This window comes from Candidatus Enterococcus murrayae (genome assembly GCF_017315985.1).
Taxonomy (GTDB): domain Bacteria; phylum Bacillota; class Bacilli; order Lactobacillales; family Enterococcaceae; genus Enterococcus_A; species Enterococcus_A murrayae.
On the sequence record NZ_JAFLVR010000032.1, the window covers coordinates 1 to 57,671 of the forward strand.

At 41.7% G+C, this 57,671-nt stretch carries 46 protein-coding genes and 1 pseudogene (1 of these 47 running past the window's edge); 36 read left to right on the forward strand and 11 right to left on the reverse strand.

All coding sequences use genetic code 11. From position 1 onward, the window contains the following. The 3 genes and pseudogenes from JZO85_RS13880 to JZO85_RS13890 form a co-directional block, all read left to right on the forward strand. Window positions 1–641 (forward strand): annotated as a pseudogene (locus JZO85_RS13880) (hypothetical protein); the annotation flags it as partial. Between the two features lie 267 nt (window positions 642–908). Then, window positions 909–2,681 (forward strand): oleate hydratase, encoded by a 1,773-nt coding sequence (locus tag JZO85_RS13885; protein WP_207109128.1) that lies wholly within the window; start codon window positions 909–911, stop codon window positions 2,679–2,681. 204 nt (window positions 2,682–2,885) lie between these two features. Next, entirely contained in the window at window positions 2,886–3,857 is a 972-nt protein-coding gene (locus JZO85_RS13890) for a diaminopimelate dehydrogenase (RefSeq protein WP_207109129.1), read from the forward strand. A gap of 45 nt (window positions 3,858–3,902) precedes the next feature. Here JZO85_RS13890 and JZO85_RS13895 read toward each other — a convergent pair whose 3' ends face one another. Both JZO85_RS13895 and JZO85_RS13900 read right to left on the reverse strand, forming a co-directional pair. Beyond that, window positions 3,903–5,162 (reverse strand): ATP-binding protein, encoded by a 1,260-nt coding sequence (locus JZO85_RS13895; RefSeq protein WP_207109130.1) that lies wholly within the window; start codon window positions 5,160–5,162, stop codon window positions 3,903–3,905. A gap of 8 nt (window positions 5,163–5,170) precedes the next feature. Continuing rightward, window positions 5,171–5,863, reverse strand: coding sequence for a LytR/AlgR family response regulator transcription factor (locus JZO85_RS13900; protein ID WP_207109131.1), 693 nt, complete (start codon window positions 5,861–5,863; stop codon window positions 5,171–5,173). Window positions 5,864–6,009: 146 nt separating this feature from the next. On the opposite strand from JZO85_RS13900, the gene JZO85_RS13905 reads away from it, so the two are divergent. From JZO85_RS13905 to JZO85_RS13965, 13 genes are all read left to right on the forward strand, one after another. Continuing rightward, window positions 6,010–6,771 (forward strand): ABC transporter ATP-binding protein, encoded by a 762-nt coding sequence (locus JZO85_RS13905; protein WP_207109132.1) that lies wholly within the window; start codon window positions 6,010–6,012, stop codon window positions 6,769–6,771. Further along, window positions 6,752–8,851 carry an FtsX-like permease family protein gene (locus JZO85_RS13910; protein WP_207109133.1) on the forward strand — a complete coding sequence of 700 codons (2,100 nt, stop codon included), beginning with the start codon at window positions 6,752–6,754 and terminating at the stop codon, window positions 8,849–8,851. The genes JZO85_RS13905 and JZO85_RS13910 overlap by 20 nt, the downstream gene beginning before the upstream one ends. A 152-nt stretch (window positions 8,852–9,003) precedes the next feature. Beyond that, window positions 9,004–9,837 (forward strand): AraC family transcriptional regulator, encoded by an 834-nt coding sequence (locus JZO85_RS13915; RefSeq protein WP_207109134.1) that lies wholly within the window; start codon window positions 9,004–9,006, stop codon window positions 9,835–9,837. A 96-nt stretch (window positions 9,838–9,933) separates the two neighbouring features. Further along, window positions 9,934–11,211 carry a PTS sugar transporter subunit IIC gene (locus JZO85_RS13920; RefSeq protein WP_207109135.1) on the forward strand — a complete coding sequence of 426 codons (1,278 nt, stop codon included), beginning with the start codon at window positions 9,934–9,936 and terminating at the stop codon, window positions 11,209–11,211. Next, window positions 11,211–13,430, forward strand: coding sequence for a beta-glucosidase BglX (gene bglX, locus JZO85_RS13925; RefSeq protein WP_207109136.1), 2,220 nt, complete (start codon window positions 11,211–11,213; stop codon window positions 13,428–13,430). Before JZO85_RS13920 ends, bglX begins: the two co-directional genes overlap by 1 nt. Before the next feature lie 129 nt (window positions 13,431–13,559). Then, entirely contained in the window at window positions 13,560–14,390 is an 831-nt protein-coding gene (msrA, locus tag JZO85_RS13930; protein ID WP_207109137.1) for a peptide-methionine (S)-S-oxide reductase MsrA, read from the forward strand. A gap of 99 nt (window positions 14,391–14,489) precedes the next feature. Then, entirely contained in the window at window positions 14,490–15,152 is a 663-nt protein-coding gene (locus tag JZO85_RS13935) for a TetR/AcrR family transcriptional regulator (protein ID WP_207109138.1), read from the forward strand. A 129-nt stretch (window positions 15,153–15,281) separates the two neighbouring features. Further along, window positions 15,282–15,641, forward strand: coding sequence for a hypothetical protein (locus tag JZO85_RS13940; protein ID WP_207109139.1), 360 nt, complete (start codon window positions 15,282–15,284; stop codon window positions 15,639–15,641). A 145-nt stretch (window positions 15,642–15,786) separates the two neighbouring features. After that, complete coding sequence (locus tag JZO85_RS13945; RefSeq protein WP_207109140.1) at window positions 15,787–15,972, forward strand: hypothetical protein; 186 nt, start codon at window positions 15,787–15,789, stop codon at window positions 15,970–15,972. Between the two features lie 335 nt (window positions 15,973–16,307). Continuing rightward, window positions 16,308–17,747, forward strand: coding sequence for a helix-turn-helix domain-containing protein (locus tag JZO85_RS13950; protein WP_207109141.1), 1,440 nt, complete (start codon window positions 16,308–16,310; stop codon window positions 17,745–17,747). Then, window positions 17,740–18,279 carry a hypothetical protein gene (locus JZO85_RS13955; protein WP_207109142.1) on the forward strand — a complete coding sequence of 180 codons (540 nt, stop codon included), beginning with the start codon at window positions 17,740–17,742 and terminating at the stop codon, window positions 18,277–18,279. Before JZO85_RS13950 ends, JZO85_RS13955 begins: the two co-directional genes overlap by 8 nt. A 15-nt stretch (window positions 18,280–18,294) precedes the next feature. After that, complete coding sequence (locus JZO85_RS13960) at window positions 18,295–23,778, forward strand: Spy0128 family protein (protein WP_207109143.1); 5,484 nt, start codon at window positions 18,295–18,297, stop codon at window positions 23,776–23,778. A gap of 30 nt (window positions 23,779–23,808) precedes the next feature. Further along, entirely contained in the window at window positions 23,809–24,111 is a 303-nt protein-coding gene (locus JZO85_RS13965) for a DUF2089 family protein (protein ID WP_277988942.1), read from the forward strand. A gap of 56 nt (window positions 24,112–24,167) precedes the next feature. Here JZO85_RS13965 and JZO85_RS13970 read toward each other — a convergent pair whose 3' ends face one another. Then, window positions 24,168–24,968, reverse strand: coding sequence for a hypothetical protein (locus JZO85_RS13970; protein ID WP_207109145.1), 801 nt, complete (start codon window positions 24,966–24,968; stop codon window positions 24,168–24,170). Window positions 24,969–25,090: 122 nt separating this feature from the next. Between JZO85_RS13970 and JZO85_RS13975 the strand changes: the two genes are divergently transcribed. The 11 genes from JZO85_RS13975 (at window position 25,091) to JZO85_RS14025 (ending at window position 38,436) form a co-directional block, all read left to right on the forward strand. After that, window positions 25,091–25,834 carry an AAA family ATPase gene (locus tag JZO85_RS13975; RefSeq protein WP_207109146.1) on the forward strand — a complete coding sequence of 248 codons (744 nt, stop codon included), beginning with the start codon at window positions 25,091–25,093 and terminating at the stop codon, window positions 25,832–25,834. A 248-nt stretch (window positions 25,835–26,082) separates the two neighbouring features. Continuing rightward, on the forward strand, window positions 26,083–27,435 hold the full coding sequence (locus JZO85_RS13980; RefSeq protein ID WP_207109147.1) for a sigma-54 interaction domain-containing protein: 1,353 nt from the start codon (window positions 26,083–26,085) through the stop codon (window positions 27,433–27,435). 206 nt (window positions 27,436–27,641) lie between these two features. Further along, window positions 27,642–29,216, forward strand: coding sequence for a CoA-transferase (locus JZO85_RS13985; RefSeq protein WP_207109148.1), 1,575 nt, complete (start codon window positions 27,642–27,644; stop codon window positions 29,214–29,216). Beyond that, entirely contained in the window at window positions 29,203–30,441 is a 1,239-nt protein-coding gene (locus tag JZO85_RS13990) for an L-lactate MFS transporter (protein ID WP_207109149.1), read from the forward strand. Before JZO85_RS13985 ends, JZO85_RS13990 begins: the two co-directional genes overlap by 14 nt. 103 nt (window positions 30,442–30,544) lie before the next feature. After that, window positions 30,545–32,161, forward strand: a complete 1,617-nt coding sequence (locus tag JZO85_RS13995; protein ID WP_207109150.1) for an HAL/PAL/TAL family ammonia-lyase — start codon at window positions 30,545–30,547, stop codon at window positions 32,159–32,161. Between the two features lie 16 nt (window positions 32,162–32,177). Continuing rightward, the gene (locus tag JZO85_RS14000) at window positions 32,178–33,107 is read left to right on the forward strand and encodes a nitronate monooxygenase (protein ID WP_207109151.1); all 930 of its coding nucleotides are present in this window, start codon (window positions 32,178–32,180) and stop codon (window positions 33,105–33,107) included. A 265-nt stretch (window positions 33,108–33,372) separates the two neighbouring features. Next, window positions 33,373–34,482, forward strand: coding sequence for a hypothetical protein (locus JZO85_RS14005; protein WP_207109152.1), 1,110 nt, complete (start codon window positions 33,373–33,375; stop codon window positions 34,480–34,482). 276 nt (window positions 34,483–34,758) lie between these two features. After that, window positions 34,759–35,583: a class I SAM-dependent methyltransferase gene (locus tag JZO85_RS14010; protein ID WP_207109153.1), complete on the forward strand. Its 825-nt coding sequence runs from the start codon at window positions 34,759–34,761 to the stop codon at window positions 35,581–35,583. A gap of 59 nt (window positions 35,584–35,642) precedes the next feature. Beyond that, window positions 35,643–36,335 (forward strand): aspartate/glutamate racemase family protein, encoded by a 693-nt coding sequence (locus JZO85_RS14015; RefSeq protein ID WP_207109154.1) that lies wholly within the window; start codon window positions 35,643–35,645, stop codon window positions 36,333–36,335. Window positions 36,336–36,348: 13 nt separating this feature from the next. Further along, window positions 36,349–37,572 carry a glycosyltransferase gene (locus tag JZO85_RS14020; RefSeq protein ID WP_207109155.1) on the forward strand — a complete coding sequence of 408 codons (1,224 nt, stop codon included), beginning with the start codon at window positions 36,349–36,351 and terminating at the stop codon, window positions 37,570–37,572. Window positions 37,573–37,644: 72 nt separating this feature from the next. Beyond that, complete coding sequence (locus JZO85_RS14025; RefSeq protein WP_207109156.1) at window positions 37,645–38,436, forward strand: MerR family transcriptional regulator; 792 nt, start codon at window positions 37,645–37,647, stop codon at window positions 38,434–38,436. Between the two features lie 46 nt (window positions 38,437–38,482). On the opposite strand, the gene JZO85_RS14030 is transcribed toward JZO85_RS14025, so the two are convergent. Continuing rightward, window positions 38,483–39,049 carry a hypothetical protein gene (locus tag JZO85_RS14030; protein WP_207109157.1) on the reverse strand — a complete coding sequence of 189 codons (567 nt, stop codon included), beginning with the start codon at window positions 39,047–39,049 and terminating at the stop codon, window positions 38,483–38,485. Between the two features lie 332 nt (window positions 39,050–39,381). Here JZO85_RS14030 and JZO85_RS14035 point away from each other — a divergent pair, with 332 nt between their 5' ends. Then, the gene (locus JZO85_RS14035) at window positions 39,382–40,533 is read left to right on the forward strand and encodes a hypothetical protein (protein ID WP_207109158.1); all 1,152 of its coding nucleotides are present in this window, start codon (window positions 39,382–39,384) and stop codon (window positions 40,531–40,533) included. 75 nt (window positions 40,534–40,608) lie between these two features. On the opposite strand, the gene JZO85_RS14040 is transcribed toward JZO85_RS14035, so the two are convergent. Together JZO85_RS14040 and JZO85_RS14045 are read right to left on the reverse strand one after the other, a co-directional pair. Then, window positions 40,609–41,904 (reverse strand): PTS sugar transporter subunit IIC, encoded by a 1,296-nt coding sequence (locus JZO85_RS14040; RefSeq protein ID WP_242550370.1) that lies wholly within the window; start codon window positions 41,902–41,904, stop codon window positions 40,609–40,611. 333 nt (window positions 41,905–42,237) lie between these two features. Further along, a complete protein-coding gene (locus JZO85_RS14045; protein ID WP_207109160.1) occupies window positions 42,238–42,951 on the reverse strand; it encodes a GntR family transcriptional regulator in 714 nt (237 codons plus the stop codon). Window positions 42,952–43,173: 222 nt separating this feature from the next. Here JZO85_RS14045 and JZO85_RS14050 point away from each other — a divergent pair, with 222 nt between their 5' ends. Further along, entirely contained in the window at window positions 43,174–44,592 is a 1,419-nt protein-coding gene (locus tag JZO85_RS14050) for a glycoside hydrolase family 1 protein (RefSeq protein ID WP_207109161.1), read from the forward strand. Window positions 44,593–44,661: 69 nt separating this feature from the next. On the opposite strand, the gene JZO85_RS14055 is transcribed toward JZO85_RS14050, so the two are convergent. Continuing rightward, window positions 44,662–44,994: a hypothetical protein gene (locus JZO85_RS14055; protein ID WP_207109162.1), complete on the reverse strand. Its 333-nt coding sequence runs from the start codon at window positions 44,992–44,994 to the stop codon at window positions 44,662–44,664. Window positions 44,995–45,136: 142 nt separating this feature from the next. Further along, window positions 45,137–47,071 (reverse strand): PTS sugar transporter subunit IIA, encoded by a 1,935-nt coding sequence (locus JZO85_RS14060; RefSeq protein WP_207109163.1) that lies wholly within the window; start codon window positions 47,069–47,071, stop codon window positions 45,137–45,139. Window positions 47,072–47,324: 253 nt separating this feature from the next. Between JZO85_RS14060 and JZO85_RS14065 the strand changes: the two genes are divergently transcribed. The 6 genes from JZO85_RS14065 to JZO85_RS14090 all read left to right on the forward strand — a co-directional run bounded on the left by JZO85_RS14065 (window position 47,325) and on the right by JZO85_RS14090 (window position 53,747). After that, window positions 47,325–47,786, forward strand: coding sequence for a PTS sugar transporter subunit IIA (locus tag JZO85_RS14065; protein WP_207109164.1), 462 nt, complete (start codon window positions 47,325–47,327; stop codon window positions 47,784–47,786). Beyond that, window positions 47,783–48,106, forward strand: coding sequence for a PTS fructose transporter subunit IIB (locus JZO85_RS14070; RefSeq protein WP_010746876.1), 324 nt, complete (start codon window positions 47,783–47,785; stop codon window positions 48,104–48,106). Before JZO85_RS14065 ends, JZO85_RS14070 begins: the two co-directional genes overlap by 4 nt. 18 nt (window positions 48,107–48,124) lie before the next feature. Next, window positions 48,125–49,225, forward strand: a complete 1,101-nt coding sequence (locus JZO85_RS14075; RefSeq protein WP_207109165.1) for a PTS fructose transporter subunit IIC — start codon at window positions 48,125–48,127, stop codon at window positions 49,223–49,225. 347 nt (window positions 49,226–49,572) lie between these two features. Continuing rightward, the gene (gene mngB, locus JZO85_RS14080) at window positions 49,573–52,248 is read left to right on the forward strand and encodes a mannosylglycerate hydrolase (protein ID WP_207109166.1); all 2,676 of its coding nucleotides are present in this window, start codon (window positions 49,573–49,575) and stop codon (window positions 52,246–52,248) included. 26 nt (window positions 52,249–52,274) lie between these two features. Continuing rightward, a complete protein-coding gene (gene scrK, locus JZO85_RS14085) occupies window positions 52,275–53,153 on the forward strand; it encodes a fructokinase ScrK (RefSeq protein WP_207109167.1) in 879 nt (292 codons plus the stop codon). 168 nt (window positions 53,154–53,321) lie between these two features. Continuing rightward, window positions 53,322–53,747, forward strand: a complete 426-nt coding sequence (locus JZO85_RS14090; RefSeq protein WP_207109168.1) for a phosphate-starvation-inducible PsiE family protein — start codon at window positions 53,322–53,324, stop codon at window positions 53,745–53,747. A gap of 68 nt (window positions 53,748–53,815) precedes the next feature. Here the strand turns inward: JZO85_RS14090 and JZO85_RS14095 are convergent, their stop codons facing one another. Next, window positions 53,816–54,691 (reverse strand): sulfite exporter TauE/SafE family protein, encoded by an 876-nt coding sequence (locus tag JZO85_RS14095; protein ID WP_207109169.1) that lies wholly within the window; start codon window positions 54,689–54,691, stop codon window positions 53,816–53,818. A gap of 119 nt (window positions 54,692–54,810) precedes the next feature. Continuing rightward, window positions 54,811–55,677, reverse strand: coding sequence for a LysR family transcriptional regulator (locus tag JZO85_RS14100; protein WP_207109170.1), 867 nt, complete (start codon window positions 55,675–55,677; stop codon window positions 54,811–54,813). A gap of 137 nt (window positions 55,678–55,814) precedes the next feature. On the opposite strand from JZO85_RS14100, the gene JZO85_RS14105 reads away from it, so the two are divergent. Continuing rightward, entirely contained in the window at window positions 55,815–56,354 is a 540-nt protein-coding gene (locus JZO85_RS14105) for a prolyl-tRNA synthetase associated domain-containing protein (protein ID WP_207109182.1), read from the forward strand. Between the two features lie 206 nt (window positions 56,355–56,560). Here the strand turns inward: JZO85_RS14105 and JZO85_RS14110 are convergent, their stop codons facing one another. Then, window positions 56,561–57,671, reverse strand: the 3' portion of a protein-coding gene (locus JZO85_RS14110; RefSeq protein WP_207109171.1) for an L-serine ammonia-lyase, iron-sulfur-dependent, subunit alpha. 458 nt of this gene lie beyond the right edge of the window; 1,111 of the gene's 1,569 nt are visible here — the last part of the coding sequence; its start codon lies off the right edge, out of view; the stop codon is at window positions 56,561–56,563.

A 57,671-nucleotide genomic window follows, 5' to 3' on the forward strand; every position in this document is an offset into this window, starting at 1 on the left:
CGATTCCTGACACAGATCCGACCAAAAGTGAGGAGCAGACCGTGAATATTTTGCGGACCTTGTCGCTCTTGACGGTTTTTGAAAATGCCGGCGTAAGAAAATTCGTTGAATATGTCAGCTACAAGACACCGGGGCTGACTATCGCGTCTGCTCACAATAGTCGCAAGGAGAAGAAAGCGGCTCAAGCGTCACAGACGAAGAGCGTGCCGGAAGCTGTCGCCCAAGCACCGCAGCAGGAAAAGGAGCAAAAGCAGTTCGTTCAAAGCACCGCAAACAAAAAAGAAACAGGTCAACTATTATCGGCTGACCGTGAAACCCGTCATACCCAAGCCCCGAGGGAAGAGTTGCGCTCAGAAGAGCAGGGCGATACTCGCGATTCAGTACCAGAAACAAACGGAAATGACTCAGCTCCACCAATGAACTCCCCGACATCAGATGGAAAGAAAGGGCAAGAAAATCTCCAGCCGGCCACAAAGAAAAAGCTGAATAACCCGGCGGAATTGCCGAAAAGACCAGACACCTCCTACATGCGCTATGGCAAAAGCGAGGCGCAGATAGAAGAGGAACGGGAAAACAAACGCCTGCAACGAGAAGCTGACAGGAAGAATGGTAAAAAGAAGAAAAGGAAAAAGCGGAAGTAATTGAGCAATGGCTCCGTTTAATTCAAGCAATGGCATGATTGAAAAAAGGTGAGTCAATCAGGCTTCTTTAGTATGGGCAAAAACAGGCTCGAAGCTTAAATAGTCAAAAGAAGCTAAACGATTTTTCTACGGAAAAAAATATTTTCATCGATTTTTTTAGACAAATCTGCAAAATAGTCTAACTTTTTGATTGATTGAAAGCGTCTCATTGTTCATATTTTTTTCCTGCTGGTATGCTGACAGTAGATTATCAGAGGAGGGAACATCATGAGATACACGAATGGAAACTACGAAGCATTTGCTAGACCGAGAAAACCTGCGGGCGTTGATGAGAAGAGTGCCTATATCGTCGGTGCAGGATTGGCTGGACTAGCGGCAGCCGTTTTTTTGATTAGAGATGGTCAAATGAAAGGCGATCGAATCCACATCTTTGAGGAGCTTTCTTTGTCCGGCGGCTCATTGGACGGGAAATTCATTCCCCACGATGGTTTTGTGACTCGGGGTGGGCGTGAAATGGAGAATCATTTTGAATGCCTATGGGATTTATTCCGCTCAGTACCGTCTTTGGAAGTCGAAGATGCGTCAGTCTTAGATGAATTTTATTGGTTGGACCATGATGATTCCAACTCATCAAACTGTCGGATCATTCATAATCGCGGCGAACGTGCAGCCGACGATGGCGATTTCACTTTATCAAAAAAAGCGCAAAAAGAACTAGTCGATCTGTTTATGACCTCAGAAGATCAATTGATTGGCAAGAAGATCGAGGATGTTTTCGGGGAGGAATTTTTCGCTTCAAACTTTTGGCTGTATTGGTGTTCGATGTTCGCTTTTGAAAAATGGCATTCAGCGATCGAAATGCGCCGCTATGTTATGCGGTTTATCCATCATATCAAAGGGTTGCCGGACTTTACTGCGTTGAAATTTACCCGCTATAACCAATATGAATCGTTAGTAAAACCATTACTAGCATTCTTGAAGGATCACGGAGTCGATTTTCAATATGAAACGAAGATCGATAATATTCAAGTTGACGTGACAGCAGATAAAAAGGTCGCGAAGAAACTGTTGCTGACTCGTTCAGGCAAAGCCGAAGAAATCAACTTAACCAAAAATGATTTCGTCTTCGTTACGAATGGCTCGATCACTGAAAGCTCAACAGAAGGCGATCATCATACCGCGGCACCGATTACTCATGAGTTGGGCGGCAGCTGGAACTTATGGAAGAATTTAGCGAAGCAGTCTGATGCGTTCGGTCACCCAGAAGTCTTTTGCGACAACTTGCCGGATGAAAGCTGGTTTGTTTCTGCAACAGTTACATGGGAAAATTTTGATATTGAACCTTATATTTCAAGACTGACGCAACGGAAGCTGCGGACTGGAAAAATCGTGACCGGGGGAATCATTACAATCAAAGATTCCAATTGGTTAATGAGCTTTGCGACCCACCGCCAGCCTCATTTCAAAGAACAAAAGGATCAGCAAACAATCACTTGGGTCTACGGTCTATTATCAAATACACCGGGAAATTATATCAAGAAGCCGATCGAACAATGCAGCGGTCAAGAAATCGTACAGGAATTGATGTATCATTTAGGTGTGCCGGAAGACGATATCAAGAAATTTTCTGAAGAATCGTGTAACGTCGTTCCTGTTTATATGCCGTTTATTACGTCATACTTTATGTTGCGGGAGCCTGGCGACCGTCCATTAGTCATTCCTAACGGCTCGGAAAACTTAGCCTTTATTGGAAACTTTGCTGAAACCAAACGAGATACCGTCTTTACTACGGAATACTCTGTTCGGACAGCGATGGAGGCTGTTTACTCCTTCTTAGATATTGAACGCGGTGTTCCAGAAGTTTTTGCGTCGGCGTATGATATTAGGACATTAGCGAACTCTGTCTATTATCTAAGCGACCGCAAGAAGCTTTCCGAAATGGATATGCCGTATGTTGAGAAAAAAGTACTGGAGCATTTTGTAAAAAAAGTTGAGCACACCTATATCGGCGATGTGCTGAAGGACAATCATTTATTATAAAAATAGCGAAGAAAAACTTTTCATAAGACTGCAGACAAGCTCAATGTCTGCAGTTTTTTATTGTGTCGGTCCTCCAGCTAGAAGAATAATTAAGTCTGGGGGATCTAGTGAATGGTAAGAAGTCTTCTGCTTGATGAGTTTTTTTTAATTTCACTCTTCTTTTTATAGTATAATTCTAATAAATAAGAATTAGGGGGATACTGAATGATCAAGATAGCGATTGTCGGATATGGAAATTTAGGGCGCGGTGTTGAACGAGCGCTGAAGCAAAATGCAGATATGGAGTTAGTAGGGGTGTTTTCAAGAAGAGATCCTGCTAGTGTTGAAACGGATGGGGCGCCAGTCTATGTACTGGATGAATTAGAAGCGCAAAAAGGAAAGATCGATGTTTGTATTCTATGCGGCGGCTCTGCTACGGACCTGCCAATCCAAACACCGGCTATTACTAAAAGCTTTAACACGATCGATAGTTTTGATACCCATGCGAAAATTCCTGAGCATTTCGCCAACGTCGATCAAGCAGCGAAGGACAATCAAACGGTTTCGGTTATTTCGACAGGCTGGGATCCCGGCTTGTTCAGCTTGAATCGATTATACGCGCAAAGTATTTTGCCTGAAGGAGAAACCTATACTTTTTGGGGCAAGGGCGTCAGCCAAGGACACTCCGATGCATTGCGGCGGATCGAAGGAGTTGCTGATGCGATCCAATACACGATTCCTAAGAGCGAAGTGATCGAAAAATTAAAAGCCGACGAAGAAATGACGTTGACGACGCGAGACAAGCATTTGCGTGAGTGTTTTGTGGTCCTAGAAGAAAAGGCCGATGAAGAAGCAATCAAGGAAGAAATCGTGACAATGCCAAATTACTTTGATGAATACGATACGATCGTTCATTTCATCTCAGAAGAAGAGTTAAAACGGGATCACCATGCGATGCCCCATGGCGGAACTGTTCTGCGAACAGGAAAAACGCATGAGGATACGAAGCAGGTAATCGAGTACAATCTGCAATTGGAAAGCAATCCTGAGTTTACTGCCAGTGTTTTGGTTGCTTATGCTAGAGCATGTGCTCGCTTGGCGAAGGAGAAACAATTCGGCGCCTTTACTGTATTAGATATCGCACCGAAATACTTATCACCGATCGATGATGCGGCATTAAGAAAAGAATTACTGTAATCAAAAAGCGAAGGAGCCTATTTTGATAGGTCTCTCTTCGCTTTTTTAGATATCACTGATTAGCACAACTAAAGAAAACTGCTCATCATCGTAGCTGATGTCCAATGTACCGTCATAGCTTTCAACGATGGAGCGGACGGCTTGCAGCCCGATTCCGTGCTTCTGCGGCTGAGCTTTGGTTGAAAAGAAACGAGAACCGCGGTTTTTAAGTTGATGCTTCTTTGTGTTGATGATCTCGTAGCTGAAAAAGCCGTTATAGTATCTAGCTTTCATCGTAATCTCTTTATTGGTTGTTTGCCTAGCCGCTTCGATTGCATTGTCTAGGGTATTGCCAAAGAGGGAACACAAATCGATATCGTCGATCGTTATCAGAGTATCGATATCTAACTGTAAGGAACACTTTATTTGATAGTCCTGCATCAATTGATATTTCGCATTCAAAACGGCATTGACGATACTGTTTTTACAAAAAATATGATTAGCGAGAATGTGCTGCTCGGTTAAGCTTGCCAAATAGCTCTCTGCTTTTTCAGGCTGCTCCTCACGAATCAAATTCAGCATGACGCTAAAATGATTGTTCATGTCATGATGGATTTTTCGCAGCTGTTTTTGATTCCCTTCCAGTTCTTGATAATAATCTTTTTGCAGCTGCAAATTTTGATTCTCCAGCTTGTAACGAAAGCTTTTGGCGACATGACCAGTCATATACAAGCTGCAGAAGCTGGTCAGGATACAAGCAAGAGATGCGGGATATACGCGCCAAGTAATTGAAGGGGTGAAGGCAATAAAGCTGATCATAGCTATTAAGGGCGTCAAGCAAATAAAATCAATAATCAGCCATAATTTGGTTGTAATCTGAGTCTTTGAGTAAGGAATTGCATAACGAAAGAACTGATACATAGCAAACCAAACAAGCCCTCTTAAAAAGTGTGCTGCTCCATGCAGCAAATAATCTAAAACAACTCCTTCGCCATTTGCCTGCCAAATCTTTAACCCGATATCCTCCAATAAAAAATTGAGTGAAACGATAAAAGGATATAAAGAGAGCACTAAAGAAATTTTATGAATGACAGGTCCTTTTAAAAGGAGCAGCAGGGAAAGGAGAAAAAGTAAAAACATGACGAATACGCTGAGCAAATCGTTAGGATAAATAGGCAATGTAATACTGCAAAAGATGATAAAGAAAAGCAGCAGCTGAAGCAGTCGATTGTCTTTAGGCGGAATAAACTGTTCAATTAATTGATAGAGAAAATACGTTCCGAATAGACCAAGAAAATTGATAAGAACGACATCGATTAAAAACATAGAATCACCTAACCTAACATATTTTTAGCAAAGTTGACCATGAGAGCCTGACGATATTTTCGACTAATCGGCAACTGCTCCTGATGGCAATAAAGAAACGCAGACTCTACGTGCTCCACGTAATTCAAATTAACCAAATAGCGATTATGGATTCTAAGGAATTGATCTGGCAAAGCTAGATCATTCAATTTTCCATAAAAGGTACTAGTATTTTTCGTGGTCACCACCTGCAACATGCGGCGATCGCTGGCAAAATAGCAAATATTCTTCAGTGGGACTCTCGTGACGCCCGATTTTTGTTCAATGACAAAATATTTCTGCCGCTCTGTTTCCAGCTCCCCCAAAGCCTTCTGCAGCACCTCAATGATTTTTTTCTCCCCATAGGGCTTCAATAGATAGTTAAACGCTCGGACTTCATATCCTTGAAAGACAAAATCTGCAAAAGCCGTAATAAAGATGATTACAGCCCGTTGATTGACTTTCCGCAACTGCTTCGCTGTTTCGATCCCGTCTAGGTTCTTCATTTCAATATCTAAAAACAGGAGATCGATCGTCTCCAGCTGGCTGCTAAGCAATTCTTCCCCCGAAGAAAACTCACTAAACTGATACTCTAGGCCTTGCAGCTGCAATTCTGGCTCGAGTATTTTTATCAGAGCTTTGCGCATTTCTTTTTCATCATCACAACAAACAACCTGCAACATACAGCTAACCTCCGTTTTTTATCCATTATATCATTAAAAGATTGTCAAAAATGACGATAAATGGGTCAAGAATGACAAGATGATCCATAGGGAAGCTCCGCTGATTTTCTTAGAATAAGGGTATAGAAAACAAGGAGGAGAAGAAAATGTTAACAGTTGATCATTTATACAAAAGCTTTAATACTGGTGGGGTCCAGTATGATGTCTTAAAGGATGTTTCCTTTGAAATCGCAGAAAGTGAATTCGTGGCGGTAATGGGGCCATCAGGAAGTGGGAAAACGACCTTATTGAATTGTATCTCCTGTTTTATCCCTTATGAAAAAGGAGAGATTCGTTTAGATAATACGTTATTGGCTAAGCTGGATGAGGAAGCGATGGCTGAAGTGCGGAATAAAAAATTAGGCTTTGTCTTCCAAGATTTTATGCTGCTGGACGGCCTAACGATTTTTGAAAATGTTTGTGTCCCGAAAGTAATCACACAAGCACCGTACCGCCCAATGGAGCAAAAGGTTACTAAGCTGCTCAAATTATTTGGGATCGACGGGATTGCTAATAAGTATCCAGTTGAAATCTCTGGCGGGCAAAAACAGCGGACGGCAGTAGCTAGAGCCTTAATGAATGATCCATTGATTTTACTAGCCGACGAACCCACCGGCAACCTTGACAGTAAATCTCGTGATACCGTAATCGAAGCGTTTATTGAAGCGAAGCGCGCTTTGGGGGCGACTATTTTTATGGTTACCCACGATACTTTTTCGGCGAGCTACTGTGATCGTGTCCTAGTTATGAAAGATGGCAATATCTTCACTGAATTAAAACGGACAGGAACAAGACAGCAATTTTTTGATGAATTGCTTGATGTACTTAAGGAATTGGAGGGGAATCCTGATGAAGCTGTCCATGTCTGATCTTTTGAAGAAGCTGCGCAAGTATAATCAACGCAATTACCTGCAGTTTATCTTTTGTATGACCTTTTCCGTACTGTTGATCACCTCCTATGCTGTGATGCTCTACAGTACGATCGTCCAGCAGACGCTTCCAGTCGGAGGAGACAGCCGCAAGCAGGTTATGATGATTTTTGCCATCGCGATTATAGGCTGTTTGATATTTATTATGTATGCAGCCAATTTGTTTTTGAAATACAAAAGCAGAGAGACGGGGGTGTTTTTAGCTTTAGGAGCAAAGAAAAAATATCTCTCTCAAAAGCTGACGGTTGAGATGCTGCAATTGATGCTCAGCTGTATTTTGGTTGGAGTCGTCCTTGGTATCGGGGTGGCCTTTCTGATTTGGCAGCTTTTTCGATTGATCTTAGTAAATTTAGGTGAGATGTCACTGGGACTAACCTTTGAGGGAATCATGATCGGGTTGCTTTTTGGTCTTGTTTCGATGCTCCCAGTTCTATTCCAGTTGTACCAGTTTGTTCGCCGAACAGACATGATGGAAATTTTATACCATCAGCATAAGAATGAACCATTGCGGCCAGTGACGGCTAAGTACGGGCTGTCTGGGATTGTTCTATTGGTCGTCGGGATATTTTTAGGGTTTGTAGTCCCTAAGCTTGTGTCAAATACTATAGGGATCTTGCTTCCTGGTTTATGGAATGTCACCTATCTGCTTTCATTGATTGGGATCTATCGCATTATGACTTATGCCATTATGAAGAATAAACGGGGAAGAAATCCGCAAAAATACTATAACGACCTGATCGCTTCTAATATGATGAAGTTTCAAGGGCGGCAAACTGTACGAAACATGAGTATTATCGCTTTACTGCTGACGGCCAGTCTATTTGCAAGTTTCTATCCGCCGCAATTAGCTAGTGCGACGAATGCTATTTCAAACAGCCCGGTGGACTACGAGCTGCATTATAATCTTTCAGAAGATGAAGTGAACCAGCAGGATATTTATCGGTTAGCCAGAAAACACGATGTCACAATCAAAGAATATCAGGAGATTATTTTTTCAGAATTGTTAGTTAGTGGTGTGGAACGTGATTGGAGTGATGACGGTAAATTAATTGAGGATTACTCAAAGGATCATCGTTTAGCCGATTTTATCGATGCATCTACCTTTAATCGGGAAACCAAAAGCGATCTTACGATTCCCCAAGGCCATTATTACCGAGTGAAAGGGGCAGAAGAAGCGGAGAGTTTTTTTGAAAAGGATGATGATGTGGATCTAGTAACAAATCCCGTCACAAAAGAAGAGCTTTCAATCAAATTCAAAGGAGTTGCACGCTGTCAGCAGCTGGTCAGCAAAGGCAGTCGCCGGTATGTGTTAAATGATCAGGACTACCAAAAAATCCGAACGAACCTGACTAAAGAGAATCAAACGAAGCAAATTCTGTTTAATGTGACCGATGTGGAAGCTTCTTATCCATTTGCTCAAGCTGTTTATCAAGAATTTATTGAGAAGGCATCTCCTAAAATGGCGGTCCTGAATCCCTATGATGCCTATCAATCTGCTAAAGCCAAAGCAAATAATCAGCAGTATGATTATGATAGAAAGATCAAGCTTTCGCCTAGCAACATGTCGCTGATGGATGACTGGAAATATTATCCTGCGATGAAAGTACTAGTGGAAAATACCTTTTTCCAAAGTGTCGCTGTTTACTTTTTGGTCTTCATTTTTGTGGCGATCATTTGCCTAGCCGCAGTCGGCGTGATCTCGTATACACGAAGCATTACGATCGGCTTATCAAATCAGCAGTTGTTTGAAGATTTGAAACGCTTAGGTGCGAATAATCATTACATTCGAAAATGTGTACTCAGTCAGTTGAATAAATTATTTATTTTGCCAACCGTTTTAGCCGCAATATTGATCTATGGATTTACCCTGTTGATGTTCGGCACAAATGATAATCAATTTACCAGCAATGAAATGAATGCTCTGATGATGGACAGTGTACTGCTGATGCTAGTTGTTCTCTATCAAGTGATTATATACTATGTTTCCTTCCGTAAAATCAAGAAAATATTGCAGGTTTAATGTCAGTACTGGATTGAAATATTTCTAATTTCAATTAAAATGAATAACTCGAGGAAAAACCAAATTGGTCATTCCTTGAGTTTTTCTTTTGCTTAATTTTAGCGAATTGGGTACGTTACAAGTAAGAAAAATCAAGAAAACGAGGCAATAATATGAAATATGAAAAAATCTCACCAACAGATAATTACCCGTATAAAATATTTTCATTTCATTCGAAATCATCGGATCGTCTGATTCCTCCTCATTGGCATGAAAGTCTTGAGCTGCTTTTTTGTTTTTCTGGCGAGTTGGAAGTCATCTTTGCTGGCCAGACCTATCATTTGAAAGCAAAGGAATTCATTATTATCAATTCGAATCATGTTCATTCAACAAGAAGTCCAGTGTTAGGCGAATGTTTAGTGATTCAGGTTCCTTTGGAGTATCTGCAAAGAATCACCGAGGAGCAGTATTTGAAGAAATTTCTGTTCAAAGCTATACCGGAACAGAAAAATTCGGAGGCACTAGAATGCTTACTGTTTATTTATCAGAATTTTTCTTCGAATGAATTAGTGAATCATTTATATGTGAAAGCCAAAATCTATGAGTTATTAGCGATTCTTTGCGAAAGTAATACATTTTCCAGCTCGAATATTTATGAAATCAAGTCCTTTAAATATTTGGAAAAGATGAAAGTAGTCAATCAATACATTCAGGATCACTACGCTCAAAATTTAATGATCGAAGAGGTGGCGAAGATTTTCAATTACAATCCGTCTTATTTTTCCCGCTTTTATAAAAAGTTTATGGGGATCACTTTTACCGAATATCTCAATTCTATTCGGTTGGATGCAGCTTACAAAGAAATGCGCGATACGGATAAGACGATTCTGGAAATCGGGTTGAATAATGGGTTTGCTACGAATAAAACTTTTTACAATGTTTTTCGTAATAAATTTGGCATGTCGCCGCAAAAATTTCGTAAGCAATTTCTAAAAAAAAGTAATTAAATTTCCACTTTGTCGTAAAAAAGCGGAACGACTTGGAGCGACTATCGACTCTATAATGAAAGCGTTATAACAATCGTTTGATGAGGAGGAGCAACATTGAAAGAAAAAATCACAAAGCTGTTTAACAAATTGAACCCTTGGTTCGATAAGCTGGGGACCAATCCCTATTTACAAGCGATTTCCGGCGCAATGATGGCGACTTTAGGCCCGCTTTTTATTGGTTCAATGTCGGTATTGATCGTTGTTTTGATGGGGATGGTACCAGCACTTGCGAAGCTGGATAAGTTGACTGAGCTGCTATCTAAAGTAAATACGATGACTCTCGGCGCACTAGCGGTTTATATTGCTGTCCTGATTGCTTATCATTTAGTGAAAAAGCTAGATGAGGAGGAAGATCCGATCTCTGCTTCAATTATTTCGCTGATTGGTTTTCTGATCATTACTCCTTTAGGCAAAATGGCGGATGATTCGATGGGTATTCCAACGAATTGGCTGGGGGCACAGGGCGTGTTCTCTGCTTTGATCGTCGGAGTCGTAAGTGCTCGTTTATATTTAGCGATCAAGCATCGCGGCTGGACAATCAAAATGCCGGCAGGTGTCCCGCCAATGGTGACCAAAACCTTCGAAGCATTGATCCCAACGATCTTGATTGGACTTTTATTTGCAATTGTTGATTTATTGTTTAGTTTGACAGCGTTTGGCAGTATGCATCAATTTGTTTACAGCATCATTCAAGAACCATTGAAGGGTGTGGGCGGTTCAATTGCGGTGATGATTCTATTGAGTCTGCTGCAGCAAGTGCTGTGGTTCTTTGGAATCCATGGAACAAATGTGATTCTGCCGCTAGTTACTCCATTGTGGCTAGCGATGGATCTGGAAAACTTGAATGCTGTTCAGGCAGGCTTAACACCACCGAACATTGTAGGATTGGCATTCTTTAATATCATTACTTGGAGCGGCTTAGGTTTAGGACTAGTTCTTTTGATGCTGCGGGCAAAAAGTAAACAGTATCGCCAAGTCGGCAAGATATCGATTGTGCCAGCAATGTTTGGAATAACTGAGCCGGTTATTTTTGGAACCCCCTTAGTATTGAATTTTGATTTGGCTTTTCCATTTATTACCAATAACGCGATCGCATTGACGTTGGCTTATGTACTGACAAAGCTTGGAATCGTCGCCAAATTTATGGGGGTTCAAGCGATCTTTGGTTTGCCGATCGGCTTCCATGCCGCAGTTGAAGGAAGTCTCTCGATCATCTTATTACAATTATTCATCCAATTAATCTTGTCGCCGGTTTTATGGTATCCGTGGTTTAAACGATTAGACTTGCGTACCTATAAAGAAGAACAAGCAGCTGAAGGAGCTAAAGACTAATGCAAGAAATAAAATTAAGAGAGCTGTTAGATTCGTTGACTTGGACAGAAAAAGTTGGTCAATTAGTCCAATTGTCTGGTGACTTTTTTCATAGTGAGGAGTTAGCAGTCGGTCCCAAAAAGAAGTTAGGCATTACTCAGGAAACGATTGATGTTGTCGGTTCGGTCTTAAATGTAACCGGCGCGGAAACGATCCGAGTTATTCAAGAGAGATATCTGCAAAATAGCCGACATAAAATCCCCTTACTATTTATGGCCGATATCATCTATGGCTATCGCACGATTTTTCCTATTCCATTAGGTCTAGGCGCCACATGGAATCCTAAACTGATCGAGGAGGCTTACGGTGTGATTGCCCGAGAATCACGATCTGCGGGTGCTCACGTTACCTATGCCCCGATGGTCGATTTAGTTCGTGACGCTCGCTGGGGACGCTGCCTAGAATCAACAGGAGAAGATCCGCAGCTGAATGCCGATTTTGCAGCGGCGATGGTTCGCGGTTTGCAACAGGAGTCCGGTAGAGAGTTTGAAGGGATCGCCTCTTGTGTGAAGCATTTTGCTGCCTATGGAGCTGCGGAAGCAGGAAGAGAATATAACACCGTAGATATGAGCGAACGCCGTTTAAGACAAGATTATTTAAGCGGGTACAAGTCGGCAGTCGATGCAGGGGCAAAATTGGTCATGACCTCCTTTAATACCTATGATGGCATGCCCGCAACAGGCAATGAATTTCTATTAAAAGAAATTTTGCGAGAAGAATGGGGCTTTGATGGGGTGATCATCTCTGATTACGCAGCTGTGCAAGAATTGATTGCACATGGTGTAGCAAAAGATGAACGGGAAGCAACTGCTCTAGCGATGAAGGCAACGAACGATATCGATATGAAAACAGGCTGCTATGCAAATGAATTGGAATCGTTAGTCACTGATGGGGCCATTGATCCTGAGTTGGTGGATGCAGCAGTCTGGCGAGTTCTGAAATTGAAAAATGATTTAGGTCTGTTTGAAGATCCTTATCGCGGCAGTACAGTCGAACAGGAACAGCAAACGCTACTAACAAAAGAAAATAGAAGCTTGGCTCGAAAAGTCGCACAAGAATCGATCGTCCTATTACAAAATAAAGGGGAGCTGCTTCCATTAGAGGCAAATAAAAACAAAATTCTATTGGTTGGCCCCTACGGCGATGAACAGGATTTGATCGGATTATGGGCAGTCCATGGCAAAAGCACGGACGTTGTTTCAATCAAGGAGGCCCTTGAAAAAGAATTAGCGAAGGAAACATTTTCTTATGAAAAAGGTTGCGGCTTGTTGGCAGATTATCAGTTCTTAGGAGAGTTCGGGGCAACGAAGGAGCAGATTCATTCATTAGGAATGACGGACAACGAACGAGAAGCAGCATTAAATAAAGCACTCGAAGCAGGTAAGGACGCGGATATCATCATTTACGCAATGGGTGAACACACGATGCAAAGTGGTGAAGCAGGCAGCCGTACGGATATTTCCTTGCCTCTCATCCAAAAAGAGTTCATAGAGAAAATGACCGAGTTAGGTAAAAAGAATATTTTGATCGCCATCAGCGGTCGTCCGCTAACATTTACCAAAGAGGTCGAGCAGATGGATGCGATTCTGCAAGCCTGGTTCCCAGGGACTGAAGGCGGAAATGCCCTTGTTGATATTCTGTTCGGTAAGGTCAATCCATCTGGAAGGCTCAGTATGGGTTTCCCGGAAAATGTCGGCCAATTACCAATGTATTACAATGAGTTCAAAACGGGTCGTCCGCTGAACAGCAGTACTCATAGAGGCCGATTTGTTACCAAGTACTTAGATAGCCCGAATGAGCCGCTCTTTCCATTCGGGTTCGGGCTAAGCTACGGAAGGGTAGACTATGAGGAACTGACAGTAAGTTCAAAGAAAATGACTGATCACTTGACCGTTTCTATCAAGCTGAAAAACCGTTCTGATTACGAATGTCTTGAGACTGTTCAGCTGTACATTCAAGATGTTACCGGCTCGGTCGTTCGACCAATCAAAGAGCTGAAAAAATACGAAAAAATAAACCTGCTGCCACATGAAGAAAAGACTGTTGTGTTTGCTCTTCAGCGTGAGGACTTGTATTACTATATGAAGAATATGCAATTTGGAACCGAAGCAGGCACCTTTAATGTTTTTGTCGGCAGAAATGCCAATGACACACAGCAAGCAGTATTTGAATTACTTTAATTTTAGAAGAAGGGCCGCAGCTATGTTGTGGTTCTTCTTTTTTTCCAATCCAACTATTCGATTATTCGGCAGAATTATGGTAAATTGCAGGTAAATTTTGGAGAAGGATCAGCGAAAGGAGTGAGGCGCATGTCAGTTTCTGAAGAGGAAGTACTAAAGAAGATGTATAATCTGATTTTGAATCCAAGTACTCGTGAATGGGAACGCTACTTATTAACGACGACTAAAAACGCGTTAGGTCAGCAGAAAAATTTCAAAGAACAATTGGCAAAGCTGGAAGTTGAGCTGCGTCCGTTGGCTTTGCGGAATAATTTAACACCAGATGTGGCAGATTTCTATCAGGAAATCACCGGAAACACAGCGGTCTCTGAGCAACTTGTGAAGGAGCAGCATGTTGTGGCTGATCCAGCGTATCAGGAGCGGGCAATTTTTGCAGGCGGCTGTTTTTGGTGTATGGTGGAGCCCTTCGAATCTCAGCCAGGAATTATTTCTGTTTTATCCGGCTATACAGGAGGTGTGTTAGAGCATCCCAGCTACGACCAAGTAAGCAGTGGTGCCACAGGGCATGTTGAGGCAGTGGAGATTATTTTTGATACGCGCAGGGTCAGCTATCAAGAATTGATTGACCTTTATTGGCAAATGACGGATCCCACAGATGCCTTTGGTCAATTTCAAGATCGCGGGGCACAGTATCGTCCAGTAATATTTGTTGCGGATGAAGAACAAAAAAAGATTGCCGAGAGGAGGAAACAGGCTGCAATTGATTCCAACAGATATAGCAAGCCGATCGTTACAGAAATTAGAGCGGCGGGGCCTTTTTGGCCAGCGGAAAATTATCATCAGGAATTCTATAAAAAGCAGCCGAAGCGTTACAAAGCAATCAAACGAGAACGTCAGCAATTTTTAATGTATCAGCACCTAAAAGGAAAATTGCGCGAGGGACTGCACCGCAAGAAATAAAACATTTGAAGAATCGCTTCAAAAAGAGTTGACAATCCTGCTGATAGCGATTATAGTGTATACATACCAACCGAATGTATGAATAAGGGGGTCACACTTATGGCTCGTAATAAATACCCGGAGGAAACAGTCAACAAGATTCTAGAGGTATCGAGACAGTTGTTTTTAGAAAAAGGCTATGAGCATACTTCGATTCAAGATATCGTCAATAATCTCGGCGGCTTGTCCAAAGGAGCGATCTACCATCACTTTAAATCAAAGGAAGACATTTTAGATGGCGTGATGGATAAGCTTTATCAAAATAATGAGAATGAATTAGAGCATCTCAAACGGCTCGAAAAGGATAAAAATATGACTGGATTGCAAAAGCTGCAGGCACTTTTTGCTTCCGCTCTGCAAAATCCACGTCAAGACGATATGTTTGAGATCGCACCGGATTTTCTTAAAAATCCTCAGATGCTGGTGATGCAGTTAGAAGGAATCTTCAAAGAATCAGCGCCGCATTACGTTCAGCCGATCATTGAAGAGGGAATCGCTGATGGCTCGATCCAAACAGAGTATCCCAAAGAATTGGCAGAGGTGATCTTGCTGCTGATCAATATCTGGCTGACACCGCTGATCCACGATGGTGATTCAAGCAGTGTAGCGAACCGTTTCGCTCTGTTTCAAGAAATGATGGCTAAGCTAGGAATCGAGGTTTTTGATGCCGAAGCGATTAAACGTTTAGAACAGTTTCGTGAAATCTACGAACAAAAAAAATAAGTACTGCCTTCAATGGCAGTTTTATTTTAAAGTTATACATACCGTCGTTCGGTATTTAAAATGGCAATCTTCGTTTTATTAAAAATATGAAGCGAATAAATTATAAAAAAATCAAAAGGAGTGTTCAAAATGGAACAAAAAATGAATGAAAGAAATGTGTATGGTGCAAATGGCGGCAATCGAAAGGAAAAAAATATGATGGAAAAAATAGTTGGCGGAATCGCCGTAGTCTTCTCAGGAATGTTTATTGTACCGATTTTATCGGTGTTGTCAGGCGCTTTTGGACTGATCGGTATCGGTTTGCCGGCGATCACTTTGTTAAATCTTTTTGGGCTCACCCATATCCCATTTAATGTATTATTCGTAACCTTGACCGGATTTCCGCAGATCTTCGTTGGCTTTCTGGTAGGCATGATCTTTATCGCTCTATCTTTCATCTGCGGAAGCATATTGAAAAAATATGCAGCCATGGCGAAGCGCACGTTTTAAAATAGGAAACAATACTTTCTAATAAAGCAAAAGAATCTCCTTTTACTGAAATAATCTGAGCGACTCGAAAAAATAGTTTCGATCTGAGAAATAGACAGCTATTTTTGAGTATATTAAGTTATGGAAGACGGAAGGAGCGAATAGAATGTTAAAAGTGTTGTTAGGTTTGGCGATTGCAGGATTGATTCTATCATTTGTGATGAACATTCTTGCAAGGAAAAAAATCATTAATGGTTGGTATGTGGCTATCTCTCTGCTTCAGGGAGCTTGCTTGGGTGCAATGGTAGGATTATTGATAGTTTTACTAAGCAAGGGCAGAATGATCGTATAAAAAACAGAGGCTGAGCCTCTGTTTTTTTTGTTATAGTTTTATCGATAAAAAGGTTTTAAAGGCGAGCAGAAACTTAATTTTGCAATACAATTGAGAGTTGATGTATATAATCAGCTAAATTCTTCAAAATTCATTTATTTTTTTACATTAATTAATAATATGTTAATATTAAATTATAGTTTGAAAGTGATTTGTGATGAGCAAGTCTCTTTTTTTTTCGATAAAGCAAAAATATAAGGACAAATACGTTATTTCAGTAATTAAAATACGTTTAACTAAAGAATATAATTAAATAAAATTAATGATTAACAATCTTAATTTGGAAGGAGCGAGAGATGCAGTCTAACGACTTATTGATGGATGATGATCGCTATAAATGGTATCTACTTCAATATTTAGAATTAAATAAAAATGCTTACTGTTCAATTGATCAACTGGGGGATATTCTTGAGATTTCTCGTTACAAATTGGAAAAATATTTACAGGAGCTTCAGGAGGAGCTGGAGGAAAACCATTTTGAGGCGACGGTGAAACTTCTTGAGACAGGTGAAATAGAGGTACATGACTTAACCCATGCGATCGTTAAAAAGATGCGGATCTGTTTAGTGGAACGAAGTCTGTCTTATCAAATTTTTCATCGCTATGTGACAAAAGAGACGAGCTTGGACAAGCAAATCGAAGAGCTGCATGTGAGCCGTTCAAGTACCTATCGCTTGTCTAAACGTTTGAAGGATCAGCTAGCAGCTGAAGGATTTCAGCTGAAGAAAAATCAATTAATTGGAGATGAATGCGCGATTCGAAGCTTTCTGTTTGGGCTGTACTATGAAATGTTTAACGGATTGGCAAGTCCTTTTGATGAGGAAATCCAAAAGCAGGCGAAGGAGGTCTTTCGCCATTTGGAGCACTATTTAAATCTTTCGCTTCCAAAAACAAAAGAACACAAACTGCTTTTTTTCGTCAGTGTCGCGTTGATTCGCATGGGAAAAAGTCATCCCATAGATCAGGTATACATCGAATATGAAGAGAATGCGGCTACAGATTATCTTGTTAAATGGTTGGAGGGCCATTTTTCTCTGACTCCCAAAGAAATGCAGGGTGAGATTGCTGCTTTATTGCTTTTTTGTCAAATGATGGAAGTCGATTTAAGGCAAGAGTTGACATTTATTGAGGGACAGGAGATACAGCAGGCAGGAAGGTTGGTCGATGAGTTTTTACACTATTTGGCCGAGCATTCACGTTTTGAAATCCATCGATTAAAAGAAGACACAGCATTGGTTGACGGATTACTCAGAATCAATCGCAGATGGCTGATCTATCATTTTCGCGAAACAACATTTGTGACTAAAATCCAACGTCGCTACTTTCAAGAAATCAATCCCAAGCTGGATGAAATGATTCAAGACTTCATTGAAAAAATTGCTCACCGCGGACTGTTTCATTCGGATCAAGAGCGAAACAAGCTGTATTACGATTATTTGTTCTTCTTGATTACGCAGATTTCAGTTGAAGAACTGGAGGACCCAGTATTCATCTGTATCGATTTCTCCCATGGCAGCAGCTACAACGAATACATCCAAACGATGCTGAGTTCATTACAAAGCATGAACATCTGCTATGAAGAGAAATTAAGCACGAAAACACAAATCTATCTATCTGATTTTCTGATCGATACGCTTCCTTGCCACCAAATGATCTGGAAGCGTCCGCCGACACCAGAGGATTGGGCAGAGTTTGGCCATTTGTTATTGACTGTTAAAGGAGGCGCCTATGAATAGAAGTTTATTGATCGCTCTCACACTTCCATCTATGATGTTTTATCAATCCAATGCGCCGATCCTATACAGCAGTGAGAAATTGATTGCTCAGGTAAGAGAAGAACAAGCGGTGCTGGCCTTTGATCTTTCGGAAACAGGCAATACGTTGATTGTTTCAAATGATCGAATTGAAGCAGCAGATGAAGCGTCCGAAACCAGTGAAATCGTTGAACCGGAACAAGCTCAAGAAGGCAGCACAAACGATTCTGCTGAAATGCCCCCAGCCGCTCGTACAAAAGAAACAGAGCAGTCAAAGGCTAATGGAAATCTGCCAAAAACAAATAAGCAGGCTGCAAAACAATCAACCAAGAAAAGCAGCAGGGACGTTTTGGAAACGATCGAACAAAAAATCAGTGCCCTTCCATTTACAGAACCGCCTTCTGATAAAAAGGGAGAGCGGGAGCTTGTTCGGATGCTGGCAAATATGTCGGGAACGATTTTATACGGCACTAAAATGACTGAAACCAACAAACAAGAATATATTACTTTTTGATAGGGGATGAAAAGGATGAATCGATTAAAAAAATTATGGTCGTTAGCAGCGATTTGCGGAATGATGATTGGTATTTTTCCACTGTCGATCTTTGCAGAGACGACGGAAGAAGCGAGTGTGGTCATCAACGATGCGCGGATGACCAATTCAGACGATCAGGAAATCACAGAAGACACTCGTATAAAGCCCAAAGAAACAATAAAAACAAAATTGAATTGGTCATTGGCTCAGGCCGCATTGATCGAAGAAGGAACGATGGTTGCTGTCGACCTGCCGGATAATCTAAATTTTCCAGAACAATCCGGCAGCTTGGGAGAGATGGGGAATTACCAAGTTATGAATCAACAATTGATTCTCCAATTCACTAAAAACTATCAGGAAACAGACGACGGCCGCGCACCGGATTTTACCAGTGTGAAATTTTACGAAGGTCTGTTGGAATTAAATGCTGAACCCACAGCAGAAGACCTAGAAACTGAAACTATTGATTTTGGCAACAACATTCACCGTACTTTGTATTATGCTAAAAAAACAGCTCCTGAGAATGACCCGCTGAATCAGGTCAAAGAAACTAAAGAGCTTCAGCCAAGAGCTCATGAGCCAAATTTGAATGCTCGCGGTGTTGACCTATTTAACAATATCAAAATCACTGACCTCGAAGGAAATGAATTCAGTGAAACGAACCCAGCAGTAAAAGACGCGAATATCAACATTCATTTTGACTGGATTTTAGACAACCAAGAGCTTATTAAAGATGGAGACTATTACACCTATCAATTGCCGGATTATTTTTCTGTCCATAATATAGTGACAGACATATTGAAGAATGATGATGGAGATGTTTTAGGCTCATTCACATTAGGCTTAGATGGTCTTTTGACAGTCACCTTCAATGATAAACCAGAAAACCTGAGTGAACGTCAAGGAACGATTGACCTAAAAACAGAGCTGAAGCTTGAAACGGATACAGAAATCGTTGAGATACCAACAAATATTACGGATGACGCTGATGACGAGATCACGATCACGATACCTGTAGTGAAGGCGGACCTTAATAAAAAAGGAATTATTGAAGCGGATAATACCGTTACATGGACAATTACACTGAATGAGGACAGACGTGATTTGAGAAATGTAATAGTAAGAGACCACCTGCCGGAAGGATTAACTGTCTGGTTTCATCAATATTACGTCATGAATGATAACGATGAATGGGAGCTCGCTCCAGTAGGCTTCATCAATGCATGGCAAGATAAGGATGATTATGTTTATAAATTCGGTTCGGGGATTATGAATCAACCAGTGAAGATAATCCTAAAGATGAAAGTAGCGGATAAAGAAAAGAAAGAGTTTTTAAACAAGGCAACCATTACTGGCGATAACTTTATTTCAAACTCATCTGAAGCTAGTGTGTCTTTTATTGACAAGGATAATTATAAATACTGTACGGACTATGACTTGAACACGGGAAAATTCAACTGGGAGGTCAAGGCTACTTATACGAATGCTGACGGTAAGCTTAAGGACTGGATGTATTCCCGATATGGCGATCCGAATACGGCGAACCATTATCTAATAAAAAACAGTATCAAGGTCTATAAATATGATCAAGATGGAAAGGCAGTTTTGACTGATAAGTGGTCTTTCTCTGAAGATTCGGCTGATTTTAAGAAGAAGGATGGGGAATATGTACACTTTACCTTGAAATTTGAGGAAAAGGGAGTATACAAAGTTACCTATTCCACCCAAAGCTTTGAAGTACCTACACCAATAAACACAGATTTAATGAACATGGCTCTGGTAATTGATGGAAGTAAAGAAGACGAAATTTCTGGTGGAGAAAAGCCGACTGTCGATGGGACACTTGGAGTAGAGAAAAAAGCACTCGACAAGGATTTTTCTAACAATACGATTGGCTGGCAAGTGGTTTTTAATAAAAATCGAATTTCTATGAAAAATGCTGTGATCACAGATAAATTCGCAACGCTGGCAGGGACCAATAAAAGTGCCCTTCAATTGATCGAATCTACTTTAAAGGTCACAGCGAATGATGGAACAACGGATAAGCCTTTAAATAGAAATAGTGATTATGTACTAGAAAAAATCGATGGTGATTCAGATTATTCAACTGGCTTCATTATTAAACTGATCGGCAGCTACAGCACAACGGATAATCAAATTACGATCGACTATTCCACCCATTATTTTGTGGATAAGCAACAGCAGTTCGAAACAGGAGCGATATTGCGCTTTGACAACAGCGCCATAATCACATATGAGGGTGAAGATGGAAGAACACATACCGATGGTGCTGAAGTCGCCACATGGGTCGATATTAAGTTCGCCTATAACGGGGTGAAATACGGAAAATACCTTGAACAAGGTGGAGAAGTCACTTCGGCTTTTTCTCATGCCAACCCGTTTAGTGAAACAACGGCTGGTGAAAATAGTGTTTATTGGACCGCCTTGTTCAATACTTGGAAAACAACAGTTCCAAAAGATACAACGATTAAAGAAGCCTTAGGAGAAGGTCAGACACTTAAGGAGCTAGTAATCTATGATGTGAACATCGAAAAAAATAAAGTTGAAGTAGCTAGCTTAGGCAGAAAATGGGAAAAGGATGTTGACTACAAGTATGAGTTAGTCGACGGAGTTCCTGTCATTACTTTATCAAAAGACACGAAGAGTACATTTGCGATTTTTGTTTCGGCTGAAGCTTCAGATGAGATCCCTAAATATAAAAATGTAGCGACCATGACTGTGAAAGACACGAAACCTTTAGTAGTTGAAGGAATGGTCGAAAAAAGTGATAAGGATTCATGGATCACTAAAAAGGGGACTCAAGCTACTGGAGATGACTATCGATTAATCAATTGGTCGGTTGTTTTAAATAAAGATAGTCACAAGATCATCAATCCGACGGTAACTGATACCGTCAGCATCAATGAACAATCATTTGTCTATGATGCAGATAAAAATGTAGTGGTAAAGGTGTATAAAGCGAAAGACAACGGTTCAGGAACTTTTGTTAAGGACGGTCCTGCGATTGAGTTCGCTGAGGGCAAGAAGCCGACCGTTACTTCAGATTCTATAGAAGGAACACAAACCTTGACGATCGATTTAGGTGATTCAATCGATACCCCCTATATTATCGACTATCAGACGCTGCTTGATCCGGGAATTCAAAATAATGAAATCGTCAAAAATAGCGCCTCCCTATTTGGAAAAGATATTCAATTCCATGAAACGACGACGTCTGTAACGATTAAGTCTACTGATGGCGAAGGAACTTCAAGTGGGAAAAACGGGTCGTTAAAATTTAAAAAAGTAGATGAGAGCAATCAATTAATCACCGCAAGCTCCGCCTTTTTCGATCTTTACCGGAAAGATAGTCAAGGAAATCTTACATTGATGTTTTCTGATATTGAAGTAAAAGGCGACAAAATTATTGAAGGTGGCGTTGAAGTTGATCATCTCTCGAATTTACGTTATGGAACCTACGTCATAGTAGAAAGTAAAGCACCAGATGGCTATGTGAAGGATGAGACAAAACATGAGATTATCATTTCTAAAGATCAGGTTAACCATACCTTTACACTGGAAAACAAAAGCGCTACAAATCAGCTGGAAACAAAGATTTCGTTAGAAGCAAAGAAGAAGCTGACAGGTCGTACGTTACAAGCAGATGAATTCAGCTTCAAGCTGACAGGCGAAGGCGTTGATCAAACAAAGAAAAACGCTGCCGATGGCAAGGTTCTATTTGATGAAATCAGCTATACAAAAGAAGGTGTCCATGAATACACAATCTCGGAAGTAATCCCATCAGAAAAAGCCCCCGGCATGACCTATGATGAGACGAAGTACAAGGTAACGGTTACCGTAGAAGAAAAAGCTGGAAAGCTAGAAGCTTCAGCGGTGTACGAAAATGTTCAAGCTGGTGAAGTGCCAGTCTTCGAAAATGCCTATAAAGCATTGCCAACAAGTATCAAACTAGAAGCTCAAAAAGAGTTAAGCGGTCGTACGTTGAAAGAGAATGAGTTCAGCTTTAAGTTGAAAGGCGATAACGTAGACGAGACGGTTAAAAACAACGGTCAAGGAAAAGTCGAATTCACAGAAATCAATTATGACAAAGCGGGAACGTATGAATACACGATCTCTGAAGTTCTGCCGTCAGATAAAGAAATTGGCATGACTTATGACGAGACGAAATACAAAGTAACGGTTACCGTTGAAGAAAAATCTGGAAAACTAGAAGCCGCAGCGGTTTACGAAAACGTTCAGGCCGGCGAGGTGCCAGTCTTCAAAAATATCTATAAAGCATTGCCAACAAGTATCAAACTAGAGGCTCAAAAAGAGTTAAGCGGTCGTACGTTGAAAGAGAATGAGTTCAGCTTTAATTTAAAAGGCGATAACGTAGACGAGACGGTTAAAAACAACGGTCAAGGAAAAGTCGAATTCACAGAAATCAAATACGACAAAGCTGACACATATGAATACACAATCTCTGAAGTTCTGCCGACAGATAAAGAAAACGGCATGACCTATGATGAGACGCAATACAAAGTGACAGTTACCGTTGAAGAAAAATCTGGAAAACTAGAAGCCGCAGCGGTTTACGAAAATGTTCAAACTGGTGAAGTACCAGTCTTCAAAAATACCTATAAAGCATCGCCAACAAGTATCAAACTAGAAGCTCAAAAAGAGTTAAGCGGTCGTACGTTGAAAGAGAATGAGTTCAGCTTTAAGTTGAAAGGCGATAACGTAGATGAGACAGTTAAAAACAACGGTCAAGGAAAAGTCGAATTCACAGAAATCAATTATGACAAAGCCGGAACATATGAGTACACAATCTCGGAAGTAATCCCGTCAGAAAAAGAAATGGGTATAACTTACGATGACACACAATATAAAGTAGTTGTTACCGTTGAAGAAAAGGATGGAAAACTAGAAGCCACAGCGGTTTACGAAAATGTAAAAACTGGAGATATTCCGATCTTCAAGAATTCGTACACACCAGAAAAGAAAGTACCAACGGGTGAGATTTTATTGAAGAAAATCGATAGTAAAACTGGAAAAACATTGGCTGGTGCGGAGTTCAAATTAGTTGATCCTAAAGGAAAGACAGTAGCAGGAAAAGAAAAAATCGTTACTGGTGAAGACGGCTCTATAATCATCAAAGACTTAACTGATGGGAACTATCAATTGATTGAAACAAAAGCACCAAAAGGATACCAGATAGATGAAACACCGATTGATTTCTCTGTAAAAAATAGTCAACCAAGTAAAAAAGAAATCAGCCAGAAAAATGATCCTATTGGGTTGCCTGAAACAGGGGATTCCACCAGCACCAATGTTCAAACCACTTATCGAAATAATACAACTGTTTCCAAACGCTTGCCTTCAACAGGAAGTGTCCACAGTAAAGGTTTAGTTATTCTAGGATTATTTTTCTTAGGGATGGTCGGATTAGTCGCTTTCGGGAAAAGAAAAAAAGTCTAGTTAATGGTAGAAAAGAAGGGAGTTATGAGAATGAATGAGGAGCCAAGTTGGATTTCAGATTTGAATGATGAGGAACTTGAGTTTGTAAAGTGCTTTATCCTTTCATCTGGATCAATAAAAAAATTAGCATCCATTTACTCAACGAGTTATCCAACCATACGCAAGCAGTTGGATAAGCTTATTCAGAAAATTCGCGTTGGCGAACGCAAAGAGAATGATAAGATTATTCGCTTGATCCATCAACTTGAAAAAGAAGGGAAGATCGATCAAGAAATTGCTGAAACAGTCGTGACAGAATATGGGAAATCATTGAACTGTCTGATTACGGAATAAACGAAGAAGAGTTCTTCCATTGATATGGAGGAGCTCTTCTTTGTGGTGCTTATCAATTAATCGTTGATTTTTTCTATTCCTTTTCTTTCTCGTAAGGATTTCAAATCATGTCTCAAATTTCCGCCAAAAATCACAGTTCCCATACCAAACAGCAGACCGCCGGCAACACCAGCAAGGCGTGTCATTGAATCCATAATCATCCAAATGCTGCCTATAGCCAGAATGAAGGAAAGCGTAAAAAAGAAACCACTCTTAATGATTTGATAAAACAAGCTTGCCTTAGTTGAGAGCGGCTGCTCTTCATCCGCGCTGCGATGGTCGGGTTGATATTTTACACTTAAATAGTTGCCATGGTGATTAGAAAAGTCATCGTAGCCAATCGTCGAACCTAAAATATCCTCCTCATTGATCCAGCTTGTCTCTTCAAAAGAATTCATTGCCTCAAATAATTCTATAAATGCTGCGAGTAAATCATCTGTGTCCTCCAAAAAGAGAAGATAGTCTAGGTAAATGAGCTCCAAATTATCAGAGTAGCTGCTTTCTTCAGCAATCAGCTCTTGGAAATCGTGATAGAGCGGAAGCAGGTCTGGGTAGACGGCTGAAAGATATTCTGAGTGAAAATCAAGATTTTGCAGGAAATCTTCGAAGGATACGTCAATCACACCGAATTGTTTCTCCGCTAAACGACGTTCGAATTCCTTCTGTGAGAGCGTTTCAGCTAGTTCAAAGGTTTCGAGCTGTTGAGAAAGCAGAACCAAGTGCTCTGACGCTAAGCCCATGAGCCAAAATGTCGGCAGGCTATTATTTGATTCGAAAATCTGGGTCGTTTCAGTTGTCAAATAGCAGCGGTTGCCCATAGATGCTTCCTCCTTTTATGCTTCTGCTAAAAACATCATACCATATCAACAATCATAGCTATTTTTTACTTGCTGTACCATGTAAAATAGAAGGTAATCAGGACAAAAATAAGGAGGATGCGATGTTTGTTCATGAACTAAAGTTGATGGAGCCGCTAGAGAAAAAGCAATTAGCCTATCCCTTTGGCGTTTTTGCTGTTCAAGAAATTCTGAATAGAGGCGGTCTGTCATTTGAACAGCCAGTCACTTTTTTATCTGGAGATAATGGCACTGGCAAATCGACGATCCTAGAAGCAATCGCGGTCGCGTATGGGATAAATCCAGAGGGCGGCAGTCAAAATTTTCATTTCCATACGACGGAGAGCCACTCTGATTTACACGAGTCTATCCGCTTGGTTAGAAAAGGAAATCTTCCTAAAACAAAATTTTTTCTGCGTTCAGAGACGTATTATAATGTTGCCTCTGAACTAGAGGAACTGGCGCGCGATCCGATGGAAGGCGATCTAGCTTTTGCTTCTTATGGCGGAAAGTCCCTGCATACTCGTTCGCATGGAGAGGGATTATTATCCATCATCGAAAATCGCTTTGGCAAAGAAGGTTTTTATTTGTTGGACGAGCCGGAAGCAGGATTGGCTACAAGCCGACAGTACACACTGCTGCAGGAAATCCATCGGTTGGTTAAAGCTGGAAGTCAGCTGATTATCGCCACCCATTCGCCGATTCTAATGGCATACCCGAACGCTGCGATCTATCAATTTTCTGAAGCAGGCTTAGAAAAGCTGCCGTTGGAGGAAACGATCGCTTTTCAGGAAAGCAAGGTCTTTTATGATGATCCGAAACGACTGCTGCATTATTTGCTTGAGTGAAGAGCTTCGTTTTTATTATCAATTGTTTTCGGGTTGTGATGAGAGTAAAAAGAGCGCTTATCTATGGAATAAATGCTTTTTTTTTAATAAACAGTACATTGATTACAGCAGAAATAAAAAGTTAAATAGACGCCGAAATGAAACCATGATATAGTACCATTTGTATTGAATTTGAATATGTGATTTTTGTCACAATGATTATAGATAAATTGAAATCAAACAAAAAAAGGTAAGGAAGGAGTGAAACTATGAGCCAAACTTTAACGAAGCTGATGTCGGATGATATAACGACGTTGTTTGTTACCGATGGTGAAGGAAATATTCTGCTGGCAAATGACTTTACTGCGATGACACTGGGACTTTCTTTGTCAGAGCTGCTAAACTCAAACGTTTACGACTTAGTTGCCAGTGAGGTCTATAACGCTTCCGCAACGATTGAAACATTGAAATCGGGTGAAAACTCTGAGGTAATGTTAACGACACAAGCAGGCTATCGAATATTATCAAAAGCAACACCAATCTTTTATCCAGACGGTACTCTACATTTAGTGGTCACTAAGTCTGAACCATTATCTCAAGAAGAGTTTGAAGAGCTTTCCAGTAGAGCCGCTTCTCAAGCATCAGCCAGCGAGGATGAACCAGTTGAACTAGTAACACCGATAATTGCTGAAAGCAATGAAATGAAACGGATCATAAGGGTGTGCAAACAAGTGGCGGTGTATAACAGCAGAATACTGTTATTGGGAGAATCAGGGGTTGGTAAAGAGGTTGTTGCCAATTTTATTCATCAGCATAGTACGGTCGCAGCAAATAAGTTTGTTGCAGTCAATTGTGCGGCAATTCCTGAGAGTCTTTTTGAATCTGAATTTTTCGGTTATGAAAAAGGAACCTTTACTGGAGCAGAAAAAAGCAAGCAAGGATTGGTTGAAGCAGCTGATGGTGGGACTCTATTTTTAGATGAGATTTCAGAGATGCCGCTAGAGTTGCAGGCGAAGCTTTTGCGAGTTTTGGAAACGATGAGTCTTCGCAGAGTCGGCGGTGTGGAGGAAATTCCTGTCAGTTTCAGATTGATTTCTGCTTCAAACCAAGACATGTTCGAACTGGTAGAACAGGGGAAATTTCGCCGGGATCTCTATTATCGGATCAATGCGATTCCTGTCACGATACCACCTCTAAGAGAACGAAAAAAAGATATCTTGGCTTTGGCTAATCATTTTTTAGCATCTTTCAATAAGAAATATGATGCAGATGTAAAGCTAACGAAGTCTCATCTACATCATCTGATGACTTCTCAGTGGTTAGGGAATGCTCGTGAACTGAAAAATTATATTGAGTATCTCGTCGTCACAGCAGAATTACCGTTAGCTTTGCAAGAAAATACTGATGAAAAAAAAGTAGAAGAGGATCGGCTAGAGGCATTGGCGGAGGTATATTCTTATCAAGAATTTGTTGATTATGTCGAAACAATCTATTTTCGCTATCAGTTAGAAAAACACCGATACAACATCAGCAAGACGGCAGAAGAGAGTCAGGTAAGTCGTCCTTTAATCTATAAAAAAATACGAGATCTAAAATTGGAAAGAAAAGATACAGAAGGATAGGAATAGTCGTCAAAGTGTAATATTCCATTACACTTTGACGACTATTCTTTCTTTTTTTTGTTTAAAACACAAGGTTTATTTTTTGGCACAGCAATTGCTAATGTAAAAGTAGAAGCTAATGTGATTGATTTCACTATAAATAAGTTTTTTAGCTGAAAGAAGAAAATAAGTGTTTTTAATACAGGATATGAAAGGAGAATGTCAAAGTGAAAATAATCACCAAAGAAGAAGCTGCTTTGTTAATTAAGGACAATGATGCTATAGCAATTAGCGGTTTCGAATTGGCTTGTGCAAATGAAGAAGTGGCGCTAGCGCTTGAGGAGCGATTTATTAAAACCGGAAGTCCTCAAGCACTGACGGTCATTCATTCCAGCTGTTGGGGGGATCGAAAAGAAAAAGGAATGTCCCATCTTTCCCACAAAGGCTTGTTAAAAAGATGGATCGGAGGAATCGTCAAAGCTTCTTCTCCCAAACTTTCTGAGATGATTCAGGCAAATGACTGCGAAGCCTATAATTTTCCCCAAGGTGTTTTAGCGCAGCTGTATCGAGAAATTGCTGCGAAAAGACCAGGCTTGATTACCAAGATTGGTTTAGAAACGTACATTGATCCTCGGCAAGAAGGTGGGAAAATGAATGAGGCCACAACGGAAGATTTAGTTGAAATTATCCAATTATTGGGAGAGGAGTGGATGTTTTATCCGGCTTTTCCATTACAAGTCGGATTGATACGGGGAACCTTTGCAGATGAGAATGGCAATGTGACTTTGGAAAAAGAAGGTCTACACATGGAGGTTTTGCCGATTGCGCAAGCAGTTCATAATAGTGGCGGAAAAGTAATCGTTCAAGTTGAACGTGTAGTGAAAAATGGTACGCTGCATCCGAAAGACGTAAAAGTACCGGGTATTTTAGTGGATTACGTGGTAGTTTCAGAACCTGAAAATCATTTTCAAACTGGAACGACAGCGTACAATCCGGCGTTTAGTGGTGAAGTAAAGATTCCGCTTGGAAGTGTTCCTAAACTACCTCTGGATAATCGCAAAGTAATTGCGCGTCGAGCAGCGATGGAATTACAAAAGGGCACCGTTTTAAATCTAGGAGTTGGAATTCCAGTGAATGTTTCGATTGTTGCAGCAGAAGAAGCGATAGATGATCAAATTATTTTGACAACAGAAGCCGGAACGATAGGCGGCATTCCTGCAGGTCTGGAGGATTTCGGGCATGCATACAATAGCGAAATGATTATTGATCATCATGAACAGTTTGATTTTTATGATGGCGGCGGCTTGGACCTATCCGTTTTAGGATTGGCGGAAGTGGATCAAATGGGGAATGTCAATGTCAGCAAGTTGGGTAGTCAAGTCATTGGCTGCGGAGGGTTTATCAATATTTCCCAGACAGCTAAAAAATTGGTTTTTGCCGGAACTTTCACTGCTGGTGGGCTAAAAACAGTTGTGGAAAATGGTCGATTGACCATACTGCAGGAAGGGAAGCATAAAAAATTTGTCAAGGCAGTAAATCAAATTACATTTAATGGACATTACGCAACTAAAACCAAGCAAGAGGTATTATTTGTCACCGAGCGGGCTGTTTTCGTCTTACAAGATGGCCAGCTCATCTTGAGTGAAATAGCGCCTGGGGTTGATTTGAAGAAGGATGTATTGGATCAAATGGATTTTGAAGTACAAATATCAGGGGCATTGAAAGAAATGCCCGCGGAGTTATTTATGGAAAATTGGGGTCAGTTAGCAAAATTAATGGAGGAAGATCATGGAACAAACTAAAGATATTGCAAAAGTTAAAGTAAATCGTTGGGTAGTTTTATTTGCTTCAGTCGGAATTATTATTTGTCAAGGTGGGATCTATGCTTTTAGTGTTTTCTCTACACCATTGGCAGCAGCAAATGGGTGGTCAGTTCCCGATGTGATGATTGCTTTTACGATTGCTGTTGGTATATCTCCTTTGCCGATTATTATTGGCGGAAGGATTTCTGATAACGGGAAGTCCCGAGAGTTGATCTTGTTTAGTTCATTGTTATTAGCGGCATCTTTTGCCTTAGCAGGACTTTCTACTCAGCTGTGGCAACTATATATAACCTACGGATTAATGGGGGGATTCGGGTTGAATCTCGGTTATATTGCTTGTGTAAACAACTCACAGCGTTTTTTCCCAGATAAAAGAGGGTTGTGTTCTGGGATTGTAATCACGGGGATTGGTGCTGGGACGATGATTTTTGCACCACTAGGCAGCTGGTTGATTGAACAAGGCGGTGTTCGGAATACATTTATTCAGTTAGGCGCTATTTTCTTAGTTTTTTCATTGATTTGTTCAGCATTGATTAAAAATGCTCCTATCGAGGATTCAACAGCAGATTCTGTGGATGAAGCAACGGCGACTGTCGAAGTGAATTATGATTGGAAAGGCATGATCAAGACCCTGCGTTTTTATATTGTTGCGCTATTGTATGCAACTGGCTGCTTCTCAGGGTTGGTGATCTCTTCTAATGCAGCTGATATTGGTCAAAATATGTTTGATTTGACACCAATGGTTGCAGCGACCTTTGTTAGTTTGTATGCTATGTCTAACTGTATAGGGCGGGTTATCTGGGGGGCACTTTCAGATAAATTAACGCGAATTAATACCTTCATGTTAGTTTTTTTCTTTATTGCTCTTTCTTTGATGAGTTTGGCCTTTATTAAGGCGACTGTTGGGTTTGGGATTGGTTTGATTGGTTTAGGACTTTGTGAAGGCGGTGTCGCTGCTTTGATGTCACCATTGACAATTGAAAATTTTGGTTCGAAATATCAGGGAGTGAACTATGGCTTTGTCTTTCTAGGTTTCTCTATCGCTGCTTTCGTAGCTCCTCGTTTGACAGCCTTTATCGGACAAGCAAACAGCGGAGATTTCACGTCAGCGTTCATTGCAGGAATTGTTGTTGCAGTAATCGGGTTTGGCTTAGCCTTCTCTCTAAAACAAATCAATAAAAAACTTGAAGACGATAAAAAGTAAATGCTGCTGAAATGGGTGAGGAAAATCCTTTACTGGGTTTTAGCTGCAGCAAAATATGGCAGGCAATTTTAAAGAATATCCTTAAAGGAATAGGAGTGAAAAAATGGAAACAATCGTATTAGATGGGTCAAATTTAACACTAGAAGCTGCTTGGTTAGTTGCAAAAGAAGATGCTGAAGTCAAAATTACTGATGAAGCAGCACAAAGGGTAAAAAATTCCTACGAGTTGTTAATGGCAGGAGCAGTTTCAGGTACGCCGGTCTATGGACTAACTGTTGGGGTTGGATTAAATAAAGATCAAAAATTATTCGATGCGGACGGCGAGTTGTCTCCAGAGGTTTTAGCAGCATCAGAAGAATTTAATCGGTCAATGCTGCGGTCGCATTCAGCCGGTATTGGGAAATGGATTCCGAATCACTTGGTTCGCTTATCCATGGTTATACGCTTAAATGCGATGTTGAATGGACAATCGGCAGTTCAGTTTAGAGTGGTTGAGCTGTATATTGAATTCTTGAATCGCGGGATTACACCTTGTATTCCAAATCGTGGAAGTATGGGAGAAGCCGACATCATGCTGGCCTGTCATGTAGGACTCGTGATGATGGGGGAATGGCGAGCGGATTATCAAGGAGAGATTGTTGACGGAGCGAAGGTGCTGGACGTGAATGGTTTAGCACCATTGGTTCCTGTTGGTAAAGATGGTCTAGCCATTTTATCTAATAATAGTATTTCGACAGCTTATGCTCTTGAAGGTGCTCATAACGTTAGACAAACGTTAGATGTTAGTCCTTTAGTTTTTGGGTTAAGTTTAGAAGGTTTGAATGGCAACATCGCCCCAATCCTGCCACAGCCGATAGGCGTTCGTCCGTTCCCTATGCTGGCAGAGACTGCGGAAAAAATGCGTGACGCTCTGAACGGCTCTTATTTGTGGCAGCGAAATAGAAGTCGCCCGCTGCAGGACCCGCTTTCGTATCGAACGACGGTCTATACATTGTCCGAAGCGGAGCGCGCATTAAGTGATTTGGAGGAGCTATTGTTTATTCAAATCAACAGTTCAGATGATAATCCAAGTGTGATCGAAGGGGCTAGTGAAGAGTATAGAGAATTCGATCAAATCGCACAGTATTTTGTGGAAACAGAAAATATTTTTGGAGGAATATTCCCGTCAGCAAACTTTGAATCGTTGCCGATTTCTCTAGCGGTGCAACGTTTAAGTATAGCTCTAGGCCATGTTTCTCACAATGTGATCCAACGTTGTCTGCGTTTAGAGGAGGCAGAATTTACAGGATTGCCGCGTTTTCTGACCGTTCCTGAAAATAAAGGGCATGGTTTTGGTTCTCTGCATGTGCCGATCGTTGCCTTGCATGGGGAGATCGTCGCATTAGCGAATCCAATATCTTTGAATGTCCAACCTGTTGCTGGAGGTGTTGAAGATACTGGGACGAACTGTTTGCAAGCCGCGCAACGCTTATTAGAAATCAACGAAAGCCTTAATTACATCTATGGAGTTGAAATGATGCATGCAAGTCAGGCTGTTGATTTGCGACTAAAAGAAGAGTCATTGACTTTAGGTATTGCGACCAAATCTTTTTTCGCTGCGTATCGTGAGCATGTGTCATTTGTTGAACAAGATCGAATTTTTACAATTGATATGGAAGCATCAAAAGTCTTTTTAGAGAATTATACCTCTAACAAAACGAAAGAGAAAATTTTAAATTAAGAAGGGAAAGTAATTTATGAAGAAAATCACAGAGCTTTTAGGAATCCAATACCCAATTTTTCAAGGTGCCATGGCACAGGTTTCAAAATACCAATTAGCTGCAGCAGTTTCAAACGCAGGAGGCTTGGGAATCATCGCATCTGGTGGAATGAGCGAAGAGCAGTTACGTGAGGAAATAATCAATTGTAAGAAATTGACCGATAAACCATTCGCTGTAAATATTATGTTGATGGCACCGAATGTTCCTGATATGGTGAAGGTCGTGATTGAACAAGGTGTAAAAATCGTGACAACTGGTGCTGGGACGCCGAAGAAATATATGAAGGATTTTAAAGAAGCAAATATTAAGGTGATTCCAGTTATTCCAAGTGCAAAGCTTGCCAAGAAAATGGAGGACTTGGGGGTTGACGCGGTAGTCGCTGAAGGTTCTGAAGCAGGTGGTCATATCGGAGAGCTTTCAACGATGGTTCTATTACCTCAAGTAGTTGAAGCTGTTAATATCCCAGTCATAGCAGCTGGGGGAATTGCAAACGGGAAAGGAATGGCTGCTGCCTATGCATTAGGCGCTCAAGGGCTTCAAATGGGTACGGCCTTTATGCTGGCGGAGGAGTGTCCAATTCCTCATAACGTCAAAGAATTTATAGCGAATGCCGAAGAAATGGATACAGCTGTGACAGGCAGAAATGGCGGCGCACCGGTTCGCAGCTTGAAAAATAAAATGATCAATCAGTATATTCAATGGGAGAAAGAAAACATGCCTAGAGAACAACTAGAAGAATTGACCATGGGCTCCGCACGAAAAGCTGCCGCAGGAGATATTGAAAATGGATCGGTTATGGCTGGCCAAGCCTCAGGTTTGATCAATCAAATAAAACCAGCTAAACAAATTATTTCTGATATTTTGAGTGATGCAGAACAAACGATCAATGCTTTGCGATTTGGATAAATTATTGACTCAGCACAAAACCCGTTAAGATATTGTCTTAACGGGTTTTGTGTCGTGACTTTATTGAGTTGAGGAGAACTTTTGCAACGGTCAGATAATGAAATTATTCCTTTTTTCTTGGGTCAATTTAAAGGAAGCAGGAATAATTTTCACATTCAAATTTATTATAATCAAAAAAATTTGTGTTCACGAATCCTTATCTATATGATGAGATTAAGAATATGCATAAAAAGGGTTTCATTTTTTATAGAAGGAGATTGGTAAGATGAAAAAGTTTCGAGTGATTATGGTTTTGGCGGTAGCTCTAGTCTTTTTTACTGGATGTAAAAAGCAGACACAGAAGGAATTTTCTGAAGAGTTAGCAAAGCAGGGGGATATGAATGCGGGGGAATATTCGGCTGTGATCGATAGGGTAGCAATTGAAGGCGAGGATGCGGATAAACAAACGCGTACGTCGATTTATAAGATAGAAAAAATGATCAGCGGGACGAAAATGTCAGGAAATTATCAGATTGATTTCAAGAAAAAATTGTTGGCGATGGATTTGTCGATTGATGGTCTGGGAGAGAAGTTCCCTATTGAGCTGTACGTAGATGGGAAACGGCCATCTCTTTATATAAGTACTGATTTTATACCGGAATTGGTAAATACAATCAAAGCCTTCAATCCAGATGTTCCAGTTGAAGCGAAGCAATTTGATGATTTAAAGGGAAAATACCTGTTTGATGATCAAAAAAAATCAAAAGAAAAAGGCGATGCTAAGACAGATGCAGATACCCTTAGCGGAACCCTCAATTCACAGCTGTTCAGTGACTACCTGAATACCTTAGACCCAGATTCCTTTGAGAAGCAGGAGGATACGATCAAACGGACTTTCACTAAGAAGGATATTCAGAACTTTGTCAAATACGCAAAAGAAAATGGCGACAAAGAGGAAAAGAAGGATGCTGAAAAGCTAGAGAAAAAGCTTAAGGATGTAACTGGCTATAAGCAGACGATTACTTTAAACACGAAAAAGCACACGCAAAAAAGCGTTATGAAGCTTGCGGTCAAAAATAAGGACATGACAGTTAAACTGGATATGACAGTGAATAATCAAGCGAAGAAATCAGATAGAAAGATCAAATTGCCAAAAGCAGCCGATACGGTCTCGATGGAGGAGTTCCAAAAAATCATTGAAGATGCTCAAAAAAGCAGCACGATGATCTCTGAAGAGGATTTCAACGATCTGCTGGAAGTGATTAGACGCAATGGAAGTCAGTTATCACAACAGCAAGTTGAGCAGTTCAAGAGTACCTATAAACCATATTTGTCTGAGGAACAATATAAACAGCTTGAAGAAGCATTAGAACAAGCGGGGCAGATGGCCGCATAAATAACAGGATCAATCATTTCGGGTGATTGATCCTGTTTATGGATTTATGCTAAACTATTACTGACGACAATCACATGAAAAAAGACAAGAGGCGATTTTGGTCCGGCGCACTACACATTACGCAACTGAAGTAATTTAGTGAAACGTGGAAAAGTATTCTGACATCAAATAAACTGAAAATTTTCGCGAGAAAAGCCAGTTTATTTGTTGTGCAGAAATTTTTCACGTTTTTTTGTTGCCTGTTGGATTGTCGTCAGTCGGAAAGAGGAATATAAAATGATCAACAAAATTAAGAGAAATGTACCGATATTTAGCCAAGGCCAAGATTCGATTTGGCTGGATGACCATTTAGCACCACAAATGTTAGCCGCTCACTTGGATACCGAATTTGATGGCGCTACTAGAAATGCTGAATATATCAAGCGCTCGATGGAGTGGCTGACAAAAAAATGCCCGGCACAGGATTTTCCGCAGTTATTGGATCTGGGGTGCGGCCCTGGAATCTACGCGGAGAAATTTTTTGAAGCGGGATATCACGTAAAAGGAATTGATTTTTCAGAATTGAGTATCGCTTATGCGCAGGAATCAGCGGATGGGAAAAAATACGATATCGATTATCAATGCGGAAATTATTTGGCAGAAGATTTAGGCAGTGAACAATACGATGTGATTGTTCTGATTTATTGTGATCTAGGTGTTTTTTCATCAGAGGACCGAAAGCGTCTGTTTAAGAAGGTAAATCGGGCATTGAAAAAGGGTGGACGCTTCATTTTTGATGTCTTTACTCTAGAGAAATATAAAAGCTTTGAGGCTGCAAAGACTTGGCAGCTGGAAGAAAATAATTTTTGGACGAAGGAAGCTTGTCTGCATTTATCCGCACAGAAAAGATATCCAGGAACGAACACCTACTTGGACCAGCATTATTTACTGTATCCCGAAGCGGTCAAGGAATTTTTTATCTGGGAAACGGTTTTTGCGGCTGACGAGCTTTTAGCAGAATTGAGCGCGTGTGGTTTTGCTGGCAGTGAAGTTTTTGGCGATCTTCACGGGATTTTGTATACAGCTGAATCAGAAACACTTTGTTTGGTCGTCGAAAAATAGGAGCGGACACCTGTTTCTTGCTATAATGGAGAAATAATTAAGCAGGAAGAGGTGGAAGGATGAAAACGATTGGATTATTAGGAGGAATGAGCTGGGAAAGTACGGTGACTTATTATACCCGGATCAATGAACTGGTCAATCAACAATTAGGCGGACTGCACTCCGCAAAAATCAAATTGGCAAGTGTTGATTTTGAGGAGATTGAAAAATGTCAGGTGGAAAATGAATGGGAAAAGAGCGGTGAGATCCTTGGCAAGGAGGCACAGCGCTTGGAACAAGCAGGGGCTGATTTTCTGTTAATCTGTACGAATACGATGCACAAGGTTGTCCCGCAAATCGCGAACTATTTATCAATCCCGATCCTGCATATCGCTGATGCGACGATTGCGGAGCTGCGGTCTAAAAAAATCAAAAAAGCCGCCCTTTTAGGGACGAAATATACCATGACGCAACAGTTTTATAAACAGAAAATCATAGATAGCGGGATCGATGTATGGATTCCCAAGGACGCAGACATCGAAAGCGTGAATCAGATTATTTTTGCCGAATTGTGTCATGGCAAAATTTTGGCTGAGTCCAAGGAACAATTTATTACGGTGATTAATCAAGCGATCGAAGCAGGTGCAGAGGGAGTCATTTTGGGTTGTACAGAGATTGGTCTGTTGATCCAGCAAGCGGATGTGACTATTCCGGTGTTTGATACGACCGAAATTCATTCCCAGAAGGCAGTCGAACGAGCTTTGGCAGATTGAACGAGGAGCTTTGATGAAGACAATTCTTTTTGCGCCAGCAACCTTTAATTTAGCGGAAACGACACGTATGATTGAAATCGCCAAGGTTTTACGGCAGGACTACCATTGTGTTTTCTGCGGATTTTCCGAAACGTATCTTGAATTAATCAAAGAAGAGCGCTTCGCAGTTTCTTTACTGAGTCCTAAGCTAACCGTGCAGCAAGAAGCAGCAATCATGAAATTTGATCAAGGGAAGAGCTTGAAAAATCCCTTTACCTCTGAGCTAGTGGCTGAACGCATCGCGAGTGAATTGACAGTGATCGAGGAGCTGTCACCCAGTGCGATCGTGACTGGCAGTAATGTGACAATTTTTTTATCTGCCCGCATTGCTGAGATTCCTTTGGTTTATGTCAAACCAATCGCGCTGTCACGGCCGTATTTCAATAATGAAGCGGTATGTGTGCGTCCAAGTCAGCTGGATAAAAGCTATCTGCCGGCAGCTGCACTTTGGAAGGCGTTCATCAAGGTATCGAAACATCTAACGTGGAAACCAGGAGCCTTCAAGAAGGCGGCTCGCAGCTACCAACTGGCATTACCTAAATACACATTAGATCTGCTGGACGGTGACTTGAATTTGATAACCACTCATCCGGCCTTTACTGAGGAGCTGGAGTTTCCAAGTAATTACCGATCGGTTGGTCCGATTTTTGCTCGTTTGCCGTATGAAATTCCGGCTGAAGTTCTTCAAGTGATCAAACGTGCGCGTGAAAGAAAAAAAGCAGTCGTTTATTTTGCTATGGGAAGCTCTGGCAATCGTTCATTGATTGAAACGGTGCTGAAGTACTTTGAGCAGACGGATATCGAAGTGATCGCCCCCATCAAAAATTATGTACAAGATACTGCCGTGGCAAGTAACATTCATGTATTTGATTGGCTGCCGGCTTTAGAGGTTTCTGAGCTGGTGGATTTTTCTGTGATTCACGGCGGCGAGGGAACCGTCCAAACCGCCTGTTCCTCAGGCAGACCATTTATTGGGATCGGGCTGCAATATGAACAGGAAGTCAATGTTGCTTACTGTGAAACCTTCGGCAATGCTGTTGCTTTGAGCCCAAAGAAGATTGCTCCTCAACTGGAGGAAAGCATTAGAAAAGTTCGTTCCCCAAAATTCAGAGAAAAAGCACAAGAAATGAAAGTGCTGATGAAGGCGGTAAATGGGGCAAAGAGGGCTGCAGAAGAAATCAAACACGATTACCTTTAGTAGACCGCTTGACTTTCCAGTTACTGGAACCCTTAAACTAAAGCTGTTCAATAGAGGAATGGGGGGAATGAAATGCTAAGTATCAGCCAGTTTTCTCGAGCGAGTCATATTACGCCAAAAACATTGCGTTATTATGATGAGATTGATTTGCTGAAACCAGAAGCCGTGGATCCCAATAATGGGTATCGTTATTACACGAGCACTCAGTTATTGACCGCTTTTAAAATTCAAAAGCTGAAGCAATACGAGTTTCGTTTAGCTGAGATTCGTTTGGCCTTAGAGGACGACTTGTATCTGCTTGAACGAATGACTGATAAGCGTCAAGAAATCCAGCAAAAAATGACGACTTATCACTCCATTCAGACAGCTATTGAAACAGACATCGCAGCTTTAGCTGAAGGAGGAAGTTTTATGTTTAATCAAGAGCCGCCAATCGAAATCGTTGAAAATGTTGTATGGAATATCATCTCAGTCAGAAAAACGATGAATATCAAAGACTTTGATCAATTAATGGCAGCCGTCTATCAAAAAGTAAACGAAGAAAAGGCCACACCTGTCTATGCACCATTGACTTTGTATCACAGTCCTGAATATACGCCTGAAAATTATGATGTTGAGATTGCGATCCCGATTTTGGAGGAAGAGTTACGAACACGCCAGCTGCATGCGGAGCGCTGTGTGAAATACCATTTTCACGGAAACTATCAAGGGCTGCCTGCTGCTTATGCGGAAGCCGCGAAATGGATCGATGACAACGAGTATGTAATCACCGATGCTGTTTTTGAAATCTATTTGACGAATCCAAGTGAAGTCCCCGCAGCTGAAAATGAAGTGGATATTTATTTTCCGATAAAAGCTAAATAAGGACTAAAAAGGCGGCCAGCTTAATCAACAGCTGGCCGCCCTATTTTTAGTGATTTCGTTTACGCATAAAGAGTCCGGTGATCAGTCCCAATCCTCCACAAGCCAAGAGAGTGACGATTGTAATAAAGCTCATCTCAAGCACATCGAATACACCTGTTTGATTAGCGACAATGTTGGTTATAAGGACTGCTGGAATTGCTGTTAGTGAAGCGACACCTAAGCATGAGCCCATGTTCCAATGTAAAAGTTTTCGAATCCCGATATTGATCCAAAAGTAGGCGATCCACGTCAGCGCGATTGGCAGACCAATCGGCAGTAACCAGTAAACAGGTGCATCTACAAAGTAATCATTGATCGTTCGTTCAAGAACCATAAAGTAAGGGACAATCAAAAATGTAAAGACCGAAACAGAATGGATCACGCGGGCATTCTTACTAAAAAGCAGTGCATCTAGTAAGGTACCTCCAAAAATCAAACTGCTCCCGACAATTCGAAACCAAGTAAATTGCTGATCAATAGCCAAATTTGTAACCGCTGTTATCGCAAATGCTAAAAAGAATAAAATCCAAAAGAATTTTCTGCCAATAGTCATCGTTTTATCCAACCTCGTCATTTGTTTTCCTCCTCGTGCTCTTTTCTAAAGTATAACAGTCTTTATTTTTCCCCGATATCAGACTTACGACTCATTTTTGACTGCGTCTGCCTTTTTCGTCGGTAACGTCTATAGCTAGAATAGGTCTTGAAAAATGTGTATAATCATTATTAATGAAAGCGCTAATCTTAATATTAAGGATTTAACAAATAGTTGGAACGCCAAACTATTATAAATATATTTAATTAAAATGAACGGGTTGTTAAGTTGAGACGAACAAGGAACATGCGGATTGTCGGAAATCAAAAAAGGTATACTGGGCTGATCGAATAAGGATTTAGGAGGAAATGAGAATGAAAAAGTATTTATCAAGTGTTTTTGTCGCAGTCGCTTTACTGCTGGGCTGCGCGCTATTTGTCCATGCTGAGGATGTTGCAGCTGCGACTTTGTTAAGAGTTTATAATCCCAACTCAGGTGAGCATCATTACACAGCAAATACAAATGAACGTAATCATTTGGTAAAGGTTGGCTGGCGAAATGAAGGAACCGCCTGGGAAACACCTGCGAAAGGAGCGGCTGTTTATCGTTTGTATAATCCAAATAATGGCGGTGATCACCATTATACTGTTAATGCAAATGAGAAGAACCACTTAGTAAAAGTTGGTTGGCGTTATGAAGGTGTCGCATGGCAGTCTGGAGGCTCCGTTCCGGTTTATCGCTTATACAATCCTAATGCAAAGACCGGAACCCATCATTACACATTGCATGCTAGTGAAAAAAATCATTTAGTAAAAGTCGGCTGGCGTTATGAAGGAGTGGGCTTCTATTCTACCTCAAGTCAGGCAGGAAATAATAACTCCGGCTCCGGAGTCGCTCCAAGAAAAGTGGATGTAAATATCACTGGACTTGGCGGTGTTGAGCAGGGTGTTTCTGGTTCATATCGTTTATTGTATTCAAATAAACCTTTTGATCAAGCCAATTTAAGTGGGAATGCAACAATCGATTTTTCAGCAAATGTTACAATGACTGGAAATAAGAGCGACTATGAAATGCAGTTTGTTGTGGCGGGAAATGGCAAAGCCTGCGGTCAAGTTGGGGTAGGGCTGCACTATCAAGCAGGCTCGGATGCTAATTTTGCCCAAGGAAGAATCAACACGACCAATATCAACTTCCCGGCTAACGCGGGTGTGTATGGCCAGCAATACTATTCAGTCAACACCAATGCGCCACGAATCGCTAACGGTCAAACAGTTCACCTGCGAGTGAAGTATTTCGCTTCAGGTTATATGCAAACATTCGTTAACAATACGCTAGTCGGTCAGTACAAAACGAGCTTGACAGCAGGCGGCGGGGCTTATATCTTACATGATACGACCAACACACCAGTCAAAATTCGTAATTTAAAGGTCTTGAGAGACGGCAAAGATGTGACGAAGAGCGGCAGACCATCATTTGCGAATACTAACTATGATCATTCAAGCGGCTCTGTTTCTGGTGCGTATTAAAACTGAAATACTAAAAGAATAAAACAAAAGGCAGGCAAAACTGATTATTCATCAGTTTTGCCTGCCTTTTGTTTATTAACTGATCGTTTTAGCGTCCGTTTCGGTTTGAGCCATTTTAGCTGTTACGTGTTCATCAATGCGTAGGAAAGGCAGATAGATAAACACACTTACTGCGATGATAATAATTTGCAGTACTGCTGCGCGCCAATCGCCTCCGGTTGCTAAGAATCCTGAGATGACCGGTGGCGTGGTCCAAGGTATTTGAACAACGACATGATTGATCAATCCTGCGGCTGTTGCAAAATAAGCCGTAACCAATGAGAAGATCGGAGCTAGGACAAAGGGAATGATCAAGCTTAGATTGAACACGATCGGCAGGCCAAAGATGATCGGTTCACTGATATTAAATAGGGCTGGAGTGACGGACAATTTAGCGAAATCCTTGTAATCTTTTCGACGGCTAAAAATGAAGATTGCAATTAATAAAGCGATCGTATTTCCCGAGCCGCCCATTACAGCGAATGTATCCTTAAAGGCCATATTGATAATGTGAGGAATTTGTTCATGATTGGCATACGCCGCCATATTTTCCTGCATATTTTGCAACAGGAATGGGTCAAGCAGTGAACCAGAGATAACCGCTTGGTGGATACCGAAGCCAAAGAACAGGTTCGCGATCGAAGTGATCAAGACGAAGCCAGGCAAGCCAGTAGTGATGTGGCTCAATGGACCTGTGATCGCTTTAGTGATCAGACCATTCACATCCATGTTGAAGAGCTGGTTTACACCAAATGAAAGAATCGCAAATACTGTGACAGTGATCATGATTGGGATCAATACGTTGAATGATTTCAACACAGCTGGCGGGATATTTCCCGATAACTTGATCTGTAATTTTTCATTGGTAGATAATTTGATAAATAGTTCAGTTGCTAAGAGACCAACAAAAATGCCGACGAACATGCCAGAAGCACCAGTATGTGAGCCAGGTATAACGCCTGTAACCTCGATGGCTTTCTTTGCATTTTCTGGTGTGAACATTGTTTTCATCGGTGTCAAAACGATGAATGTTGAGATCGACACTAAAACTGCTGCGATATGATTTGTATAATTTCTGCTGACACACATATGATAAGAAACTGCAGCAACGACTAGCAGTGTGGTGATACTCAACGTGCCGTTGGCGATCGACATCCCGATTTCTTGGACCTTCATCAAAGTAGCAGGATCAATGATTTTTCCCATGAACCCAGTCGGTTCGAGGATAACGTAGTTAATCAGAGTAACGAATCCGGCCAGCATCATAAAGGGCATGAAAGTAGCAAATGCATCACGCAGTGTCCGCATATGGATTTGATTGCCTAGCTTCATCGCGATAATACCAAAACGTTCAAAGAGCTGTTCCTTTTTATTTGTTTTCTCCACGGTTAGATTCTCCTTTTTCCATTTAATGTGCTCATTTTCCAATTAGCTGCCATTCAAACTAAAGCATCTTCTCCTTTTCTTGTATTAAATACTTGTTGGGTGTTCTTTCCGTATTCTGTGAAAAGCTGGAATGGTCTCCTAAATAATTTATTGCTTGTAAGCACTTTCCTTGGTTACATAATAAAACGGATTTCAGAAAAAGTAAATACCTTTTTATAAAAATATATATCTTTGTTCAAGAGGCAATGAAAAAAGAGCTGAATTTTTCAGCTCTAGCGCTTAATTCTCAACAAACACAGCTTCAAAAATAAAGTCTTGATACAGATGTCGTGTGATGGAGTATTCAAAAGGTGTGCCGTTTGCAAGTGAGACACTCTTTTCAATCTCGATCATAAAATCTCCGATATCTATTCCTAGGATTTTGGCATCAAACTCCGTTGCCAGCACTCCTTTCATCCAAACATGAGAGGCGTTGATCTCTAAGTGCAGCTCCTCGCGAATATAGGAATAAACGGATTTTTTTAGATGCTTCGGCTCCAATCCAGGGATAATGGATAGGGGCATAAAGGTCTGTTCCAATGAGTACGGCTGCTGATCAACAAAACGGCTGCGGACGATATTGTAGACGTATTCCTTCTCATCCAGCTGCAATTTCTCAGCCACTTTTTTTGAAGGCAGTTCAATCGAAAATGTATGGATCTCAGAATCAACGTGGTCCTCACCAACTACACTCATTAAGCCTTCGCTAGGACCGAATACTTTTGAATTATCGATTGGCTTTCGTAAAACTTCTGTACCAAAGCCGCTCCGACTATGAAGAACCCCTTCAGAAACGAGCATATCCAACCCTTTTTTAACAGTTAGCTTACTAGTGTTATACTGTTTCGCCAGTTCAGGACCGGTCGGCAACTTTTCTCCGATGGCATAAGTACCATCCTCTACTTTTCTTTTTACGTCTAAATAGACTTCCATATATTTAGCATTCTTTCTCATCGCTACCTCCTTGAACAAGCAATTAAAGATATAAATAATTATATACTTTTCCCATGTTTTAGCAATGCTTTTCCCGTTAAAAGAATAAATAAGTTTTAAAGATATATATTTTTAAAATAAAAACTATTCCATTTTTTAAAGAGCGATGGTATGATGAAATGGCATTCAAGAAAGCGTCAACTTTTTAGAAAAATGAATCCACTCAAGATAAAGGAGGATACAATGAATAAACAGCAATTAACATTTCCAAAGGATTTTTGGTGGGGCTCTGCTTGGTCAGCGGAACAAGCAGAAGGTCGGGGTGAAACAGGAAAAGCAGAGACTGTGTGGGAGCGTTGGTATAAAGAGCAGCCCTATCGTTTTTATCAAGGCATCAGTTCAGAGACGACGACCGATCATATCCATCGGTACAAAGAGGATGTACAACTGATGAAACAAACAGGGCATAATTCATTTCGGGTCTCGATTTCTTGGGCACGGATGTTTCCAGCAGATGGTACAGGTGAAGTCAATCCAAAGGCGATCGCGTTTTATCGTGAGCTATTTACCGAGATGAACGAAAACGGTATTAAGGTATTCGCAAACCTGTATCATTTTGATATGCCTGCAGTCTTACAGGATAAGGGCGGCTGGGAATCAAGAGAAGTCGTGGAGGCGTATGTGCACTTTGCCGATACTTGTTTTAAAGCGTTTGGTGATCTGGTGTATCATTGGTTCACCTTTAATGAACCGTTAGGGCCGATCTTGGGTTCCTATTTAGAAGACTTCCATTATCCTAATATCATTGATTTTAAACGCGGAGCACAGGCTGCTCATTTTACTATCTTGGCTCACGCCAAGGCGATCGCGGCACACAAAAAGCATCAGTTAGACAGTAAAATCGGGGTCATTTTAAATTTGAGTCCAACATTCCCGCGAAGCCAGAATCCTGCCGATGTGAAGGCGGCAGCGATTGCGGATCTATTTTATGTGCGGAGCTTTCTCGATCCGATGGTTAAAGGGGAGTATCCAGAAAAGCTGGTGGCACTTTTACGGGATCATGACCAGCTGCCAGCGGATTATACAGAAGAAGACTTGGCTTGTATCAAAGAGAATACCGCTCAAATTTTGGGGTTGAACTATTATGAACCGCGCCGTGTAAAAGCCCGCTTAACAGCTATTAATCCAGAAGGGCCATTTTTACCTGACTGGTTCTTCGAAAATCATGTGATGCCGGGTCGTCGGATGAATGAATACCGCGGCTGGGAAATCTATGAAAAGGGCATTCATGATCTATGTATGGATATTAAAGAAAATTATGGAAATATCGAATCCTTCATCTCAGAGAATGGAATGGGTGTGGCAAGTGAAGAGCGCTTCATGGATGAGACGGGGCAGGTGATCGATGATTACCGCATCGAGTATATTCAAGATCATTTAGCGTATCTTTGGAAAGCAATCAATGACGGCTGTAATATCAAGGGCTATCATCTGTGGACCTTCATTGATTGTTGGTCATGGATCAACGCGTATAAGAATCGCTACGGCCTAGTTTCACTTGACCTGCCGACACAAAAGCGGACAATCAAGAAAAGCGGAGAGTTCTATAAACAGCTCAGCGACCAGAACGGCTTTGAGTATGATGTTGATCGGCTAGTATAACAAATAAAGCAATCAATCTGAAAAGACTGATTGCTTTATTGAGCGTTTTTAGAATCATAATAAGACGTATCATTTCAAATACTCTTTTCTAAGAAAGGCAAAAGGCGGCTTGCTTATTTTGCCGTAGATGTCAGGAGTCAGGCAGTCAACATGGACATCTGGGTAGGCATCCAGCTCTTCAGCATACTCCTTCAGCATTGGAACTAAAAGCAGCCTATCAATATCAAACTTTCGCAGTATCTGCCTAGCTTCGGCTATCGTAGCAGGGCGCCAGTCATGATCCGGAAATAAGTCCGCGATATTTTTGATCATATCGGAAGTGGCGTAATCCGTTGCAAGAGAGCCCCAAAGCTTATCCTTTTCCGGTTTATAGTGGTGGACAATCAGCAATGCTTTCTTCATAAGAAGTTCCTCCTTTAGAAAAGCTGGGAAAACAGGGATTTTATACTTAGCCTTATTCTAACCAGCAGGTCCGGCTATTTCAAATATCAAAAGCTGCTTTATCCTTTTAAAATCGAGGAGTTGGGAATTTTCCCAGCTCCTTTTATAATTGCTTGATATGGGTTAAAAAGCTTTGATAGTCGCTTTGCTGCAGGATCGCCTGTTGAATATCTTCTCGTTCCATTAATTCCAAGAGCAGGCTGTAAATTTCTTCAGTGTCTTCGTAATCCTCTTTACTGATGGCAAATAGGAAGACGAATTTTACCAGATCACCGCTGCCCCAATCCACGCCATTAGGAATGACGGCTACAGATACAGCGGAACGTTTAGCTGATAAGGACATAGGGTGAGGGATCGCCAGCCATTCATTGATATTCGTTTGATTGATCGCTTCTCGTTTCATAATGCTGTCATGAAAATCCTCTGGAACGAAATTTTTTTGAACCAATTGCTGAGTCATTTTTTTGAGCAGCTGCTCTTTGCTTTCACTGTCCTCATGAAGATAAAACTCTTTATGAAATAAAGAATAGATCTCGCTTTTCGCTCCTTTAAAATTTTCTATAAAGGGTTCGATTTTAACGATTTCTTTATCTAATTTTGCCATATTAATGTAAATGTGGGGAATACTCAATTGCTCCAGCGGCACTGTCGTAATGACAAAATCAACAGCTGCTAGATCACACTGCTGCAGCTCTACATAGGAAAGACGATCCACTACCTCGATGGTTTCTTGATAGTACTTATTAATCTTGGCCTCGATGATGCGGCTCATAGCACGACCAGTTCCGCAGACAAGAATCACTCGATATTTTCGATGATTGCTGCTGGAGTTCCTTTCCATTGCACCTGCGATATGCAGGGCGATATAGCCGACTTCATCCTGTGAGAAATACAATCCGTGTTTTTTGCCCAATATTTCCAAATGAGTCAGGCATAAGTCATAAGCCTGCGGAAAGGATTTTTTGATGGTAGCCAGCAAAGGATTGCTGCGTCGTGCTTCCATTAAATTCATATTGATAAAGCCTTCGATATGAGAAGTCAGGTCCTCCACCAGCATCTTATCTTCGATCCAGTCAAAATTCGATGTCCCCTTGATGGCCTGAAGCAGCTCAGCGACGATCGATTGGGCTGTCTCGGTGGAAGAATGACTGGTCGCTTCGGTCTCAACTAACCGCGGCGCATTCAGAGCTAAATAATAGGTAAAGTATTCCTTTTCTTCATTTGTTAACTGGACATCAAACGCTTGGTCAAGCTCAGCTAGAAAATGACGCAGTGCCTTTTGAGCGTGCTGCTTTAGGCTTGGCACACGTAGAGGAAACTCAGACATTTCATGGCCCGCTAAAAAGCGGCTGAGCGCCAACGCAAAGTGAGAAAGGATATTTTTATGGTAATAATCAGAATCCAATAACTCTAAAGGTGCGAGGTAATCCAGCTCCAACTTTTGTAAGAGCTCCAGGTCGATATTATCAAAGAGAGCCAATTCCATCTCTGTGAAGCCGATGAGGTACTCCTGCAAATCTTTTTCGATCAGCAAATCACTGATTGCCTGCCGTTTCGCAAATTCATTTCCTAAAATCTCAAAACCAATGTTCGGACGATTGACGATTTTTAATTGATAGCTCAACAGGTTGTCGCGGGCAGTTTTCAAGTAGGAATAAAAGGTATTCTTACTAATGAACAGCCGATCCAAAAAGTCATCCAAGGATAAAGGGCTTTCATTTTTAAATAGAAGAAAGAGCAAATAGGCCTGTCGTTCTTCACTGGTGGTCAAAAAGGAATCTGCGGAAGACATACTTTCTGTCCACCAATCGTTGAACTGTTCCTTAGAATGAACCGTCAGCAAATATCCTTGTCCTCGAACAAGAGTGATCGCGGCACCAACATTGCTTAATAGATCATTGAGATTGGCAATATCTGTCCGCACGGTTCGCTCGGAAATCGAAAAGCTCTTGGCTAACTCCTTCATCGGCAGCGGTGCAGTTTGTTTGGCTAATAATTCTAATAGGTCATCTAATCGTTGATAAGCAAGCTTCGACACCTTGGTTCACCTCCGGTACTTAACCCAATCATACAATATAGAAGAAAAGATTGAAATTGTTCTGCCGTACTGCAATTTTCCAAAATAGTTGGCAATCCTTTTGGAAAACGCTTTACTAATGATTGCCAAATTAGTTGGAAATTGGAAGTGTTTACATGAAGGGCAGAGGATCGTAAAGTAAACGTGTAAAGAGAAACACAACCCATTCGTCATCCTGAATGGGTACTCAAATGACAAGAAAGGAGCTTCCGATATGGACTTTAAAGAAAACAATATCCTTTTAGATGTGGCGGTCGCCTCGAAAGAAGAATTATTTGAAGTCATTGCGAAGTATGCTTATGAATCGGGGTATGTCGCGAACGCGGCTGAAACCTGTGCAGCGTTCAATGAACGGGAAGCAGAATATTCTACCGGACTGCAAGACGGCTTCGCAATCCCGCATGCAAAATCCACGGCTGTATTAGAACCGGCAGTATTGTTCATCCGTTTACAGCATGAAGTCGAATGGGAGACCTTCGACGATTCCGCGGTAAAAAATGTTTTTGCCTTGATGGTTCCGAAAGAAGATGAAGGAACAGTCCATCTGGAAATGCTGAGTCGTTTAGCAACGGCTTTGCTAGAAACAACGTTCATACAGCAGATTCAGCAATCAGAAGATAAAACAAAATTAGTCGAATTGATCAAAAAAGAAATGATTGGAGAGAGGATCATATGAAAATCGTAGGAATTTCCGCATGTCCGGCAGGCTTGGCACACACACCGATGGCAGCAAAAGCTTTAGAAAAAGCAGGGGCCAAATTGGGCTATGATGTCAAAATCGAGCAGCAGGGGTCATTGGGACAAGTCAATGAGATCACCGCAGCAGAAGCAAAAGAGGCAGATTTTTTACTGTTGGCAACAGATCAAAAGGTCGTCGGTTTGGAACGTTTTGAAGGGAAACCGCAGCTTCGAGTGAATATCAATACCTGCATCAAAGCACCAGAAGCTGTTTTGAAAAAATGTATCGCTGCTGTTCAACAAAGACAGGCAAATTAAAGAAAAGGGGCAAGGATAATGAAGAAAGTTCTAGCAGATTTAAAAGGCCACCTGATGAGTGGAATCAGTTTTGTACTGCCGTTGATTATTGGAGCGTCTCTAGTCGTTGCGATCCCGAAAATGATCGCGTTGGGCATGGGGATAACGAGTTTAGATCCCTATGCAGAAGCTGAGGGCTTCAAGCATGCACTTTATCTGATCGAACAGGTTGGTTGGACCGGGATCGGCTTGATCAATACTGTATTAGCTGGATTTATTGCGTATTCTATTGGAGACAAAGCCGCGCTAGGCGCTGGGTTTATCGGCGGTGCGGTTGCGACGAGCACAAACGCCGGCTTCTTAGGTGCTGTAATTGCCGGATTTTTAGCCGGCTACTTAGTAAAATGGTCGAAAGAAAAGATCAAATTACCGGAATCCTTCTCAGGTGTTATGCCGCTAGTGATCCTGCCGTTGATTGCCACATTATCAGTGGCGATCGTAATGGGCGCACTATTATCCGAACCGCTGGCATGGATCAATACTAGTCTTGTCGATTGGATCCGCAACATGATCGAAAATGATGTGAATAAGATCTTGCTTGCGATGATCATGGGGGCAATGATCGGTTCTGACTTAGGCGGACCAGTCAATAAAGCTGCATGGATGGCTGGAAATGTGCTGTTGGCAGAAGGCGTCTATTTACCAGCAATTATTGTAAACGTAGCGATTTGTGCAGTTCCATTTGGTTATGCCTTAGCGACGGTTTTCCATAAAAAACGCTTCAACAAGGAATTATTAGACGCAGGACGTAACAACTTTGTCATGGGATTCATTGGAATTACAGAAGGGGCCATTCCCTTCACACTTGTTAATCCATTAAAATTAGTTCCTATCAATATGTTAGGAGGCGCGATTGCTTCTGGACTAGGGATCGCATTTGGCATGTACGCAAAAATGCCGCCGGTTGGTGGAATCTACGGCTTCTTTACAGTCGGGAACGGCTGGGCTTACTTGCTAGGGCTATTCATTGGGGCTGCCTTTATTGGATTTGTTGCGCCACTATTCGTTAATTTCAACAAACAGGAAGAAAAAGCAGAAGAGATCGAATTAGACGATATCGATATCAGCTTTGAAAATTAAGCAAAAATTTTGCTAAACCAAATAAGAAAAAAATGAATAGGCACTGACGCTGAAAAACGTTGAGTGCCTATAGAAAAACTACATTCTTTACAAGTTAAATAATTATTATTATGAGTGTTTTGATGTCCGGCTTCACGAACTAGCTTTTTCGGCAACAAGCGAAAATTTTGTTGCTCAGCTAACTCCAATGTAGGAAATCATTTTTCAAAAATCGTGAAAAATGCTTCTGACTGTGGTTACGCGTACCATTCCACTAATCACGCTGAAACGTGCAGTAGAACGGGTAAAAAGCTGAACGAGTTCGTGAAGCCTTTCTTATTATTTTAATAAACGAGAGGGATTTTTGCATGAAAAAAACAGTACACGTCGTACCTCACAGTCATTGGGATCGGGAATGGTATTTTACCACCAGTCGTTCAAAGGTGTATTTGATGCACGATCTGAAAAAGGTTTTGGAGCAGCTGGAAAAAGAGAATCCATACGAGAGCTTCATTTTAGATGGTCAAGCATCCTTGCTGGATGACTATCTGAAATGGCGTCCGCAGGATAAAACAAGGATCGAAAAACTGGTCAAGCAGGGCAAATTGATCATCGGCCCATGGTATACCCAAACCGATCAGCTGGTGATTTCAGGCGAAAGCATCGTCCGTAATATGCTGTATGGGATGAAAATCTGTGAAGAGTTCGGTGATTATATGAATGTCGGCTATGTGCCGGATTCCTTTGGCCAAGCCGCTAGTATGCCTCAGATTTATCGCGAGTTCGGTATCAGCGACACAATGTTTTGGCGAGGTGTGAGTGATGATGATGTGGCACATACGGAGTATAAATGGCGCGGGGAGGATGGTTCAGTAGTCAATGTTTATCAAATTCCTAGCGGCTATTACATTGGCGGTGCGATCCCAGAACGGGAAGCAGATTTAGCGGAGTTCTTACACCAAGAACCCTTTAAGACGACTTGGGGCCGCAGTGCAACGGATCAGGTCTATTTCCCGAACGGTTTTGACCAAGCCCCAGTGCGGGAGAACTTGCCAGAATTGGTCGATCAGATGAATCAGCTTTATCAAGATGAATACGAACTGCAATTTTCGACGATCGAAAACTATATCGAAGCAGTGAAGGCCCGTCAGCCTGAGCTGGAGGAAATCGCTGGTGAATTGATCAATGGCAAATTGATGCGCATCCACAAGACAATCTTCTCTTCCCGCTCTGATTTGAAGGCGATGAATACTCAGATCCAGCATTATCTGGTGAATGTGATGGAACCTGTTTTGACGATGGCGCTGCAATTAGGCTTCGAGTATCCAGTAGAAACGGTCAAGGAAATTTGGAAGCTGATGTTTGAAAATGCCGCCCATGATTCGATCGGCTCCTGTGTATCTGATACGACCAACGAAGATGTCTATATGCGCTACAAGCAAGCACGAGATATTTCTATGAACTTAGTGGAGCTGACCCTGCGTCAAATCGCGACGGCAATCAATAATCCGCAAGCGCAGGAAATCACGCTTACGTTGTTCAATACTTATGACACCGCGCGTGAAGGCGTGATCGAAGCAGAAGTCTATTTACCGCAAAAAGAATTTGCGCTCCTTGACCAAGCAGGGAATTCTCTGCCGTACACGATTTTAGAGCTGATCGATCAAACAGAGTATGTCTTGAATCAAGGCAACGTGCTGAATTCGGTCAAGGAAATCTATTTGCCGGAAAAAGTTTACAAAGCCAGAATCGCAATCGAAGCCAGCGAAGTACCAAGTGTCGGCTACACGCAATTAACGCTTGATCTCAAAGGTAACAGCAGTGCACCATTACAAGAGCTTTCAAAGAAAACCATCGAAAATGAGTATTATCGAATCACTATGAATAAAAACGGCTCATTGGATATTTTGGACAAAGCCAATGAGGTTCTCTATAAGAACCAAGGAATCATTGAAGAAAATGGCGATGATGGCGACTCCTTCAACTATTCGCCGCCTGTTAAGGATTTTGTGGTTTCATCGGCGGATGCAGAACCAACAATCACGATTCGACAGTCAGATATCTATCAGTCCGTAAAGCTAGAATTTTTACTAACTGTTCCTAAAAATTTGACTGAACGTGCGGAGAAAAAGGTTTCTGTGGACATGCCGCTCGTTTTTGAACTCGCCTTAAAGAAAAACTCGTCGATCATTGATTTCAAACTGACCGTTGAAAATCAAGCAGTCGATAGTCATCGTGTGTGTGTGCTATTTGATACCGGGATCGCTTCGAAATTCTCGATCGCTGATCAGCAATTCGGTACGCTGCAGCGCCCAGTGGTCTTTGAAAAGGAAATGGCGCTTTGGGAAGCCAACAAAGAGCAATGGAACGAACAGCCGATAGCGATCGAGACATGCCAATCATTTGTCGGTTTATTCGATGAAACACATGGTGTTGCGGTCATGCCAAAGGGTGTGAGGGAGTATGAAATCATTGGCGAAGCATTCGATACGATTCGCCTAACGATCTTCCGAACCTATGGCTTTATGGGGAAAGAAAATCTGATGTACCGTCCAGGCCGGGCTTCCGGTGAAACGGTGATTGCGACTCCGGATGCGCAATGTCATAAGACTATGAGCTTTGATTTTTCGGTGGCTTATATTGCAGCAGGCTTTGATCAAGCAAATGTGGCACAGCTGGCGAAACAGGCAGTAACCCCGATCGAAGTCTATCAATATGCGGAATTTTTGAATTCTCGGTTGATTTTCACTTTGGGTGATGTCATGCAAACGTTGCCTGCAAATTTCAGCCTTTTAGAAATCACAGGCAATTTAACCCTAAGTGTCATAAAAAAAGCCGAAGATCGCCCAGGCTATATTCTGCGTCTTTATAATGGATTATTAGCAGAAGCAGGCCAAGCCGCGATCACCTTCAATCACCCAATCAAACGAGCAGAAAAAGTTGACTTGAAAGAAAAAACAAAGGAACCGCTGACAATAAATAATGATACAATAGAGCTTGAGAGCATCGGGCACGCGAAATTCGTGACCTTGTATGTGGAATAAATCTAAATGATTGTGAGTGAAGCTTAGTGGAAAAATTATTTGGCGGAATCGAAGCCGGCGGTACAAAATTTGTTTGCTCAGTGGGAAATAATGATCTAGAGATCCTAGATCGGGTCAGCTACCCAACGACGACACCCGATGAAACGATGAGTTTAGTGATCGGATTCTTCAAGAAATACGCAGATCAGCTAGTCAGTATCGGTGTCGGTTCATTCGGTCCGATCGATATTCATCGCGATTCAAAAACTTACGGCTACATCACTTCAACACCCAAATTAGCGTGGCAGAATTATAACTTTGTCGGTGCGCTGAAAAAAGAATTTGATTTACCGATTGCCTGGACAACAGACGTAAATGCGGCCTGCTATGGCGAATACGTGAAGGGCCGCGGCGATGGGGTCAACAGCGTTGTATACTATACGATCGGTACAGGTATCGGCGGCGGAGCCCTGCAAAAAGGGAACTTCGTTGAAGGCTTCAGCCATCCGGAAATGGGTCATGTGCTGGTAAGCCGTAATCCAAAGGACGATTTTGAAGGAAGCTGTCCCTTCCACGGACATTGCTTAGAGGGCATGGCAGCAGGTCCAGCTATCGAAAAACGGTTAGGCCGTAAAGGGCAAGAGTTGAGGGAGGACGACCCTTATTGGGAGATCGAGGCGGATTACATCGCACAATGTGCATACAACACGACTTTGATGTTCTCACCAGACGTGATCATCTTTGGCGGCGGTGTGATGCAGCAGGAGCACTTAGTCAAAAAAGTTCGCGCCCGTTTCAAAGAATTAGTCAATGAGTATGTGAAAACACCTGATTTGGAAGACTATATCGTGACCCCGGCACTTGGTAACAATGCTGGTACGATCGGCTGTTTAGCTTTAGCCAGAGAAGTAAAATTACATTCATAGATAGTATGAGAGCCGCCAATCGTTTTTGGCGGCTTGTTTTATTTTGCTATTTCAGCGCCTGCGATACGAAAAAATAAGCAGGATTTATCACGAGTTAGGCGTATTTTTTCTGATTTGATTGAAGAATTGTTATAATTTAAATGAAAAAAATCGAATGGAGGAGACGCGATGAAAGAAAATTACTTTTTAAAATTTGAAAAGGCGATCAGCACGATCGTTGATATTTTATTGGCTTTATTGATAATTGTCGTAGTGATCGTTATGGGCGAGGGAATCTTCAACATTGTTTTGCATGTCATCCCATTGAACAATGTTTCCGAGCTGACCCTATTGATCGAGGAAATCGCGACACTCTTTATTCTGTTGGAAGTCATTTTGATGCTGCTGCGCTATATCAAGGAAGGACATCATATTCCGGTACGCTACTTGATTTTGATCAGTATCACGGCGATCCTGCGGGAGCTGCTATTGGCTCATGGCAATGGGACCAATTCTCTGCTGCTATCGATCTCCATTTTGGTTCTAGTGGGTGTTTTATTCATCTTGGAAAAGGTCAAAGCCTTTCATAAGGGCGAAGGCAGGATGGAAAAATAAAGAAGGGCTCCGTACCAGAATTCTGGTATAGAGTCCTTCTTTAATGCCTCAATGTAACTAAAAATTCATTACGCTGTTGCAGTTTTGCGTGATTTCAGAATGTATTGAATACCGGTATAAAAAATAATGACAATAACTAAATAAGTGACCATTGAAATGTCTAAGTTCATCAAGAATTGAGAAGCGATGATAACGCCGGGAATACCGCCGATCGTGATCGCTAACGCAATTTTTCTAGAATAGGCCTTTTCACGAATAAAGTTGATACTTGCGACTGGTTGAAGTCCCGCACATGAACACATCATGATTGGAAAAGCAGCGAGGGGTGTCATTCCCAGCATATAGACCATTGCCATACAAGGTGCGTACAAACCAACACCGACTGTCATCAATGCACCAAATAAGAAATTACCGATGATCCCGACAACTAGTTTCGCACCAGTTAATCCCATTGCAGTATTTCCTTTACCTAATAATGCGATCACTTCAGTTTGACGCAACAGCATCAAAACAGCGGTGATCAGGAGCGCCCAGCCGATCCATTTCTGAACGGCCGTTTCCGATAATTTTGTCACGAATTTAGAGCCGAACCAAGAGCCGACGATCGCCGCCAGAATCAAGGATACTAACGTCAGCGCATCTACTTTGATAACTGTGACGAAAATCACAGCTTCAGTCAATACAGGGATCGCATGTCCAACATTTAAAATCCCCGGTAATTTTCGGTCATCATTGTTTTGCTTTGTGATGTTCAACATCATCGTGGTTAGTGCAAAACTCCCAATTCCGATCGTGTCCGCAAAGTCAGCGATAAATCCAATGATCCCGCTGATCAGCCAATTTCCTGGTCCTAAATCATCACGATGGGTCACAACATCGCGTACAAGCATGATTGCTTGAAAGATCATGAGACCAATCAAAACATAAAAAATAATCTGTGCCATAAGTCCTCCCGTGGGTCTTTTTTTTATAATTATAACAATAAACAAAAAGGAAAAACCACAAAATTCGAAATTTTTGTGATTCATTGAACTATTGAGGCGGAAAATAAGCCCTTAATAGTTCAACATTCAAGAAAATTTTTGAGAAATTCTCGGCTGGCTAAAGAGAGCAGCGATTTGTTGCGATAGAGAATGCCAACTTTCCGATAGACTGGCGCAGCTAATGGCCGGGTTTCAACCTGATAAGCGATCCGTTGCAGGATCAAGCTTGGCAAAATGCTGATTCCTAAGTTTTTTTCGACCATCGCTAAAATCGAATAATCATCCCATGTCCGAAATTTGATCTGCGGCTGAACCTGAGCCGCAGCCAGCAGCTCAGTAATATCTGAAGTGCCTTCGCGTTCCAAAAGAATGAAGGGCTGTCCCTCTAAGTCCGTTACGCTGATGTGCTCTTTAGCTGAAAAGGGATGTCCCTTTGGCAAAACGACCAGCTGCTCATCGTCATGCAGAAATGTTTCTTCCAAATCATGGGTAGCCGGTAAGCGTGAAAAGCCAAAATCAATGCGGCCATCGACAATCCATTGCTCGATTTCCTCATAGTCGCCCAGCAATAATTCAAAATCAATTTTAGGATAATCTGTTTGGAAGCTTTTGATCGCCTCCGGCAGCCAATGAGTAGCGACACTGGAGAAGGTCCCGATACGAATCAAGCCAGTATCTAAATGCCCGAGCTCTGCCAGCTGGTTTTGCAGAGTTTGGTATTTTTCTGCCAGCTCTTTAGCGTAGGGCAAAACATTCATTCCGTCAGAGGTCAGTCGAAGGCCCGCTCGATTTCGTTCCAGCAGAGTGATTCCCCATTCCTGTTCAAGATCATTGATCATTCGGCTGATGCCGGATTGGGAATAATTTAAAATCTTTGCCGCTTTGGTAAAGCTGCCTAATTCAACAGTCTTTACAAAGGCGATGTATTTCTGAATGTTCATATCCATAACGGCTGCTCCTTGCATCTGTTTTCGTCATGTTTAACATGATAAAAATTCGTTTTTGTAATCTATGATTCTATGATAAATTACTGCTAATAGTTATTCAACAGCAAACAGACAAATGAAGAATAGGAATGAGTAAAATGGTTTTAGTAAGTGACGCTTATACAACAATACCAACAACTTTTGAGACGCCGCTGCAGGAAAAGGTTTATCAAACCCTGCAAGAATTGGACATGGCTTTTCAACGAGTGGAGACAGACGAAGTCATTACGATGGAGGATTGCCAGCAGATCAATGAACGATTGGATATGGAAATGGTGAAGACACTATTCTTATGTAATCGCCAAAAAACGAATTTTTATCTATTCGTGACCTGCGGTGATAAGCCCTTTAAATCCAAGGAATTTAGCCAAGCCTTAGAGATTGCCCGAGTTTCTTTTGCATCGGCAGAGCAGATGGCCTCGATGCTGGGAACAAAGATCGGTGCGGCGACTATTTTCAGCGGCTTGCTGAAGGAGGCGGATAAGGTCCAGCTTGTTTTAGATAAAGCGGTTTGTGAGCAGGAATATTATGGCTGCAGCGATGGCACGACAACCGGTTATTTGAAGCTGAAGACCGAAGAGGTGCTGCAGAAATTTTTACCTTATGTAAAACGGCAGCCGAAGATTATAGAGGTGTAAGAAAAGCAACAGTTAAATCGGTATGTGAGCAGAGACGCTTATATGCTGATTTTTTCGTTGCTGCTTGCCAGTTCTTAAACGTTTAGCCAAGCTTTGCTGCAACTAAGTTAGTCGTGACTAAGTTCTTTGCTAAACGTACAAAAAACAAAACAACGTCGCAGCTACTCACCCTAAAAGGAAATAGCTGCGACGTTTATTTATCTTAGCTAGCAGCAATCCAACGGACAGCCTAAGCGTTCGGCGATCGCTAGACCGGATGGTGTTTGAGCCAATCCGGCATGCCCGGTACAGCGTAATTCAGGCGGGATCATTCGACCGACCTTGTTAAAGCTTTCGATCGTCTCATCTAATGGAACGACCACATCATAGCCGGCCAATGCCATGTTGGCAGCGCCAAGCGCATTCATGCCGCACATCATATTCTTCCCAAGACAAGGAACCTCTACACGCACACCGATCGGATCACAAACCATACCGAAAATATTTTGCAGGGCCATTGAAGCAGCATCGACAGCCTCTTCGATCGTACCACCCATTAGTTGGACCAACGCACCTGCGGTCATTCCTGCTCCTGAGCCGCATTCGGCCTGACAGCCGGCGACCTCTGCGGCAAACGTGGCATATTCAGCGATGAAGACACCAATCATTCCGGCAGCTAACAAGGCTCGGACTAAGTCGTCGTGAGACTTTTTCTGGTAATCACTGACTGCGACTAAGGTGCCCGGCAATGCGCCGCAGGAGCCTGCGGTGGGTGCCGCGACAAATACATTCATCGAGCTTTTGACTTCCATCAAAGCAGAGATGTTTTCGATGATTTTTGCCGGCAGGTCATCACCGATTAATTTTTTTCGATTCTCTTGGATTTTTGGAGCCTGAGAGCCCAACATCCGATCGTCATAGGAGGTACCTGCCAGACCGACCTTGATCCCATTTTCCATGATCTCAAGAATCGCTTCGGCCTTTTTGTAGACCTCTTCTTCGGAAATACTGCCGCGATGGCTTTCGTAGCGCAGGGCCATATCGGCTAAGTCCAGCTGTTCCTTTTTCGCCAATGCAATCATCTCTTCAGCGGTTGAAAAAAGCATCTTTGGTTCCTTTTGCGACATGACTGGCAGCACAGGATCAAAGGCAATGAAACGCTCGACCGTCATCTGCTCATTCAACCAAGTCCTCTCACTGTCTGGAATAGCCTGTTGCGTTTTGAGATGCAGCAGGGTTTTGCCAGCCTGCTGTTTAACGACCGCAGAACAAAGCTTACTGATTTTTGCAGACAAATCCGCTTCCGTTACCTTTATCTCATCACCGAAGAGCAATGTT

Coding starts and splice junctions, on each gene's coding strand:
- bglX (WP_207109136.1), top strand. CDS start 11,211: ATGCAAGAAATAAAATTAAGAGAGCTGTTAGATTCGTTGACTTGGACA.
- JZO85_RS13990 (WP_207109149.1), top strand. CDS start 29,203: ATGGAACAAACTAAAGATATTGCAAAAGTTAAAGTAAATCGTTGGGTA.
- JZO85_RS13900 (WP_207109131.1), bottom strand. CDS start 5,863: ATGTTGCAGGTTGTTTGTTGTGATGATGAAAAAGAAATGCGCAAAGCT.
- JZO85_RS14035 (WP_207109158.1), top strand. CDS start 39,382: ATGAAAAAGTATTTATCAAGTGTTTTTGTCGCAGTCGCTTTACTGCTG.
- JZO85_RS13890 (WP_207109129.1), top strand. CDS start 2,886: ATGATCAAGATAGCGATTGTCGGATATGGAAATTTAGGGCGCGGTGTT.
- JZO85_RS14020 (WP_207109155.1), top strand. CDS start 36,349: ATGAAGACAATTCTTTTTGCGCCAGCAACCTTTAATTTAGCGGAAACG.
- JZO85_RS14070 (WP_010746876.1), top strand. CDS start 47,783: ATGAAAATCGTAGGAATTTCCGCATGTCCGGCAGGCTTGGCACACACA.
- JZO85_RS14065 (WP_207109164.1), top strand. CDS start 47,325: ATGGACTTTAAAGAAAACAATATCCTTTTAGATGTGGCGGTCGCCTCG.
- JZO85_RS13955 (WP_207109142.1), top strand. CDS start 17,740: ATGAATAGAAGTTTATTGATCGCTCTCACACTTCCATCTATGATGTTT.
- JZO85_RS14100 (WP_207109170.1), bottom strand. CDS start 55,677: ATGGATATGAACATTCAGAAATACATCGCCTTTGTAAAGACTGTTGAA.
- JZO85_RS14000 (WP_207109151.1), top strand. CDS start 32,178: ATGAAGAAAATCACAGAGCTTTTAGGAATCCAATACCCAATTTTTCAA.
- JZO85_RS13905 (WP_207109132.1), top strand. CDS start 6,010: ATGTTAACAGTTGATCATTTATACAAAAGCTTTAATACTGGTGGGGTC.
- JZO85_RS13910 (WP_207109133.1), top strand. CDS start 6,752: ATGAAGCTGTCCATGTCTGATCTTTTGAAGAAGCTGCGCAAGTATAAT.
- mngB (WP_207109166.1), top strand. CDS start 49,573: ATGAAAAAAACAGTACACGTCGTACCTCACAGTCATTGGGATCGGGAA.
- JZO85_RS13935 (WP_207109138.1), top strand. CDS start 14,490: ATGGCTCGTAATAAATACCCGGAGGAAACAGTCAACAAGATTCTAGAG.
- JZO85_RS14025 (WP_207109156.1), top strand. CDS start 37,645: ATGCTAAGTATCAGCCAGTTTTCTCGAGCGAGTCATATTACGCCAAAA.
- JZO85_RS14095 (WP_207109169.1), bottom strand. CDS start 54,691: ATGGCACAGATTATTTTTTATGTTTTGATTGGTCTCATGATCTTTCAA.
- JZO85_RS13950 (WP_207109141.1), top strand. CDS start 16,308: ATGCAGTCTAACGACTTATTGATGGATGATGATCGCTATAAATGGTAT.
- JZO85_RS14090 (WP_207109168.1), top strand. CDS start 53,322: ATGAAAGAAAATTACTTTTTAAAATTTGAAAAGGCGATCAGCACGATC.
- JZO85_RS13945 (WP_207109140.1), top strand. CDS start 15,787: ATGTTAAAAGTGTTGTTAGGTTTGGCGATTGCAGGATTGATTCTATCA.
- JZO85_RS13940 (WP_207109139.1), top strand. CDS start 15,282: ATGGAACAAAAAATGAATGAAAGAAATGTGTATGGTGCAAATGGCGGC.
- JZO85_RS13960 (WP_207109143.1), top strand. CDS start 18,295: ATGAATCGATTAAAAAAATTATGGTCGTTAGCAGCGATTTGCGGAATG.
- JZO85_RS14030 (WP_207109157.1), bottom strand. CDS start 39,049: ATGACGAGGTTGGATAAAACGATGACTATTGGCAGAAAATTCTTTTGG.
- JZO85_RS14015 (WP_207109154.1), top strand. CDS start 35,643: ATGAAAACGATTGGATTATTAGGAGGAATGAGCTGGGAAAGTACGGTG.
- JZO85_RS14005 (WP_207109152.1), top strand. CDS start 33,373: ATGAAAAAGTTTCGAGTGATTATGGTTTTGGCGGTAGCTCTAGTCTTT.
- JZO85_RS14045 (WP_207109160.1), bottom strand. CDS start 42,951: ATGAGAAAGAATGCTAAATATATGGAAGTCTATTTAGACGTAAAAAGA.
- JZO85_RS13915 (WP_207109134.1), top strand. CDS start 9,004: ATGAAATATGAAAAAATCTCACCAACAGATAATTACCCGTATAAAATA.
- JZO85_RS14075 (WP_207109165.1), top strand. CDS start 48,125: ATGAAGAAAGTTCTAGCAGATTTAAAAGGCCACCTGATGAGTGGAATC.
- JZO85_RS14050 (WP_207109161.1), top strand. CDS start 43,174: ATGAATAAACAGCAATTAACATTTCCAAAGGATTTTTGGTGGGGCTCT.
- JZO85_RS14055 (WP_207109162.1), bottom strand. CDS start 44,994: ATGAAGAAAGCATTGCTGATTGTCCACCACTATAAACCGGAAAAGGAT.
- JZO85_RS14040 (WP_242550370.1), bottom strand. CDS start 41,904: ATGAAGCTAGGCAATCAAATCCATATGCGGACACTGCGTGATGCATTT.
- JZO85_RS13965 (WP_277988942.1), top strand. CDS start 23,809: ATGAATGAGGAGCCAAGTTGGATTTCAGATTTGAATGATGAGGAACTT.
- JZO85_RS13975 (WP_207109146.1), top strand. CDS start 25,091: ATGTTTGTTCATGAACTAAAGTTGATGGAGCCGCTAGAGAAAAAGCAA.
- JZO85_RS13970 (WP_207109145.1), bottom strand. CDS start 24,968: ATGGGCAACCGCTGCTATTTGACAACTGAAACGACCCAGATTTTCGAA.
- JZO85_RS14105 (WP_207109182.1), top strand. CDS start 55,815: ATGGTTTTAGTAAGTGACGCTTATACAACAATACCAACAACTTTTGAG.
- JZO85_RS13895 (WP_207109130.1), bottom strand. CDS start 5,162: ATGTTTTTAATCGATGTCGTTCTTATCAATTTTCTTGGTCTATTCGGA.
- JZO85_RS13980 (WP_207109147.1), top strand. CDS start 26,083: ATGAGCCAAACTTTAACGAAGCTGATGTCGGATGATATAACGACGTTG.
- JZO85_RS13995 (WP_207109150.1), top strand. CDS start 30,545: ATGGAAACAATCGTATTAGATGGGTCAAATTTAACACTAGAAGCTGCT.
- JZO85_RS14010 (WP_207109153.1), top strand. CDS start 34,759: ATGATCAACAAAATTAAGAGAAATGTACCGATATTTAGCCAAGGCCAA.
- msrA (WP_207109137.1), top strand. CDS start 13,560: ATGTCAGTTTCTGAAGAGGAAGTACTAAAGAAGATGTATAATCTGATT.
- JZO85_RS13885 (WP_207109128.1), top strand. CDS start 909: ATGAGATACACGAATGGAAACTACGAAGCATTTGCTAGACCGAGAAAA.